The sequence below is a fragment of the Clostridium sp. genome (assembly GCF_021372645.1).
Classification (GTDB): Bacteria; Bacillota; Clostridia; order Clostridiales; family Clostridiaceae; genus Clostridium.
In genome coordinates, this window is sequence record NZ_JAJFUC010000035.1 from 1 (window position 1) to 57671 (window position 57671).

Genomic DNA, 57671 nt, shown 5'->3' on the forward strand with positions numbered 1-57671 from the left:
CTTGCTCTGTTACTAATTTTATTATTTCCATCTTGTATTCTACTGAAAATTTCTTTCTTTTAGTCATTTGATTAACACATCCTTATCTGTACTTATTATACATACTTTTCTATGTGTCTATCAAATAGGGTATACTCCAGAATGTTAGAATGTACTTGTGTAACGGGCAAATATTCTATGTTCATTAAGTTAGTTTATCATACAATTTTAGAGTTAGATGCTTTTGGTGGCAAATTGCAAAAGTTTGGGAATGCAGAAACTTAAATTGTATTTTCTACAGCTATGGAGCATAGTGGGATATATCTATTTTTAGAGTTTAATCATAAATAAATATATCCATAAAGAAAAAGAAGTTGAAAGAGTTGCCTTAAATGCAAAAATTTATTTGCATTTAAGGCAACTTTCTATTGTTAAATTATAAAATGCAGAATAATTTAAAAATTCATGTCATAAAATTATATAAGTATAAGTAAGGATTGATGCTTGATCTTAGTAATAAAGGATTTCTAAAGCAATTAAATTATTAAATAAAATATTGGAGGGAGGAAATATTGTGAATGAATATGAGGAAAAGTTAAACGAAAATAAGAACATAATATTGAGAAACATAGAACAGGGTAAAAAAGCTGGAATTAATAAGGTTTCTGCTGTTTTTGCCATAAGCAAGCGGGATGAGATCAGAAAAAATATGGTTACAGATTTGGCTACTTGGCTAATAACTGATGGATATAAAGTATCACTTAAGGAAGGTGAATTGGAAATATTAACAATTGAATGGGACTAAAACATAAGGTTAAATAAGCTGGAGTTTTGTATCTCTTACATAAAGTGATTCTTAGCTTCAGATGGAGTTCTCGTAATAGGAATACAATTCTCCACCTGAAGTTTAGAAGAACTTATCCAGGAGCGTGCAGCCGTTATCTCCCAATTAAGCAGAGAACCTAAAAGTGAGAGTCTGAATCTTGCATTCGGGTGCTCGAACTTTCATACTGTGCATCTATGATTTAGTGTGAATTGGTTAAGCAGACATCTCAAGTCTATGATTTGATGATGGTCGCTTACTCTGTGAGTACTTCTATGACTTTAGGACGAGGAGTTTCATATATAGAGTAGTGTTACGGAGGCTAGCTATCGGATAAACTGAAGAGATATTAAAATAAAGTGCAACTTTTCAGGTGGAGTCCTATACTTCACCTGAATTTAGTTGAGCAGACAGAACATCATACAAAATTGCGTGATTGAACAAAGTTCAATGTTAGATAATAGAAAAATATCATGCTATATTATGAATAAATAAAAATAATTATTTTATGTTAATAAAAGGAAGGGGTGAAAGCTATGAAAGTTGAGTTTTGTCTTGTAGATAATGGTGATATTGTTTTTACAAAAGAATCAAAAGATTTGAAAGATGTAATAGACGTTATTACGAAAGTTGGAACGGAAATAAATTTGTTTTTTAGCAAAGATGATTTCATACATGGTTATGTACAAAACATAATGTATCAAGTTAATGCAGAAAGTAATGATGAAAGTCTAAGAGTATATTTTTCAAATGATTATACAAAATCTAAAAATAAAGAAAGAATATCTAGTGAACATTTAAGTGCTACAAAACTAAATGCAAAGAAATAATATAAATTAAAAATATAGTTTTTTTGAAGATACACTAAAGCAGTAAGTATAATAAATTAAACTTGCTGCTTAATTAAATAGAATATGTGTAGATTATACATAGAGGCCTTGAATTTCAAAAATAAATAGTAGTAACACGAATAAAAAGAAAAAAATGTTATAAAATGTTCTGTAAAAATTGACAAAATATAATATAAATTATAGAATAAATATAGCAATCATGATATTATCCAATTCAATGCGAATTGGATTTAATATTTTAGTAAAGTATCTTAAAAAATAAACTTATGAATGGAGTAGATAAGCATGAAAGCAATATTAACAGTAATTGGGCAAGATAAAGTTGGTATTATAGCAGGGATTAGTCAAAAAATGTTAGAATATAGCATTAATATATTAGACGTTAATCAAACTATAATGCAAGGTTTTTTCACTATGATAATGGTATTAGACTGCAAAGAGATGAAGGGCAGTTTTGAAGATGTTCGTGCAGGGCTTACAGTTGAAGGTGAAAGACTTGGGGTGGAAATAAAGGTACAAAGAGAAGAAATATTTAAGTCAATGCATTCATTATAATTAGGAGGGGCTTATGAATACTAATAATATACTTGAAACCATAAAAATGATTGAAGAAGAAAGACTTGATGTAAGAACTATAACAATGGGTATTTCATTACTTGATTGCATAGATCCAGATGGAGATAAAGCTAGAATTAAAATATATGATAAGATTACAAAATCTGCTGAACATTTAGTAGAAGTGGGCAGACAAATAGAATCAGAATTTGGTATTCCAATAGTTAATAAGAGAGTTTCAATAACTCCAATGTCAATAATTGCAGGGGCTACAGATGAAACTGATTATGTTGAATTTGCAAGAACTTTAGACAGAGCAGCTCACACTTTAGGAATAGATTTCTTAGGTGGTTTTTCAGCATTAGTTCATAAAGGTTGCACTAAGGGAGACAAGATTTTAATTAAGTCAATTCCAGAAGCATTAGCAGTAACTCAAAAAGTTTGTGCATCTGTTAATGTAGGTTGTACAAAATCAGGAATAAATATGAATGCTGTAAGAGACATGGCAGATGTTATAAAACAAACTGCAGAACTTACTAAGGATGCAAAGGGATTTGGATGTGCAAAATTAGTTATATTTGCAAATGCAGTTGAAGATAATCCATTTATGGCAGGAGCTTTTCATGGAATCGGAGAAGCTGAAAAAATTATAAATGTTGGAGTAAGTGGACCAGGAGTTGTTAAGAGAGCTCTTGAAAAAGTAAGAGGGCAATCTTTTGACGTTGTTGCAGAAACAATTAAGCAAACTGCATTTAAAGTTACTAGAATGGGCGAATTAGTTGCAAAAGAAGCGTCAAGAAGATTAGATGTACCTTTTGGTATAGTTGACTTATCTCTTGCACCAACACCAGCTGTTGGAGATTCGGTTGCAGAAATTTTAGAAGAAATAGGTCTTGAACAAGTTGGAACTCATGGTACTATTGCAGCACTTGCAATGCTTAACGATGCAGTTAAAAAAGGTGGAGTTATGGCATGTAGTCATGTTGGAGGCTTAAGTGGAGCTTTCATACCAGTATCAGAAGATGCAGGAATGATAGCTGCAGTAAATAGTGGATCATTAAATTTAGAAAAATTAGAAGGTATGACATGCGTATGTTCAGTTGGTCTTGATATGATTGCAATTCCTGGAGATACACCAGCATCAACAATTGCAGGTATGATTGCGGATGAAGCAGCAATAGGAGTAATTAATAATAAGACTACAGCTGTTAGAATAATACCAGCACCAGGATGTGTAGTTGGAGATATGGTTGAATTTGGTGGTCTTTTAGGTACAGCACCTGTAATGAAAGTAAACGGAAAATCATCAGAGTTATTTTATAACAGAGGTGGAAGAATTCCAGCACCTATACATTCATTTAAGAACTAATTTAAAATATATTTAGTTGAAAAATAACAGTTTTAAACAAATGGATAAGATTGTTGAATAGATAATACATAAATAAAAAATATAAAACGCATGGAAAGTGTATAAATTAAACTTCCATGCGTTTTTATTTATATGAAAAATTTATTTTGTTATTCGACAATATATCTATTAGTGACAAAATTTCTTTCGTATAGATATAGACTTTATCATTAGTATTCGCATCATTAAGAATAATTTTGGAAATAAAAGTTATAGGACCTAAGGTTTAAAAGAAGAATAAGAAAGGCCACAAGTTTCCAAAATTAAATCCATTATTAAATCCATTATTAAATCCACAACAGTTATTAAATCCACAACAATTATTAAATCCACAACAGTTATTGCAACAACAATTTCTACGGTGACGTCTACAACAATTTCTCATAATTCATTTCTCCTTTGTACTATTAATCTTTTGTTATAGTAATAATATATTCAACATAATTAAAAAGTGTTACACAATAAAAGTTGGAAATATATGAAATAGTATTATATAGATACATAATTAAGTTTATTATGTTATAATAGCGAAAGAGAAAATTAAAAACATAGAAAATTAAGTAGGTGGAAATATGGTAAATGAAAAAAAGTTTTTACCAATAAGTAAAAAAGACATGAAAGAAAGAGGTTGGGACGAATGTGATTTTATAGTAGTCACAGCTGATGCATATATAGATCATCATAGTTTTGGAACTGCAATTATTTCAAGAGTACTTGAAGCACATGGATATAAGGTGGGAATAATTGCTCAACCTGATTGGAAGACTCTTTATGATTTTCAGAAACTTGGAAGACCTAAATATGGTTTTTTAGTTAATGCAGGAAATATGGATTCTATGGTTAACCATTATACTGTAAGCAAAAAGCTAAGAGAAAAAGATCTTTATTCGCCAGGTGGAGAGATGGGGCTTAGGCCAGATAGAGCTACTATTGTTTATTGTAATAAGATAAGAGAATCTTATAAAGATATTAACATTGTAATAGGAGGAATTGAGGCTAGCCTTAGAAGGTTTGCTCATTATGACTATTGGAGTGACAAAGTAAGAAAATCAATGCTTATTGATAGTACAGCAGATTTATTAATTTATGGTATGGGTGAAAAACAAATTGTAGCAGTAGCAGAAAGTTTGAAAAATGGAGTAGTTTCAAAGGACATAACTTATGTAAGAGGTACTTGTTATGCTACGGAAAGTTTAGAAGACATACAGGATTATATTGAAATTCCTTCTTATAAAGATGTTTGTGCAGATAAATATAAATATGCGGAAGCTAGTAAGATTGAATATGAGGAGCAAGATTCAGTAAGAGGTCATATTCTTGTACAAAAACATGGGAATAAGTATGTGGTTCAAAATATACCTGAAGCACCTTTAAATAGAGAAGAATTAGATGAAGTTTATGGGCTTCCATATATGAAAAGTTATCATCCTATATATGAAGGAAAAGGTGGAATAGCTGCAATTGAAGAAGTTAGGTTTAGTACAGTAAGTTCTAGAGGATGCTTTGGTGATTGTAAATTTTGTGCTATAACATTTCATCAAGGTAGAGTTGTTCAAAGTAGAAGTAAGGAATCAATATTACAAGAAGTGGAAGAAATTACACAACTTCCTGATTTTAAAGGATACATACATGATGTTGGTGGACCTACTGCGAACTTTAGAAAACCTGCATGTAGTAAACAATTAGCATTTGGGGCTTGCATTGCAAAAGAATGTTTATCACCAGCAGTTTGCAAGAATATGGATGTGGATCATACTGAATATTTAGATTTACTTAGATCTATAAGAAAAGTTCCAGGCGTTAAAAAGGCATTTGTACGTTCTGGGCTTAGATATGATTATATTATGGCTGATAAAGATGATACATTCTTTAAAGAATTAGTTGAACATCATGTAAGTGGGAAGCTAAAAGTAGCGCCTGAGCATGTTTCAAAGCAAGTTTTAAAATACATGGGTAAGCCGGCAGGTGAAACTTATGATAAGTTTGTAGATAAGTTCGAGAAAATAACAAAAAAGATTGGTAAGAAACAATATATAGTTCCATATTTAATGTCGTCTCATCCAGGAAGTACATTGGATTGTGCTATAGAACTAGCTGAATATTTAAGAGATATAAATTATCAACCAGAGCAAGTGCAAGATTTTTATCCAACACCAGGAACATCAGCTACTACTATGTATTATACAGGACTTGACCCAATGACGATGAAAGAAGTTTATGTTCCAAAGACTAAGCATGAAAAAGCTATGCAAAGAGCACTTCTTCAATTTAAAAATTCAAAGTATTATACATTAGTATATGAGGCATTGACTGAGGCCGGTAGAACAGATTTAATTGGAGATGGTCCTAAGTGCCTCATAAGAGATAAGAGTCATGGGAATAGTGGGGGTAATAACAGTAGATATAGAAAAAAACAAGTTCAAGGAGAAAATAATAAAAATAATTCTTATAAAGGAAATAGAAGTATAAAAGAAAAGCATGGAAGTAAAACTGGAAAATTAAACGATAAAAACTTATCTGTGCAAGGAAAATTTAAAGGAAAGAATGAAAGTAGATATGCTGATAAAACTCAAACTAGCAGAGGGAAAAGTACTGTTGTAGATAAAAGAAAATCTAGTCCAAGAAATAAATCTAAATAAGAATTCACTTTTTTAAGCTTTCTAATAGCAGTTTAGTTTTGCAATTAGAAAGCTTTTTATGTTAAGAGTATACTCCGTGAGAAGAATAAACTAGAACATGATTATATGATTAAATAAATTCTATACACGTGGGAGTTGGAATAGTTTCTGATTTGATAAATGTTAATATACCTGTTGTTTGGTTAATAGAAAATATAGAAATATTATCAGAACTTTCGTTGGCACAAAGCAAGAAGTTACCTGTTGGGTCTAATTGAAAATCTTTAGGTGAATCACCGTTGCAAGAAAAAGTATCTACATACTTTAATTTTCCATCATCTTGGTTTATAAAAAATAAGCTTAAAGAATTATTTCCTCTCTCTGAAGTGTATAAAAATTTATTATTTTTATGAATACGTATAGCAGCACCACATTTTTTATCGTTATAGTCTTTAGGTAAACTGCTTAAAGTTTGTATATTCTCAAAAGGAATTTCTGATTTTGAGTTATATTTAAAAACAAAAATCTCAGAAGTTAGCTCACTTAAGACATAATAAAAAGGATTTGCCTTTGAATAAGTTATATGTCTTGGACCTGTTCCTCTTGGAAATGAATAGCTAAGATCATCTTTTTGAACAAGCTTATTATCTTCTAAGCTGGAAATTATCATTTTATCAATGCCTAAATCAACGGACATGATATATTTTTCATCTGCTGTAAACATAGAACAATGAATGTGAGGTTTTTCTTGTCTTGAAATATTTATACTACAGGCATTATGACTACCGAGCATAGGAGAATTTAAAATTAAGCCATCTAAGGTATTATAAACAAGCATTTTATTTTCATGGTAGTTTGATGAAATTAATACTTGTTTGTTATTACTTATACTCAAGTGGCAAGGTGGTTTTTCTTCCGATAGATTAAAATTTATCAAATGCAGTTTATCTTCTTCTTGCCAATATTTAAATGATGATACCCCAGACTTTTCACCAATTTTGCAAGTGGAATAAATAATATGCCTTACTTTATCAATGGATAAATATGTAGGATTTTCTATTTCATAAGCCAAATTAAATTTTTCAATATTACCAGAAACCATATCAAAATTAATCCTATAAATTCCCTTGCTTTTATTTTTGGTATAAGTTCCAATAAACCCAACTATAACATTTTGTTTTAATATCATTATGTATGCCCCCTTTTTGTCATATATTTATAAGTATAGCATAAATATACGTGGGAGATTTTTGTACATGTAACATAGACAATACTCATTTTGCTTATTTGATAATAAAGTATAAAAATATATAAAAATTCATAATTATACATAATAATTAATATAAAAATACAATTTTGGAAGATTAAATTTTTGTAAATAATCAATTGTGTGATTTTAGGCATATGAAAGAAAATAACAAGTCCATGATGCGATGTATATTTTGTTTCAGGCGAAGAAATATGAAGCAAAATATACTAACATGCTGACTTGTTATTTTTTTGAATATGCCTTAATTTAAGAAAAGTCATGATATTGATTACATTTATTAGTTAATTTCATACGAATGCATTAAAGAAACTTAATTTGGATATATAATATATATTAAGTTTTTGATGTTGATAAGCTATAAAACTTTGATATAATAGTTATAAGCATATTTGGACAGTTATATCTTTTTAGATGCTTAAATAAAATAATTTTAAATTAATTTCAAGCAATAAGTATTCAAGTAGAAGGGGGAGTTTAGGAATGCCAATAAGAATTCCTATAGAATTGCCTGCATTTCAGGTTTTATCTAATGAAAATATATTCATAATGAATGATGAGAGGGCTAATACTCAAGATATAAGACCGCTAAGAATAGCAATTCTTAATTTAATGCCTAAAAAAATAGTAACAGAAAATCAATTACTTAGATATTTATCTAATACACCACTGCAAGTAGAAATAAAGCTACTTCAAACTAAGAGCTACATTTCTCAGAATACGCCTTCGGAACATTTAAATAAGTTTTATAGTTACTTTGATGACATAAAACATGAAAAATTTGATGGATTTTTAATAACTGGGGCTCCTGTTGAACAAATGAAATTTGAAGATGTTACATATTGGAAAGAACTCACTGAAATAATGGAGTGGAGCAAAACTAATGTATTTTCAACATTTTATATTTGTTGGGGTGCTCAAGCTGGATTAAATTATCACTATAATATACCTAAATATGCTTTAAAAGAAAAAATGTTTGGAATATTCTCACATGGGGTAAATAATGAAAAGGCGGATCTTACAAGAGGTTTAGATGATGTATTCTATGCACCACATTCTAGGCATGCTGAAGTTAGACGTGAAGATATAGATAAAATTCCAGACCTTGAAATTTTATCTGAATCTGAAGATGCTGGCGTATTTATTGTAGCAACAAAAGATAGAAGAAGTGTATTTATAACAGGTCATATGGAATATGATAGAAATACATTAAAAGAAGAATATATAAGAGATAAAGAGAAGGGAGATAATATACAAATACCTAAAAACTATTTCAAAAATGATGATGTAAATGAAACCCCTCAATATACATGGAGAGGTGCTGCAAGTATAGTTTTTGGAAATTGGCTAAATTATTGTGTATATCAAAATACACCTTATGATCTTAATACGCTTTAAAATAAAATATAATTAAACAAATTTGCATAAGAAGTATAAATGGAACTCCAATTGTAAACTTCTTATGCTTTATTTTATGCCTAAAACTAGACATTCCGAGTAGCATACCAATAGTTCCTCCAAAAGCAGAGATTCCTAAAAGAGTTTTTTCGGGTATTCTCCATTCTTTATGAATAGCTCTTTGCTTATCTATAAGCATAATGAAGAACCCAAGCAAATTAATAATCAATAAATATGTTAGAACAACTTTAAGCATAACATTCACTCCAATATAATAATGTAAATTTATTATTATGATAGCACAAATTATATTGGAGTACAAAAATATTAAATATAATCATTTAATTCAATCAAAAGATGTTAATAACCAATCAAATATTTTGCAACAGACGCTTAAAAGAACAATAAATCTTCTATTTCTATTTTTCATTTACGAGGAAAGTATAGAAATAGAAGATTTCCATTATATCATTAATATCTTGAGTCAACTTATTTAACCACCAAGAGTTATATCTTGTTCATTGTACCAAGAAAGTGCATTATAAAAATCGTTTTCTTTAAAATCTGGCCAATAATTATCTAAAATATAAAAATCTGAATAAACTGATTGAACTGGTAACAAACCACTCAATCGTCTTCGACCACCCCATCTAATTATAAGATCTATTCTAGAAATATCCTTTGAGTGTAAATATGGCTGAATGTGTTTTTTGGAAGAATCATTGTTTTTTAATAAGTTTAAATCCCATTCCCAACCATAGTTAATTAAAAAATTCGCTTTTATACCACCTATGCCAAATTTTTGCCTAGTAGTAAATGGTAATAATTCTTTTGGAAAACAACTAGATTCAATATTTCCTAAGACTAATATTTCACAGTTTTCTTTTGTTAAAAGCATAACTGAGTCAATGCAAGCTTTTGTAAATGCTTCTTTTTGATTGCTAGGACGTTTTGTATTATCTGTTGTAAAACCATAAAAGGTTATTTCCTGAACATTCTCTTTTTGACATAATTTAAAAACTTGCAGTCCTGGATTTATTCCATACTCATATCCCTTATCTTTACTTAATTCATTGGATAAAGCCCAGCGCCTATTGCCATCAGGAATAATTCCTATATGTTTTGGTATTCGCATAATTTTATTTCACCTCTTATAATTAATATCGCTTCTAAGAGTATAACCAAGTAATCTTAAAAAATACACACAAATGAAAAAAGCGCAAAGCGCAACTAAGAACTTTTCACAAATGAAAAAAGTGAAAGTGCAACCAAGAACCTTCCATAAATAAAAAACCTAAGCATAAGATAGGGGGATCTTAGTTGCTGCTGATGTAACATTCTTATCATTAAATTTTACATTTAAGTTTCTTAATTCTTTCTCAATATTCACATTACTTTGTGGTATAATTGTCATAGGGATCTCTCCTTTCGTTTTTAATTTTTTTCGCAAAAATATTTTACCACGAAATAGGAGTAAAATCCCTTTTTAATTTTTTAAAACATAAAAATTAGCAATATCAATGCTTTGCTGTTGCACCTACCGAATCTAAGTTTATATAAAATATTACGGGGAGGATATATAAGTGAAGAAATTAATTTCATGGAATGTTAATGGCTTAAGAGCTTGTGTTAAAAAGGGTTTTGTAGAATATTTTAAAGAAGTAGATGCAGACATATTTTGTATACAAGAAAGCAAACTTCAAGAAGGTCAAATAGATTTAGAATTAGAAGGATATTATAGTTATTGGAATTATGCAGAAAAAAAAGGATATTCAGGTACAGCAGTATTCACAAAGGAAGAGCCTTTGAATGTGAAGATAGGTATGGGAATTAAAGAATATGATAATGAAGGTAGAGTAATTACATTAGAATTTAATAAATTTTACTTAGTGAATGTATATACTCCAAATTCAAAACAAGGTTTGGAGAGAATTGACTATAGAATGGTATGGGAAGATGTTTTTAGAATATACTTAAAGTCTATTGAAGAAAATAAACCTGTAATAGTATGCGGAGATTTAAATGTTGCTCATAATGAAATAGACCTTAAAAATCCTAAGAGTAACAGAAAAAATGCTGGATTTAGTGATGAGGAAAGAGGAAAGATAGCTGAACTTTTAGATGCTGGCTTTATAGATACATATAGATATTTTTATCCTGATCAAGAAGATATATACTCATGGTGGTCATATAGATTTAATGCAAGGAAAAATAATGCTGGATGGAGAATTGATTATTTTTTAGTTTCAAAAAATTTAAAAGATAAATTAGAAGATGCCAAAATTCATATGGATGTAATAGGTTCAGATCATTGTCCTGTTGAATTAGTGATTAACTTATGAATATGATTTACTAAATGGTACTATTTATGCTGAAATTTGTGCATCAATTAGTCTGGTATTTTTGAAAGGACAATGCTTTAGATTCAACTATTGCTATTTTGATATATTACCTTGCATTGATAGATTTATAGACTCAGCTTTATGCATCATGCTTTTGTGAAGAAAATCAGTAAAATCCATATCAATTTTATTAGGATGCTCTAAAGCATATTTAATAATAACTGATGCAGATTTCCCTAATGTGTCAGAAACTACACTGGCTATCATTAAATTTGAGATAGTTAATGAATTTAGGGTTTGCTAAAGTAACTTTGCAAGTAGTTTAAAGACCATTATAGATAGGAATCCAATATTTGCTGGTAATTTCCAGGCAAACCTCACTACAATTGTTAAGAGATAGCCAATCTCTTAACTGTATCAAATCAGAAGTGAAAGTGTTGAATTATTTGGTTTTATAAGTTGTGATGTTATTAACGTCGGTAGTTGCAATAGTAGCAACAGCAAACTTTTATATGTACATCAATTCCACAACTTATTTGATGTACTACTTTTAACATTTTATCACCTTAAAATAAAAAAATTAAGCATACAGACTTTAACTGAATACCTAAGCTTTTAAACGGTCTTTGCTTAAACAAATATTAACTTAGCTGCTCGATGGCACACTTATTTGTGCTTAATAATGTATTCGGCACATGTTATTATGCGGATTACAGTAGGTATAATCACACTTACTCCGTCGTGCTCTGTAGTATGTCTGTATACTTGTCTTAATTATTGACATAATTGAGATGTTTATACCAATGTATTTCATTAAAATTTGTGCCTTGAGCACAGTGAAAGGAATGACAGTTATATTATGTTAAAAGATAAAAAATTATTTTTACTAGATATTGATGGAACAATACTATTAGATACTACGCTAATTGATGGAACATTAGATTTTATGAATTATGTTTTAAGCATAGGTGGTAAATATATTTTTATAACGAATAATTCCACTAAAAGCATTGAAGACTATATTATAAAATTTGAAAAATTTAAGATTAAAGTTGATGAAACAAGCTTTGTAACATCATCATATGCTACAGCATTATATCTGAGAGAAAAATATGAAGATAAAAAAATATTTGTCCTTGGAACAAAATCATTTATTCAAGAACTTAGAACATTTAATGTGAATGTTACAGAAGAGCAAGATGATGATATTGCTTGTGCAGTAGTAGGCTTTGATAATGAATTGAATTATAAAAAGATAGAAAATATATGCGAATTGTTACTTACAAGGGATATTGATTATATAGCAACTAATCCAGATTTTGTATGTCCAACTAGTTTTGGTTTTATTCCTGATTGCGGATCAATATGCGAAATGATAGGTCATGCAGTAAAAAGAGAGCCTTTATATATTGGTAAGCCTAATAAAACAATAGTAGATATGTGTTTAAAACAAACTGGATTTACTAAGGAAGAAACATTAGTTATAGGGGATAGATTATATACAGATATTGCTTGTGGAATAAATAGTGGTGTTGATACTGCTGTAGTATTTACTGGAGAAGCAACAAAGGAAGATTTAATAGATACAGAATTTAAACCAATGTATAGTTTTGATACAATTAAGGAATTATACCAAGAAATGAAGTAACAGCTACATGAAAAGTAGAGTTTGCACCTTTCATATAAGTAATACTATTGTCCAATAAGTTAGATAGACCTATAATTTTATTGAATAATTCAATAAAAATAAACGTTGCTACTGATATAAGATTTTTATCATTAAATTTTGCCTTTAAGTTTAAGAATATCTAAGTTATATTTCTAACTAATAATTTAATTACCTTCTTGGTTATAATAATTATTAATGAGATATAGCTTTTTTATGTTACTTAAAGTTAATATTTGGTATAATATTTATAGTATGATACTTTTTGTAAAGGAGGACGATTATAGCATATGGATATGGAAAATATAAAAAAGATAATAAAAAGCAGTAAATCTTATATTAATGGATGGGAAAGGATGAAAAGATCAGCTGTAATTATTCCATTAGTAAAAATAAACAATAAAATCTGTATACTATTTGAAGTTAGAGCAAAAAAATTAAATAGTCAACCAGGAGATATCTGCTTTCCTGGGGGGAAGATAGATGAAAATGAAACACCTAAAGAAGCTGCATTAAGGGAAATGTTTGAAGAGCTTGGGGTTAAAAGCATTAATATTGTAAATGAATTAGATACTGTAGTTAGATATGATGGGATTATAATTCACCCATATTTAGGAATAATTGAAAACTTTGATGATATTCATATAAATGAAAGTGAAGTAGATCATGTATTTTGTGTTCCATTAACTTACCTTTTAAATCATAAGCCTCTTCAAGTAAGCGGTAAAATAAATGTTGAAAGATCTAAAGAGTTTCCATATGATTTAATAGTTAATAAGGAGAACTACAAGTTTAGGGAAGCTAGTTATACGTCTTTATTTTATAAATATGAAGATTATAATATATGGGGAATTACCGCAGAAATGCTACAAAATTTTTTAAACAAACTATAATTAATCCTTAACAATAAAAAAACATCCCTAAACCAACCGTATTCCCTATAAACCTTGACTAAACATTGAGGCGAAGTCAGATTGAAGAGATAAGGAAAAATTAAGAATTAATGGAGAAAAAAACAGAATAATAAATAAACAATAAACTTAGTAAAATAAAGAGCTAAGGAGCTATTCCTTAGCTCTTTTCAACGTAAAAAATGAAGAAGTAAAAAGAAAAAAATACAGGAGATATCCATCCTATAAAAATACATCTAACTTTAGTGTTTATAAGAGTCGGAGCGATACCAAGCAGCTGAAGCAATAGGAAATGAAAAAGTAGCACCAAATGAAGATTTAAAAGAAATATACTCAAAAGTATATAAAACATATAATTAAGCTTATCCTAGAATTAAGGATATCTAAAAATAAATTAACAAACAATTATTTACTTTAAGTATCTAATTTCTATATTGATAATATTTAGTTTAAAAAATGTTAAATAATAATTATAATGTTTAGGTAATTTATAATAAACTATGAATACTTTAACAAAAATAATAATAGTGATATTATTTAAGAAAGCTATTATTCTTTATAAGATATATGAGAAGAGTATTATCAAATAAAAAAATGTAAATATAGAGCTAAAGATGTTTAGAAGCATATACTTCTGTGAATTCTTTAATAGATATTTACAAGGAAGTATCTCTAGCGGATATATCAGATATAGACGAATTTGAAGAACTGTATCTTTAAAATGATATATCAACAAAAAAGTTTTAGATAAGTACTTAAAAACATATTTTTAAAGTTATATAATTAAATTATTATAAGGTAAGTCTTAAATCTTGATTGGAACTTCAGATTTGGACGAACCTTTTAAATAATAATATATAGCTGATAATGGGCAATTTAAGAAAAAATATAGAATTTCTTTAAAACAGTCTTATTGCATAAATCCAGTTATATATTTTTATTCGGGATTGTCCATTGCCAACTATTCATTAAAAACAAGAGGAGATGTTAAAGAAATGAGATTTTTTTTAGACACAGCAAACATAGAACACATTAAAGAAGCAAATGAAATGGGAGTAATATGCGGTGTTACTACAAACCCATCATTAATAGCAAAAGAAGGAAGAGACTTTAATGAAGTTATAAAGGAAATAACAGAAATAGTAGATGGACCAATAAGTGGAGAAGTTATAAGCGAAGATGCACAAGGAATGATTAAAGAAGGAAGAGAAATCGCAGCAATCCATAAGAATATGATTGTAAAAATTCCAATGACAGCAGAAGGACTTAAGGCAACTAAAGTTTTATCTAAAGAGGGAATTAAAACAAATGTAACTTTAATATTCTCAGTAACACAAGCGTTACTTGCTGCTAATGCAGGATCAACATATGTAAGTCCATTCTTAGGAAGAATAGATGATATTTCAATGGATGGAATGAAACTTGTTAGAAATATAGCAGATATATTTGCAATTCATGGAATAGAAACAGAAATAATCGCAGCTAGCGTAAGAAATCCAATTCATGTTATTCAAGCAGCACAAGCTGGGGCTGATATTTCAACAATACCTTATAGCTTAGTAATGCAAATGATAAAACACCCATTAACAGATCAAGGACTTGAAAAATTCAAAGCAGATTGGGCAGCAGCTTTCGGAAAATAAAAATCTGGCAGTTTGATGTACGTTTCAAATGAAATGATATATTAACAATTTGAATTATATAAAAAGTTAAATATTAAACAATATAAATATGTAAATAGATTTATAAATAAAAATAAAACTATTTACATATTAGAATTAATGTAATAAGAGTACTTTCAGCAGAGACTACTGAAAAAGCTATTAATTTATTAGATAAGGTTGGTTTAAGAGATAAGAAGGATGTTTATCCTGATACTTTATCTGGCGGCCCAAGGTAAAGAGTTGCTATAGCTAGAAATCTTGAAATAAACCTTAAGATAATGTTATTTTATATAGTATAAAATATTATGACATATTGGATTGCTATTTTGGTTATTAAATTAATGGATATGAAAAGTTAAGGCATATTTATATCTACTACATAAAATTAGGAGGGACAAAATGTTATTACTTGACTCTAAAAATTCTGAACTTAAAAATATAGTTATTTTAGCTACTGGTGGAACTATTGCTGGCACTGGAGAAACTGGAAAAACAACTAATTATAAAGCTGGTGATTTAGATATACAAACATTAATTGATAGTGTGTCTAATCTTGATAAAATAGCTAACATATATGGTGAACAAATTGCTAATGTTGATAGTAATGATATAACTATTAACCATTGGTTAACTCTTGCAAATAGAATAAACGAACTTTCAAAGCAGAAGGATATCGACGGATTTGTAATAACTCATGGTACTGATACTTTAGAAGAAACAGCATATTTTTTAGATTTAACTGTTAAAACAAATAAGCCAGTAGTATTGACAGGCGCAATGAGACCTTCTACTGCAACTAGTGCAGATGGACCATTAAATTTATACCAAGCAGTAGCTTTAGCAGCTAGTGATTTATCTAAGGGACAAGGGTCTATGGTTGTTTTTGCAGATGGAATTTATAGTGGAAGAAATGTGCAAAAGGTTAATACATTTAAAACAAATGCTTTTAATTCCATAGATTTCGGTTGCCTTGGATATATGAGAGATAATACACCTTATTTTTTTAATAAATCTACAAAACTACATACAGTTGATTCACAATTTGATATTTCAGTGTTGACTAAGTTACCTGAAGTGTCTATTGCATATTTTAATATTGGAGCTGATCCTTTAATTATTGATTATTTAGCTCAAAAGTCTGAGGGGCTTGTAATTGCAGGAGCTGGGTGCGGTACTTTTAGTTCAGCTTGGTTAAAGAAAATTAAGGCACTTGAGGATAAAGGTATCCCAGTTGTAAGATCTTCAAGAATAGGTAGTGGAATCATATTAAAAGATTTTTCTATAGATAAATCTTCTAATTGTATTCCTAGCAATACATTAGCACCTCCAAAAGCTAGAATATTACTTTCTTTAGCTTTAACTAAAACCAAGGATTATTCTGAAATAGAAAAAATTTTTGTGGAGTATTAAGGGACATTCAAAATATAAGTGTGATTTAAATGTGTATGAATAGTAATGAATAGTTAAAGATGAAGTTAATCTACATAATAGATTATCGTCATCTTTTTTTGTTTGGAATTGACTAAAAGTATAAGTTATGAAATTAAATTTCATATGTCTAATGTAAATTATCAATTAAAGGATAATATTCATATAATAAATGAAATTAATATAAGTGTATAGGATTGATTTATGAGTGAATATTGTATAAAAAGTAAGAATTTTATTGAAAGAATATTGAAAACAGGAAAGCTAATTGAGTTTGATGAAGCTTCAAAGATAGTTTTAATAAGTGATGTTCATAGAGGGGATGGAGGATATGCAGATTCTTTAAGGCAAAACAGAAATATTTATAAAGCTGCTCTTGGATTTTATTATGAAAATGGCTATAATTTAATTGAATTAGGTGATGGGGATGAGCTATGGAAAAATATAAATTGTTTGGATATAGCTTATAATTATAAAGATATTTTTACCATATTAAATGAGTTTCATGAAGATGATAGATTATGTCTAGTTTTTGGAAATCATGATATAGTTAAATCAAATCCAGAATTTATAAAAAAACAAGAAAAAATCTTTGAAGCTGCAGGTAATGGATTTGGACATGAAATGATTAATCTTTATAAGAATATAAAATTTTATGAGGGGGTTATACTTAAATATACTCCTTTAAACAAAGATATAATTGCATTTCATGGACATCAAGTTGATTGGATTAACTGTGATATGTGGAAAAGTAGTAGATTCTTAGTTAGATATGTATGGAGATTTCTAGAAGGATTTGCTGGTTTTAAATCTCCTATTAGTCCAGCAAATAATTATGATAAAGGAAGTAAGATAGACAATATACTTAAAAAGTTAGCACGAAAAGAAAGAAAAATGATTATTTGTGGACATACACATAATGATATATTTCCCAATCCTGGGAAGGGACTTTATTTTAACGATGGTTGTTGTGTATTTCCATCAGCAATAACGTGTATTGAACTAACTAATGGAGAAATTTCTTTAGTTAAATGGGAAATAGAAGTTGGTAACAAAGATATTTTATATATTACTAAAAGTATAACAGGAGGACCTGAAAAAATACAAAAATATTTAGATTACGCCGAGAGATTTTAATAAATGAAATATTTTAAGACGCACGAGGAGAACAAATATGAAGTTTATAGATTTACATTGTGATACAGCAGCTAGAATACTTTACGAAAATTTAAATTTAAAAAATGAATTATGCAAAGTTAATATTAAAAATTTAAAAAAAGGCGTAAGTTTAGGACAGGTATTTGCATTTTTTGTAGATCAAGAATTGAATGATGATTCATATGATGAATTTTCAAAACTATATAGTAGATTTATGAAAGAAATTAAGGAAAACTTTAATGAAATAGAAATAGTAAGAAGCATAGAAGAATTAAAGAATGCTGAAAAATTAGGTAAAATAGGAGCCTTTCTTTCTATAGAAGAAGGAGAAGTTATTAAGGGGAGTGTAAAGAATTTAAAGAGAGTATATGAAATGGGAATTAGGATATTGACAATTACTTGGAATTATAAAAATCAATTGGGATATCCTAATGCAGAATATGTTCATAAAGATAAAGGTTTAACTAAAAAAGGAATAGAAGTTATTGAAGAATGTGAAAACTTAGGTATAATACCAGATGTATCACATTTATCAGATGCTGGTTTTTATGATTTGATTAAAATTTGTAAAAAACCCTTTATAGCTTCTCACTCTAATGCTCGAGCTATAACAAATCATCCTAGAAACTTAGACGATGATATGATAAAGTCATTAGCTAAAAAAGGTGGAGTAATGGGAATAAATTTTTGCTCTGATTTTTTAGGAAATAAAAGTATATCTTCAATAGAAGATATGATATTTCATATAAAGCATATAAAAAATGTTGGTGGAATTGATGTATTAGCTCTTGGTAGTGATTTTGATGGTATAGGAAATGAAGTTGAAATAAAAGATGCTTCAGAGTTTGATAAATTGTATTTTGCTCTTAAAAATAATAATTTTAAGGAATTAGAAATAGAAAAAATATTCTATAAAAATGTAATTAGAGTTTTTGAAGAAACATTAAAATGATATAAAATTAATGTTTATAAAACAAATTATATAAAATAAAGTTGAAAGGTGGTGGGCTTTAGTAGAGATTTAATATTAATATATATAATCTCACTAAAGAAAGGTAATTATGAATAAATTAAGTGGTAAAGTTGCACTGATTACAGGTGCATCAAGAGGTATTGGGAGAGCTATAGCTATAGAATTTGCAAAACAGGGAGCAAGTGTAATAATAAACTATTCAAGTGATGATGAAGGTGCAAAAGAAACCTTAGAAGAAGTAAAAAAAGTAAATGGATATGGAATTATAATAAAAGGGGATATATCCGCTTATGAAAAGTGTAATATAATAGTTGAAGAAGCGTTAAAGATAATGGGGAAAATAGATATTTTGGTTAATAATGCAGGTATAAGCTGCATTGGATTATTTATGGATGTTACAGAAGAAGAAATTCAAAAAATTGTAAGTACTAATCTTTTTGGAACAATATATCTAACAAAACATGTTCTTAAAGATATGATTTCAAGAAAAAATGGAAACATAATAAACATTTCTTCTATGTGGGGAGAAGTGGGGGCATCCTGTGAAGTATTGTATTCAACTACAAAAGGTGGATTAAATTTATTTACAAAAGCCCTTGCAAAAGAAATTGCTCCTTCAAATATAAGAGTAAATTGTATTGCACCAGGAGTAATAAATACAAAAATGAATTCATTTTTAGGAGAAGAGGAAAAAATCTCCCTAGAAGAAGAAATTCCTCTAGGGAGATTTGGAAATGCAAGTGAAATAGGAAAAATAGCAGTATTTTTATGTAGTGAAGATTCCTCATATATTACAGGACAAATCATACGCGCAGATGGTGGATTTATCTAGCGAGTAGATAAATCCACCATCGTATTTATGTCAACATTTTTCTAATGAAATATTATAGATCATCTTCAGGTGGCACTATTTTTTCTAAGTAGAAGTAAAATTCGACACCTCCATCTATATTTTTAAGGTTAAATTCACTATTATGAAGATGTAAAATATTTTTAACTATTGATAATCCAATACCAGTGCTATTTTTTTGAGTTCGTTCTCTAGATTTATCTAGTCTATAGAATTTATCAAAAAGTTTACTTATTTCTTCTTCAGGAATAGTTACACCAATGTTTTGGACTGATATTTTGAACTTATCTAAACCTTCTTCAATATTTACATTAATAGTATTACTTGGAGGAGTATACTTAATTGCATTGGTTATAAGATTAGTTAAAACCTGTTCCATTTGAAATGGATCTGCATAAACATAGCTATAAGGAGTTGAAGAATTAAAGTTTACATTAAATTTATTTTCTTCAAAGTCAGGATTATGTTTTTTAAGTACCTTTGTAATTAATCTATTTATATTAAAGGCTTCAGGATTTGGTTTAGTGGTTCCAGATTCAAGTTTTGAAAGTTCCAGCATATTAGTGACTAAAACACTCATTTTTTTAGATTCATCAATTATGGTTTCCAAATACATTTTAGCGTCTTCACCAGACACAATACCATCTTTAATACCTTCTGCATAACCTTCTATTATACCAATTGGAGTCTTAAGCTCGTGACTTACATTAGCTGTGAATTCCTTTCTCATATTATCCAATTGTCTTTCTTTTTCAATGTCATCTTCTAACTTTTTATTTTTCTTTTGCAGGTCTAACAGTGCAGAGTGAAGGTTTTTTGATAAAAAGTTTAAGGATTTAGCCAGGCTTCCTATTTCATCTTCTCTATTAGTCTCACAAACTGCAGAAAAATCCATGTTAGACATTTTATTTGCAGCATAAGTTAAAGTTACAAGAGGTTTAGATATTAAATTAGAATAAATTAAAGCAAGTATTATAGAAACAGTAATTAGACCAAAAAATAAATATATAAAGAACTCACTTATAACTTCAGAAGCTTCTTTTATAGGCTGAATAGAAGAAACACAAAAGATAAGGCTATCATTTTTACTACTTAGGGACATAGGACTAACTACTCCAATTTTTTTTAGTCCACTACTCTTATTATCAAAATTTGTATACTTAGTTTGAGAATATGTAATAACTTCATTTATTAAATCTTTATTATTAATTAGTTCTGTACCAAAAGCAGTTAAAGTATCAAAATTCTCCTTATCATCATTAACATTATTAGAAAGATATATAATATCTCCATTTAAAGAAGTAACAATAACTTTAGCATTATTATCATTTTCAAATTTTTGAAGAGCTTTGTATAAATCAGAATTATTATCAATATGAAGAGAGTATAAATCATGAAATTTATTAACTTCTTGTACTAACGATATTGTTTTTTTATAAGAATAAAATCTTTCAAAGAAAAAAGCTTGTGCAAAGTATGTTATAAGCATTAAACCAATAATTAGAGATAACGTTATAATAAATAGTCTTTTAGATAAACTGTACTTCATTATTTGGACTCAAATTTATATCCACTGCCACGAACAGTAATTATATAATTTGCCTTATCTAATAATTTTTCTCTAAGTCTTTTAACATTAGTGTCTACAGTACGAATATCTCCATAATAATCAATACCCCATACGTTGTCTAGAATATTATCTCTAGTTAATGCAATATTTTCATTAGTAATTAAATATATTAAAAGCTCATATTCTTTTGGTGATAAGATTATTTCTTTTCCATCAATTTTGACTTCATGAGAAAGTTTATTTATAGTAAGTCCATTAAAATCTTGAGAACTTGAATCTAAGTCTTCTCTAGTCCTTTTAAGAAGTGCTTTAACTTTAGCAATTAAAACCTTAGGACTAAAAGGTTTTGTCATGTAATCATCAGCACCGTAATCATAGCCTTGAAGTTTATCTTCTTCTTCTCCTTTTGCAGTAAGTAGAATTGCAGGAACCGTTGAAACTTCCCTTAATTTTTCAAGCATAGTTAATCCATCCATAATAGGCATCATTATATCTAAAAGCACCAGATCAATTTTTTGAGTGCTAAATATATATAAGCCCTCTTCACCATTTGAAGCTTCAAAAACATTAAAATCTTCTTTCATTAAATAATCTCTAAGTAAAAACCTAATTCTAAGTTCATCCTCTACAATCAAAATAGATTTTTTCATTGTTATGTCATCTCCTTTATTTAAACTAATTTGTATAAAATAAATTAAAGTTTCATATTCATAATATGTAAAAGTTTATTCATAATTTATAATACATTAAAAATAAGGCAATTAGATTACAATTTTATGATTAACTTTCTATATTAAGATATCAGAGTAAATTTTAGTTATAAGAGTAAGTATATAGTTGTTAGTTATATTAATTAAATTATAATATAATATTGTTAATATCAATATAATTTTCTTTAACTATATTTTATTAATTATGACTTTAAAACTATAAAGTATACTTTTGATAAGGTATAATATGACTAGGTTTTATTTTAGATTGAAGAAATAGTAGGAATATAGTTTTAGATTATGATATGATTATGGGAGGTAAATTTAATGATAGAGGTTATAATACAATTGAATTTTACCAAGATATATTAATAAGTATAAATTGAGCATATTAGTTATCAATAACAAAAAATCAGATATACAATTAGGAGAATAATAAATGATAAAATTAAACTTTGATGTAAAAAGGCATACTTTAGCAAACGGGTTAGAAGTAATAACCATAAATAAAGATACTCAGATTGCAGCTATAAATATTGGAATTAAAGTAGGGTCATTATATGAGAATATGCAAGAAAAAGGAATAAGTCATTTTATTGAACATACATTATTTAAAGGAACTACAACTAGAAGCGACGAAGAGTTAAATGAAGAATTAGAAGCTTTGGGTGGAGAATATAATGCTTATACAGATTATGATGCAACTGTATATACAATTAGTTGTTTGATGGAAGAATTAAAGAATGCGGTAGAACTTTTAGGGGATATGGTTATAAATCCAAAGTTTGATAAGGATGAAATAGAGAAAGAAAGAGGAGTAATTTTATCAGAAATAAGGATGAGTAAGGATGATATAGAAGATTTTAGTTTTAAGAATATAAATAGAATTGCATTTACAAATAGTGCTCTTAAATATGAAGTAACTGGATTTGAAGAGAATGTTTCAAAATTTACTAGAGAAGAAATATTAGCTTACTATACCAAGCACTATACTCCAAAAAATTCACTTATAACTATGGTATCATCTTTAAATCATGAAGACGCAATAAAATTGGTAGAAGGTCAATTTAAAGAGTGGAAAGGTGAAAAACCTGAGGCTATAGATATTATAAAGGAAAGAAATAAGGAAGTAATGGAAATAAGTTATAAAAAGGATATTGAACAAAGTACTATAGTATATTTATATACTTTTGATGAATTGGAAAAATCCGATGAACTTCCTCTCAGAATTTTAAATCATAGACTTGGAGAAAGTTCAAATTCATTACTATTTAGAGAAATTAGAGAAAATAGAGGATTAGCTTATGATATTTATACTCATCTTGAAATAACAAATAACATAAAAACTCTTTATATATACACTGCAGTTGGGGAAGAAAATATAGCTGAAGCCAAGGACGCAATTGACGAGACTTTGAAGAAATTAGTTGATGGAAAAATTAAAATTGTAGATAAGGATTTAAATATAATGAAGAAGGTTCATAAGACAGCAGTAATAGCAACTTTAGAGGATTCTTCAGAATTATGTAATTATATGCTTCATCAAGCTCTAGAAGATGAAGATATATTTGAATTTGTTAAGGATATGGAAAGATTGAATAACGTAGATACAATAAAAATCAATGAAGTAGGTAAAAAAGTCTTAAAAAGTCCAACAATTCATATACTAAAATCTAATTAAGGAATGTAAATTATAAGTAAAGGTGAAAATACGAAATTATGGCAAAAATAACTAAAATAGAAATTCAAAAGAGAAATAAAGAAAGAGTTAATTTATTTTTAGATGGTGAATATGCTTTTTCTCTTTCTGCAGAGTTGGTTTATAAAGAAGGACTTAAGACAAATGATGAAATAGATTCGGAAAAGCTTAAAATTTTAGTAGAACATGAAAATTTAATAAGATGCAAGAATTCTGCTTTAAGAATTATTGAAAAAAGCTATAAAACTGAAAAAGAGGTAAGAGATAAGCTAATACTAAAAGGGTATGAAGATAACTCTATAAACAAGAGTATTGAATTTCTTAAAGAATATAATTTTATAAATGATAGTAATTATACAAAAGCATTTATACATGACAAATTAAATTCCCAAGGAAGTCAGAAAATTAAGTATAAGCTAATTCAAAAGGGCATATCAAAAGAGATTATAGCTGAAGAATTGTCTAATTTAGATAAGGGAAATGAAAAAAATGTTGCATTTAATATAGCAAAGAAAAAGCTTGATATCATAAAAAAGAAGGAAAATGATAATTATAAAGTTTCAGGAAAGCTATATAGATACTTAATATCTAAAGGGTATGGATATGATGTTACAAATGAAATTGTTAAGGAAATTATGTCATTGGATGAATTTTAATAGCAACATGTGTAAATATTAACTTACAATAATGTTATAAGTTTTGATATAATTATGAGGTATAGTTCAAATATGGTCAGGCTATCATTTTTAATACTGATATTTTGCTATATTGGTCAGTAACATTAATATGATATTTTATAAAATTTTGAACTACACCAATTATAATATAAAGTGAAATTTTTAAGGCGGAATTTTATATTTCAACTGAATTTAGTTGAACTTATACCCTCAAGGGGCTTAGTCTAGGGCAGTGCGATTCTTAGCACTCATTTAAAGAGATGGAGAATTAGAACCGCTAGATATCAGACTAGGTACTACTTGAGGGTATAAATTAAAATAGAGTAAGGATATTATTTATGGAGGAAAAAATCATGAAGGAAAATAAATCTTTGCTGGTGATTTCTGGAATTGCTTCGGGGCTTATTCAAATAAGTATAATTATTGGAATGTTAGTATTACCAAGTACAATATTTAATTCTACATCTATTAATTCATTTTTAGAAAATGCACTTAAACAAGAATATTCGTCTAATAAAGATAGTTTAGATAGCAAAAATAGTATTAGTGTTTTTTTAAAGAATAAACAATTAAGTAAAAGTGCATCTTCTAAAGAAATTATTATTTATAATGGAATTACTATAGATAGGGGAATAAAATCAAATGAAAATATTAATAACAAAGCAGTTGAATTAACGGAAAAGGCTACAAGTGATAGAGAAAGAGCTAAAATTTTATATACTTGGATTGGAAGTAATATAAAGTATGACAATGATAAAGCCGAGAAGGTATTAAATGGAAGTGACATCAGCAAAATGCCAGACGGTGGTGCTATATGTGCTTTTGAAAATAAGTCAGGTATATGCTTTGATAAGGCATGTCTTTATGTAGCTATGTCAAGGGCTATAAATCTTAAAGTAAGATTAATAGGTGGGCAGGCATTTGATGGTGAACAGTATGTAGGTCATGCTTGGAATCAAGTTTATTTAAGTGACGAAAATATGTGGATAAATGTAGACTCAACTTTTTATGATGGAGGAAATTATTTTGATTCCAATCTTTTTAATAATCATAATGTAGAAGAAATTGCTGGAGAATGGTAGTAAACCAATGTTGTAATATAGTTTAGAATTTTTTTAAAAAGGATATTATTAGCTAAATATTAAATTATTTTTTTATGAAGCTTTGAAATAATAAGATTAATAGCTTTTTCGCAGTCTTGGTCATTAGGATCTATGGACCAAGCTAGATTAAAAAGACGCAAAGCTGTATTAAGGCATTCCTTCATAACATAACAATAACCAAGATTAAAAAAATATTTACTTTCACGTTTAATAGAAATTGCTTTATTTAGCATTTCTATTGCATTATCAAAATTTTTTAATTTAATAAAGCAAACACCACAATTATAATAGGAGCAGGCTTCATTTGAATTTTGAGATGCAGATTTTTTATAACAATCAATAGCTTTTTCATAATCTTGTATATTATAAAATTTATTTCCTTCGTTAAAATAATTCATTTGTGACCTCCAAAAATAAAATTGTAAATATTACTTTAAATACGTTATAATTATAGACAATACTTTAAATAACTATACATATGCACTTACTATTAATAAATTTAAATTGTGAACACAGCATAATGTGTATTAAAAAACATAGAAGGTGATTAATAAAGTATGATAAATTATAAAATTGGTTTAGATATAGGATCAACAACAGTAAAATTAGCAGTTCTTAATGATGAGAACATTTTAATATATAGTAAATATCAAAGGCATTTTTCAGATATAAGAAGCACAATTATAGATTTAATAAATGAATGTTATGATGTTTTAGGTGATATTAATTGCAAGATTAGTATAACTGGTTCAGGTGGAATGTCAGTATCTAAATGGCTTAATATTGATTTTGTGCAAGAGGTAATTGCATGTTCCAAAACAGTCGAAACACTTATTCCACAAACTGATGTTGTAATAGAACTTGGTGGGGAAGATGCTAAAATAACATATTTTAAGGGCGGAATAGAGCAAAGAATGAATGGGAGCTGTGCAGGGGGAACTGGAGCTTTTGTTGATCAAATGGCAGTATTATTAAATACAGATGCATTGGGATTAAATGAATATGCAAAAGAATATAAGGTATTATATCCTATAGCGTCAAGATGTGGAGTTTTTGCTAAGACAGATGTACAACCATTAATAAATGAAGGTGCTAAAAAGAGTGATATAGCTGCATCCATATTTCAAGCTGTAGTAAACCAAACAATAGGAGGTCTTGCGTGTGGTAAACCTATAAGAGGTAATGTAGCTTTTCTTGGTGGACCATTATTCTTTTTATCCGAACTTAGACAAAGGTTTATAGAAACATTGAATTTGGAGGAAGAACAAATAATTGCGCCAGAAAATTCACAACTTTTTGTTGCTATAGGGGCGGCACTTTTATCACAAAAACAAAAAGTAACATCTTTAAAAAAGGTAGTAGATAAAATTTCAGATATCTCTAATATAAAGGATGATACTGAGCCAAGACTTGAACCTTTATTTAATGATGAAGAAGATTATAAAAAATTTAAAGATAGACATAATAAAAATGTATTAAAAAGAGCTGAGTTTAAAAGTTATGAGGGACAAGCATACTTAGGTATAGATGCAGGCTCAACAACAACTAAGGTTGCACTAATAAGCGAAAATTCAGAACTTTTATATTCTTACTATGGAAGTAATGAAGGAAATCCATTAAATAAAGTTGTAGATATCATGAAGGATTTGTATGAAAAGCTTCCTGAAACTGTAGAAATAGTAAATTCGACAGTTACAGGTTATGGAGAAGCTTTAATTAAAGCAGCTTTACATATAGATATTGGAGAAATTGAAACAATCGCACATTATAAAGCCGCAAATCACTTTTTGCCAGGAGTAGACTTCATTTTAGATATAGGTGGACAAGATATGAAGTGTCTAAAAATTAAAAATGGAGCAATAGATAGTATACTCTTAAATGAAGCTTGTTCATCAGGCTGTGGATCATTTATTGAAAGCTTTGCTAAATCGCTAGATATGAAAATTGAAGATTTTGCAAAGGAAGCATTATTTTCAAAAGCGCCAGTAGACCTTGGATCTAGATGTACAGTGTTTATGAATTCTAGAGTCAAGCAATCTCAAAAAGAGGGTGCAGAAATTGCAGATATTTCAGCAGGACTTTCATATTCTGTTATAAAAAATGCTTTGTTTAAGGTAATAAAACTAAGAGATGAAAAAGACATAGGTGAAAAAGTAATAGTACAGGGTGGAACTTTTTATAATGAAGCTGTACTTAGAAGTTTTGAGCTTATTTCAGGGAGAGAAACTGTAAGGCCAGATATATCAGGACTTATGGGTGCATTTGGATGTGCACTTATTGCAAAGGAAAGACATGTTGAAGGAATTAAGTCAAGTTTACTACCTAGAAATAGAATAGATGAATTTAAAATGACATCATCTTTTGGAAGATGTGGGAAATGTGGAAACAACTGTTTGCTTACTATAAATAAATTTTCCACAGATGAAGAGTTTATATCAGGGAATAGATGCGAAAGAGGACTAGGTATAAACAAGTCTAAGGAAGATAAGTTGCCAAATTTATATGATTATAAATATAAGAGAACCTTTAATTATAAGCCTCTTAAAGAAGAAGAAGCAAAGCGTGGAGTAATTGGAATTCCAAGAGTTCTTAATATGTATGAAAATTATCCGTTTTGGTTTACTTTTTTAACTAGTTTAGGCTTTAGTGTTAAGCTATCAGCAGCCTCAAGCAAAAAGATATATGAACTTGGAATAGAAACAATTCCATCAGAATCAGCATGTTATCCAGCAAAATTAGCACACGGTCATGTTATGAACTTAATTAATAGGGGAATTAAGAATATATTTTATCCTTGTATTTCCTATGAAAAAAATGAATTTAAGGATGCTCAAAACCATTATAATTGTCCTATGGTAACTTCTTATCCAGAAGTTATTAAAAATAATATGGATGGGTTAAAACTTAATGATATTAACTTTATAGAACCATTTTTATCTTTAGACAATGAAAAAGAGCTTGCTAAAAGAATAGTACAAGAGTTTAAGATGTTTAATGTAACTTTAAAGGAAGCAAAAGCAGCAGTAGAAGCAGCAGGCTTAGAAAGAGAAGCTTATAAAAAAGATATACAAAACAAAGGTGAAGAAGTCATAGATTATTTAAGAAAAAATAATAAAAAAGGAATAGTATTAAGTGGAAGACCATATCATATAGATCCAGAAATAAATCATGGTATTCCTGATATTATAAATTCTTTTGATATGGCAGTATTAACAGAGGATAGTGTATCTCATTTAGGAATACTTAAAGACAAGTTAAGAGTTGTAGATCAATGGATGTATCATTCAAGATTGTATAGAGCAGCAGCCTTTGTAGCAGATGAGCCTTGTGTTGATATAATTCAATTAAATTCTTTTGGATGTGGACTAGATGCTGTTACTACAGATCAAGTTTCTGAAATTATTTCATCAAAAGGAAAGATATATACAGTACTTAAGATAGATGAAGGAAATAATTTAGGGGCAGCTAAAATAAGAATAAGATCATTAAAAGCTGCAATGGGTGAAAGAGAAAGAAAGAATTATAAACCTATTGAAGAAAAGATAATATATAAAAACCCAATATTTACACCTGAAATGAGAAAAAAACATACAATTTTATGTCCTCAAATGTCTCCAATACATTTTGATTTAATAGAAACAGCTGTAAGGGAAGCAGGATATAATTTAGAAGTCTTACCGGCAATGGATATGAAGGCAGTTGATGAAGGTTTAAAATATGTTAATAATGATGCTTGTTATCCTTCAATAATAGTAATTGGGCAAATCATTCAAGCACTTAAGTCAGGAAAATATGATGTGAACAACACTTCAGTTATAATATCTCAGACAGGTGGAGGATGCAGAGCTACCAATTACATTGGATTTTTAAAAATGGCATTAAAACACGCTGGATTTGAAAATGTACCGGTTATATCTGCAAATGTAGTAGGACTTGATCAGCAGCCAGGCTTTAAGATAACATTAAAACTACTTCATAGAGCAATTATGGCATTAGTTTATGGTGATTTATTTATGAAAGTTTTATATAGGACAAGACCTTATGAAAAAATTAAAGGGTCAGCAAATGAACTTCATAAAAAATGGAACGAAAGAGCTAAATCAAATTTAATTAATGGGAGTAAAAGAGAGTTTAATAAAAATATAAAAGAAATAATTAATGAGTTTGATAATTTGCCATTGTTAAATATTAGAAAACCTAAGGTTGGAGTTGTTGGAGAAATATTAGTTAAATTCCATCCAACAGCTAATAATGATATAGTAGTAATTTTAGAAAATGAAGGAGCGGAAGCAGTAGTTCCAGATCTTTTAGGTTTCTTCTTTTATTCAGCGCTTGATGCAGAATTTCAAGCTAAATTTCTTGCAGGAAGCAAAAGGGAAAATAATTTAAGCAATATGGCAATTTTATATATGGAAACTTATAGAAAAACCATGAAAAGGTATTTAGAAAAGAGTAATAGATTTTCTAAGCCTAGACATATAAGAGAATTAGCGAATATGGCATCACCTATACTTTCTCTTGGAAATCAAACTGGAGAAGGATGGTTTTTAACAGCTGAAATGATCGAACTTATAGAAAGTGGTGCAACCAATATAGCTTGTCTTCAACCTTTTGCATGTTTACCTAATCATGTAACTGGAAAAGGAATGATAAAGACTTTAAAGGAGAGATATCCAAGCTCAAATATAGTAGCTATAGATTATGATCCAGGTGCATCAAATGTAAATCAAATGAATAGAATAAAGCTTATGCTATCAGTAGCGTTTAGAAATTTAGAAGAAGAAACTACAATTCATAAGAAACGACAAGAAAGTATAGAAAAACAACAGTTTAATAATGAAATAAGTCTAACCTTACATTAAAAATTTATATGAGAATAATCAAATATAGTTATTGTTAATAGAAGTAGAAGGAACAATAGTTCCTTCTACTTCTATGTCTATTTTATATGACTTTAGAAAAGAGTTAATAACCTTATTGCCAAATGGTATCTGGAAGTGTAAATTATACTTAGAGAACATAGTCTAAGAGAATAGTTAACAACGCTAGATATGGTAAGAAATTTGAGATATGCAATTTGGAGGTAATAGATGGAAACTAAAAGTAGTCAGGGGACAACGGGAAAACCAAAAAATAAGAAATTTAAGCCGCTAGTATTTTTGATAGGGATAGTATATATAGTTGTTTTTTTAGGGATTACAACTCCTTTACTGTTACTTTTTGGACCGTATGGAAATACAAGAAAAGTATTTGTATCAACTGTACTTGGAACAAGACATGCATACTTAATAACTGATTTTATTTCTCAAGAAACTATAAATGAAATTTTAGGAGTAAAGAAGGAAGAAGAGCCAAAAGAACAAATTACTAAAAATATTGCTGCTGATCTTGATAAAATAAGGGTTAAATATACAAGTGGAAATGATATAAGTAGATATGATATTCATACAGATAGATATACTGGTTATGTGTTAGAAATAAAGAACCCATTGGGTGTTAAGGTTGCAATGACTAAATATATAGGTAAAATAGGGCAGAAAACAAGTGAAATGGCAGAAGAACATAATGCTATTGCAGCTATTAATGGGGGAGCATTTGTAGATGAGTCTTCCGATGGAACACTTTATGCAGGAACTGGAGCAGAGCCAGGCGGATTTGTAATTTCAGGAGGAAATGTCATATATCCGAAAAATAATAGCATGAAGAAAAATAATGTTGAAAATGTTATTGCTTTTACAAAAGGAGGACAACTTATAGTTGGAGATCATACTCTTGTAGAATTGAAAAAATTAAATGTGCAAGAAGCAATGTGTTTTAGAAGACCTAATATTATTATTAATGGAGAGGCACAGGTAAAGGATAAAATGGCAGATGGACTTAATCCTAGGACTGCAGTTGGACAGAAGGAAGATGGAACAGTAATATTTTTAGTTATTGATGGTAGAAAAATCACATCTCCTGGAGCAAGTTTATATGATGTACAACAAATAATGCTCGAAAGGGGAGCTATTAATGCAGGAGCTCTTGATGGAGGATATTCATCGACAATGTATTATAAAGGTGATGTAATAAATTCTCCTAATGCATGGGATGGAGAAAGATCTGTTGCCACAGCATTTTATGTTGAATAGGGCAGTAAATGAGAAGATAACTTCTTTCTAAAACTTATGCATCTGAAAGAAAAAACTGCCTAAGGATGTAACGTATATTTTGTGTAGGAGAGGATTAATTAATGAAAAACCTGGTGAGAATATTAGTATGGACTCTTATAGCATTAGTAATTCAGCAAAGCATATTTCTATATGTAGAAAATGTATATTTAGCCTCAGATGTAAAAATAGAAGCAGAAAAAGTTGAGGAAAAAGAAACTCTCCAAAAGAAAAATCTAAATGAAATTGATATAAAAGATGGAATAAGTGATGTTTCATTATCATCAGATGGAAGATTTGTTGCTTATTTAGAAAATAATAAGCTTAAAGTATTGGATAGTAATGATAATAGTGAAAAGGAATTTAAAAGTGATAATGATGGAGAATTGGTATTTTATAAGTGGTTAACAAATGAAAATAGTATGATTGCTATTCAAAAAGTACAGAAAAATGGGGAATTTTATTTTGAACCACTATCCTTTAATGCTAGAAAAGGAGAAACAAGACAACTTGCAGATTTTAATTTAAACGAAGTAAGAATAAATATAGAAAATAAAAACGATAAAATTGATAATGTTGTATTTTCAACTGCAACCCATAGTCTTTATATAAAGATTCAAAAGAAAGCTGGAAAAAGTGATCTATATTATGCAAATGTAATGAATCAATTAGCAGAAGTTAGGTCAAATAGAGATATAGGGAATATTGTAGTTCCAACTACAAGTACAAATGCAGTAATGGAAATGGGAGAAGGTGCAACCATATTAAACAGTTCAGAAAACATAGAAATACCTAATGTTCAAATTACAAAAGTATTAGGTACTGATATTAATGACAATGTATATTTTGGCGAAGAAATAAATGATAAAATTACTAAAATATATTATACAGTGTTAAGTGATAAAAATCTTCAATGGCATACACTAACACTAACAAAGCCAGTAGATAAAGAAGATATAATAGTAGATTATGGCGGCAAAGTTTATGTAAATGATAAACCTGCAGGGAGTGTTTTAGAGCTTACTACTAAAAAGACAATTAAATATGAAGGACAACTAGTACAATCATATTCTAAAGGGTTTATTTCTAGAAATGGTAATAAATTAATAAAGAATGAAATAGAAGAAAATAAAATATCTATCCGGTAATTATAAATGTATTTAAAATAGACTAACAAAAATTAAAACAAAAGGGGAGGGCTGGAGGTTCATCTAGAATAAGACTATAAAATAATACATAAATAAGATATAAGAAATTTCACAAAATTAAAATTTTGCCAAGGTATTAAATATAAGGAAACCTCAAAAGCTAGATCCTTATGAAGAAAAGTTAAAATTCAAACCTGAATGGGTTGACATAGGTTATGTATTAATTTCCATGATGCTATTAAAGAAAGTTACAAGTTCTAGTACTGTCACTTTTACAAATTATAATAAAATAGCTACAGAAAAAAATATTATGGTATAATAAGAATAATAAATATGATCTGGTGATAATTTGAGGATTTTAATAAAGTATTTTTGGCTTATTGTCTTGAAGGGAAGGTGAATAGCTAGTTTTTGATTAAAATAATTATTAAAAATTTAAAAGGTATATAATGAGAATTTAGATAAGGGAAGAAGGTGTTTACTGATGAAGAAATTTATTAAAAATTTATTATTAGGATTAATAATAATATCAGCGCTAGGAGTACAGCCTGTATTTGCAACAGATTATGATTTAAATACTTCTGTATATAATCATTTAGAAAATTGGGATACAGAATTTGAAATTAATTACTATAGCTCTGACGCATTAGATGTCGTAAAAGATATTGCGAAAAAAGATGATTATTTAACTAGATCGTTAAGGAGATTAGAATATAACAGAGTGGGACATAGAGCAACAGTAAAAGTTACTTATTTAACAACTAAGGAGCAAGAAGAATATATAAATAAAGAATTAACCCAAATAGTCAATTCTATAATTACAAATAGCATGAGCGATTTTGAGAAAATCAAAACAATAAATAAGTATATAGTTGATAGATATGAATATGATGATAGCCTTGTATCTAATAATGTATATTCTGCATTAACAACAGGGAAGACTATATGTCAAGGTTATGCAATGACTGCTTATAAAATGCTTAATTTAGCAGGTATAGAAAATAAAATTATTGTTGGGGATTTAGATGGAGTTCCCCATGGGTGGAATTTAGTTAAGCTTAATGGTAATTGGTATCAACTAGATGTTACTAATAATGATGTGGCAAATGATAGATATTTTCTTAAAAATGATGACTTATTAAGACATGATGGATTTACTTGGGAAGCTAATGATTATCCAATATGTGATGAAAATTATGATCCAACATCAAATCGCAGTACAACGATATTAAATAATAATACTCAAAATGTAACCCAAAATAAGCAAGAGTCAAATAATTATGGACAAACTTTAAGCGGTTATAAATCAAATGTTGATGGCAATTGGTATTGTAGTAATGGTTCATGGTATTTCTTAAAGAATATAGGTATTTACTCTACAGGATGGAATATAATTGATAATAAGTGGTATTGCTTAGAAAGTAATGGTAAAATGAAAACAGGATGGATATATTATAATCGAAAATGGTATTATTGTTACCCAGTAAGCGGAGATATGGCGACTAATACCATTATTGATGGGTATAGAGTTGATTTAACTGGAGCTTGGATAGCATAAAAATAGAAATATATGTTTTGATAATAAAAAACTATGGAATTAAGTATTATAAGCTTAATTTCATAGTTCTTTTACTATATATACTTTAGCACTATAACGGGTGCAAGGTTCCGTCAACGCCTACTCAAGATAATTCTTTTTCAAATTGAAGTTCTAAGATGTATTCAAAAAATTTACTTTTGTCGATAGTAGTTGTAAAACTATAAAGGAAACTCAACTTGCATTCACTCGCTGAGTAAGTGATTTATACCAAATATTTCTTATAAGGAAGTTAACTCGTATACGCGAGTTAACTAAGTTCGAGAAAGCAAATATAAAATTTGGGCTCTCACTTATACTTAAGAATTATCTTGACTTTTCATATAATTTTCATACCAATTATTAAATAATACTTTAAGAGAAGCGGCAATCGGAACGGCAAGAAGCATTCCTAATAATCCACCTACAGTACCACCAATTAATATTGCCATCATAGTAAATACAGGATGTAAACCAACACTATTTCCCACGATTTTAGGCGCTAGAAGGTTATTGTCAATCTGCTGGACAACTTGCATAGCAAGGATAGCATAAAGTATTTTAATCGGTTGTCCACTAAGCAGTCCCATAATTGCGGCAAGGACAGTAGCAACTAATGGACCTACATAAGGAATCATATTGCATAGACCTCCAATTATACCAATTACAATAGCATATTTTATTCCTACAATTGAAAGAGCAATTGCAGACAAGACACCAACAAAAAATGATTCTAAGAACTGTCCACGTATAAATTTACCAAAAACTTCATTGACAACGTGAACAGTATAATTTATTTTAAGGCCTACCTTACTTTTTCTAAATACTAAATAATAGAGTTTACTGCATAAACTTATAAAATACTCAGAATCACTTAGAAGATATATGCTAATTATTAAGGCAATAAAAAATGTTACAACACTACTACCAATAGACATTATGTAGGATGTCATATTTCCAATATTACTAAAAATATAATTCTGCAAGTAAGTTATACCATCTATAATATATGGTTTCAGTGTGCCTATAAAAGAATTATTTAAACTATCAAGAGCTGCGTTTATGGATACAATAGAGAATGAACTACTATTTAAATTTAATGAAATATACTGAATTATGTTAGTTAGAGTAGTATTGTTTGATAATTGACCGCCAATCATATAATATACTCCACATAGTAATCCTAAAAGGATACCAATAATTAAAAAATATGCATATATTATTGCTATAACACGTCTTGATGATGGATTTTTTACTTTATATAGCTTGTTTCTCTCTAAAAATTTTTCAATAAATCTAGTAACTGGATATAAGAGATAAGAAATTATAATTGCTATTAGTAGTGGTTTAACTAAATTAATTATATAGACTAAAATATTAAAAGCATTATTGAATAAGGTACCTATATTTGAAACAATTAGAAATGCAACATATATTATAACTGCTGTAATAGTTGTATATACTGAATATTTAAGTAATTTTTTATCAAATTCAATTTTCATATAATAGTATTTATCTCCTTAATCTTTACTTATTTATTTCTTTGAAATTTGTATAATTATTTAATAGCTTTATTCATTGATTCTTCCTATAATTTAGCATAAATATTAATATAATTATATCTAATTATTAACATTATAACACATTTTTCATTAGTTAAACTAAAACATAAATCACAATTATACTTTATATGGCGTAGTACAAAAAATATATTTAGGTTATTGATATTACAATATTCAGTCATTAGCTTTTATAAAATTTGAGCTACGCCAAATTATGGTTATATAATATTAATTATTCTAATATATTTAAAATAGTTAATATTATAAAGGACTGTGGTTAAATATGGGAGGAAGTTTTAGCTATCATAAAAATAAAGATAAAAATAAAAATTTAACTTATGATGATTTATATAATCAATCTAGCAGTTTAAAAGAAGAATATGTGTTTGGCATGCCAATTGATGAATTTGATCGATTTAATAAGGATGATGGAAAAATAATATATTCCAAGGAAGAAATAGATAATATATTGAAAGAATGTATAGAAAACATGGTTATAGAAATAGAAAATGCAATTGCCGAAAAGTTCGGAAAATATAATTTTATAGCTACGTATAATAGGTATATTTATGAATGGAATGAAGTATTGTGTAGCATTGAGGTTAATGGAAAGCTAGTAAATGTAAAGCTTACCAATGATTATACATGTGATGATGCTAATAATATAAGTTCAGTTTATATCACATTATTTAGTGATGGGGAAGAAGGCATTTTTACAGAATGTATAGAACGTATTAATCAAGTATATGAATTTATTGGTTCATCTTATGCTTATGTACCTGTAAGTGAAAATGAAATATGCTTTAAAGAGTTAAATAAGGAAAAATTCATAGAATGTATAGTTTCTGAAGTAAGTAGAATAATATGAAATAAATGGATACACTCAATACTTGTTTTAAAGACAAGCAATAACAGAGAAAGTTCTATAATACAAATATTAAATTTGGCTTATAGAATTTTCTAAACAAATCTTACTTTTGAGTTCTCTACTTATAATATTTCTTTATGAGTAAGTTCTGCAATAAGTGAATTTATTATAATGTAAAACTCATGCTTATAAGCATGTTTTACAGATATACTTACTCCTACATCGTGCAATTTGGCAGAAATTCTAAGTGATTTATGTTCTGATTTTAAATATTTTGAATCCAGATTTTTTAAGCATTCAAAAAGTACAGTAGATAAATCACAGATTTTTTCAGCTTGTATAACTTAAATTTATAATTAAAAACACTCAAGAATTAAAAAATTGAATCGATAATTGATAACAAGAATATAATTTTAGACAAAATAATAATTTACATTAAATATTCTAGGAGATGAGAAGGATGAAGAACAATAAATTAAGAATTTTAGCGTTAACAATATTAGTAGTTTTAGCCCAAGGTACTTGCACTTATGCAGCGAGCTCAGATAAGGATACCTATACTAAGGATGAATTAAATAATTTAACACCAGGTTTTGAGTCTACAGATATTGCTAAAAGCAACTACAATGTTAATTCATATACTAATAGTTTTTCAAGTGCACAAACTAAAGATATTAAAACTGATACTAAGATTACGTCAACAACTACTGCAAATAACACATCAGACTCCAGTGTAGGAAATGTTATCGTAAGTACTGCACCAAGCACAGGAATTAATGGTGATTTTTGGGGAAAAACTTCAGCTGGAAAATGGTTATTACTTGAACAAGGTGTCCCAGTGAGTGGATGGAAAATAATAAGAGGAAAATGGTATTACATGGATGCAGATGGAGTAATGCAAACAGGTTGGATAAACTATAATGAATCATGGTATTATTTAAACTCTGGAGGAGATATGGCATATGATACATATATTGATGGTTATTACCTAGACTGGAGCGGAGCTATGCAATAGTATAATGAACTATTAGAATGGAATTATAATGAAAAATTAAATAGTCATAAAGATTTAAAGAGAGTATAAGTACAAGTTACTGAGATATTAGCACAAGTAATACTTACTCTCTTTTTTGTATATTTTTTAGAAGATTAAAATAACAAACAAACTATTGACTTAGAGTGAACTGTAAAGAGTAGATAGTTAAGATAGTACAGCAGAAGGCCTTCTTAGAGCTTGCATTTGACTTATTATGGTTTAATTTACTTTAAGTTAAGGTTTGATATATAATCAAAGAATATTTTATATTTAGAAAAAAATTTCTAAATATAAAATCATATAAGGCATACAAATATTTATACATAAGGAGAAGATTTATGAGCTTATTGAATTATGGAGATAAAGTTGGGATTGTTGCTTGTTCTAATGGTTTAGATGAAAGTAACGTAATAAAGATGAAAGAACTAGAAATTACATTATATTCTATTGGTCTTAAAACTGTATTTAGCGATAAAATTTATAAAAAAATTTCTGCTTTTAATGGAACTGGTGAGGAAAGAGCAAAGGTTATAATGAAATTTTTTAAGGATTCTAGTATTAAAGCTATATTTGATGTATCTGGTGGAGATTTAGCTAATGAAGTTTTGGACTATTTGGATTTTGAAATTATAAAGAATAATCCTAAGCCTTTCTTTGGATATAGTGATTTGTCTGTAATTATAAATTCTTTATATTCAAAAACAGGAATGAAAACTTACCTTTATCAAATAAGAAATTTGATTGAAATTAATAAAAATAAACAAATTGAAGAATTTAAAAATTCGTTTATGAGCAATGGAAATGAAATTTTAACCTTTAATTATGAATGGATACAAGGAAATTCTATGGAAGGAATTGTTGTAGGAGGAAATCTCCGATGTTTCTTAAAACTTTCAGGCACAGAATATGTGCCTGATTTTCAAGATAAAATTATATTTTTAGAAAGTTTAGGTGGAGATGTACCTAAAATGACAACATATTTAACTCAATACAAGCAAATGGGTGTGTTTAAAAAAGTTAAAGGAATAATACTTGGAAGTTATACAGAAATGGAAAGAGAAAAATATTCTCCAAGCATAGTAGAAATAATAAAAAAAGTTGTAAATGATCCAAACATGCCAATTGCTAAAACAAATGAAATTGGTCACGGAAAAGATTCGAAATGTATAATCATTGGAGAAAGAATAAAAATATAACTAAAAAAAGTAATATAGGTTTATTAATTTCAATCAATTAACTACTTGTCCCTTTTAAATGTAAATGCTATATTAAAAAAGAACTAACTTTAACAGATTTGGTGTTATTTTTTATTTGGGGGGGATAATTATGGAACAAGAGGTGGGAGCTAAGGTTGTTAATGGTAAAATAATAGTTATAGATGGTTCACATAAAGAACGTATAACCATAAAAGCTCGTAAAAATATAAAATTATTTATTAATGATAAAGCGTGTGAAATTTATAAGGTGTATGAAGTAACTTCAAGAGATAAAATAACTTATACTTGTGAGAAAACCCAATCTAATAGAGAAGCAAATGTGATTATTTCTGAAGATAAAATGAAAGTATACATAACTGTAGAGTATACACCTAAAATTGAGTATAAATTAAAGGATAGAGAAGCATTTTTAAACTTAGCAATATCTACTGAAATAGTGTCTCAAAAGGAGCCAGAGCATTTCACTATTTTTGAACTAAAGAAAATACTAAAAGAAAAAGGTGTAGTCTACGGAATAAAAGAAGAAGAATTAAAATTAGTATCAAAAGGATCGGTGCAAGAAATTCTCATTGCAGAAGGTAAAGAACCAGTTAAAGATACACCAAGTGAAGTAAAATTATTTTTTACTCCGACTCAAATGATGTTTCCAGACATTGATTCTACCGAGAAAGTTGATTATAAAAATCTATTTAGAATTTCAAATGTTAATGCAGGTGATAAAATTGCAGAAATAATTCCGGAAATTATGGGCGAGGATGGAATTAATGTATTTGGAAACGCAATAAAGAGAGAATATATTAGAAAAATGCCAATTAATATTTCTGATGGATGTAAAGTTGAAGATAATAATATTATAGCTCTCATTGATGGAAAAGCCCATATAGCTAATAGGAATGTTAGTGTTAATCCTGTTTATACTGTAGAGTCTGTAAATATGGAGACGTGCAATATTAAATTTTATGGAGATATAGAGGTTTATAATAGCGTTAATGATAACATGTCTGTTAAAGCAGGTGGGTCTTTAGATGTTAGTCAAAATGTTAATACTTCAAAAGTAGTTACTGGTGGAGAAATAACTATACTCGGAAATGCAATAAATTCACATATTTTATCAGGGCAAATTGATATAAGAAAAAAAGAATATTCAGATGTATTAGTTGAATTTAAAGATATTGTATTAAAGATGATTGATTCTATAAATGAGTTAAACCTTAATAGCTTAAAATTTGAAACTAGTGATTTTATAAGAACCTTGACTGAAAAAAAGTTTAGTGATTTTCAAAAGGTAGCTTTAAATATAGTTTCACTAAATATAAAAAATAAAACAAAGCGTAATAATCTAGTGGATTTTATTAAGGATAAAGTTCTAGGGTATAACATTTTAAAAATGAGTTCTTTTAAAGATTTGTCTACCCTTATGAATATATTAGAAAATGAGATAGATTATTACGACAAAAATATAATAGTCCCATTAAATATAAGAATAGGATATTGCCAGGATTGTGATATAAAGTCTACAGGAAATATTGTAATAGGTGGTAGAGGTGAGTACATATCAAAACTTACTGCAATGAAAGATATACTTTTTACAAAGGCTGATTCTGTTGCAAGAGGAGGAATTTTATCAGCTGGAGAAAATATTAGCGCAGGAATTGTAGGAAGTAAAGCCCACATAACTACGACATTGATAGTACCTAAATATGGAAAGATAAGTGCTGCCTTAGCATTCAAAAATACAATATTTTGCTTTGGAAAAACGAAAATGGTTTTAGAAGAAACTTGTGAAAATATTAATGCATATTTTAATGAAGAAACTAGAAGGATTGAAATTGGTAATTCATCATTGTAAAGCATTATATATAGATCTCCATAGTGAAAATTACACTTATGCATATAGCCTACCGAAATAAGGTACATGCATTTGTTCAAGTTACTTACGATTTTACAAAATCATATCCTCTTATTTCTGGTTTTAGATAAATAAGTAAGATATAAAGGTAACAAATAAATGAATTACCAATTAATTGTTTGTATAAGAATTATACATGTGATATAATTTTGAATGGTTCATACAAAAGACTCGTATATTTCCGATGTTATGGTTGGAAAGTTTCTACCTGCTATCCGTAAATTAGTAGACTACGAGGTAGTGTTTTAATGTTAAGTATTATTTTTAATATATTTATCTACAAATACAACACCTCATTTAATTTTGAGGTGTTGTATTTTGTTTAGGAAAACTTTTCTTGGATAAGTATCTGCAATTTATGTTGTCTATGTATGAGTAAATTTTTGTTTAGGAGACTGATAAAGGATGGTATTAAACAACAAAAAAAACTTTGGTGGAAATTTCGATTCTACTATTAAAGATGAAGGAGAACTTCTTTACGGAATTGATGAAAGACCAAACTTATCAACACAAATTTTATTAGGATTTCAGCATATATTTGCTGCTTTTGGAGGAATTATAGTTGTTCCATTAGTAATTGCAAGTGCACTTGGATTTGATGCGGTTACATCAACAGCACTTATGAGTGCAACAATACTGTCAGCTGGAATAGCAACATTTATTCAATCAAGGGGAATTGGTCCAGTTGGAGCAAGAGTTGCATGTATAATGGGAACAGATTTTACATTTGTAGCACCTTCAATAGCTATTGGAAGTGTTTATGGATTGCCAGGAATTATAGGCGCTACAATACTTGGATCATTTGTAGGAATATTTTTAAGCTTTATAATAAGACCAATAATGAAATTATTTCCACCACTTGTTACAGGCACAGTAATAACCTTGATAGGATTAACTTTACTACCTGTATCAATGGATTGGGCAGCTGGTGGAAGTGGTTCACCTAATTATGGAAACTTAATTAATATTTTAATAGCAATGTTTGTAATGGTTGTTACTTTACTTTTAAACAGATATGGGAAAGGTTTAGTAAGTAGTGCTTCAATATTGATTGGAATGGCAATTGGATATGTTATTTGTATGCTTTTGGGAATGGTTGACTTTTCACCAGTTAATGAAGCAAAATTTTTATCATTCCCTAAGATATTTTCACATGGAGTGAATTTTGATCTAAAATTAGTCCTTCCATTTATTCCAGCTTACTTTGTTGCTACAATTAGCACGGTGGGTTGCCTAAAAGCTATTGGAGAAGTCTCAAAAGTTGAAATGGATGATAAAAGAATTGGAGCTGGAGTATTATCAGATGGTATTGGTAGTATGATTGCTGGTGTTCTTGGAACTTTTCCAAATACATCTTTTAGCCAAAACGTAGGATTAATTCCTTTAACAAAAGTAGCAAGTAAATATGTTGCTATGATGGCAGGTATAATATTAGTTATTTTAGGATTTCTTCCTAAATTTGCAGCCTTAATAAACATAATGCCGCAACCAGTATTAGGTGGTGTTGGAATAGTTATGTTTGGAACAGTTGCAGCATCAGGTATTAAAACTTTAAGTAAAGTTGAATTAAATAATCGTAATTTATTAATAATAGCAACATCCATAGGGCTTGGAGTTGGAATTACATTTCGTCCTGAGTTTATAAGTCAATTTCCAGAGGGATTAAAAATGATTTTCTCATCAGGTATTTCAACTGGAACTATTGTAGCATTAATATTAAACTTAATCTTAAAAGAAGAAAAGAGTGGAGTGGAGTAGTTATGGAAAGTTTACATAAGCGTATATTAGAAGAAGGTAAGGCTTTATCAGAAAATGTATTAAAAGTTGATTCGTTTTTAAATCATCAAGTTGATCCAGAATTAATGTATGAAATTGGTACATATTTTAAAAATTATTTTGAAAATCATAAGGTTACAAAGATATTTACAATTGAAAGTTCAGGCATTGCACCAACTGTAATGACAGCAATGCAAATGAAATTACCTATGGTTACATTAAAAAAGCAAGGCTCAAAAATTTTAAATGACGATGTTTATCAAACAACAGTACACTCATATACAAAAGATCTAAATTATGAATTAACATTATCTAAAAAATACATAAATAAAGATGATAATATATTAATTATAGATGACTTTTTAGCAAATGGAGAAGCAGCATTTGGGGCAGCACGTTTAGTAGAAGAAGCTGGAGCAACTGTTGCGGGAATAGGCATTGTAATAGAAAAATCATTTCAAAAAGGTCCACAAATGCTAAAGGATAAAGGCTATGATGTTTATTCATTAGCAAGAATAGCTAAATTATCAAAGGATAACATAGAATTTGTAAAGCTATGAGAAATAGATAAATTTAAAGTAGGAAATGAAATTAAAATTTCTTAGAAGTACAACACTTTATTTTATCCAGTGCTTTTAGCTAAAGTTTTTTTATTCATATCAATTGTTAAATTGCTAAGAAGTACTGGGTAGAACATAGAGTGCAGCGAGATTTTTTTAAAAATTGAATAATGATGTATTAGAATATCATATTATTCAGAAATGAATTTGTGGTATTTTTTTTGTGCAATTCTAAAAAAATTACTAATGTAGAAGTGACGTAGTAATTGATAAAAATTAATCTTTAGCTAGATGTTATATAGATAGTAAGGATAAGATGATTATTGATTATAATAGAGAAATTGATTTTAGATTGTATGTAAATAAATATTTAAGAAATAATGAATGGTTAGATTCTTTATAAAAGAGGATAAAAAGTTATTAAGGAGGGAAAAATAAAAATGTCACTATATTATAAGTATAAAAAGGAAAGACTAGAAAAGAAGTTTTATGTATCTAAAGATACACTTTCTCTTCTTAGAGGTGCTATGAAGGAGTTTAACAATATAAATTCTATTTTCTTAAAAAGGTCAATTTTAGGATACTTTCAAGAGTTAACAGAGCATATAATTGATATGTGTAAAATTTATTTGGTAATGGCAGATAATTATGTAGATGGATGTTCAGCTATTGAATTAATTTTTTCATGTGCATAAATTTAAATATAATAATAAAAATAAAAATAACTTTTATTAAATGAGATTTCATTTATAAAGATTATATGTAATTAGAAGGAGAGAAAAATAATGAAAGCTTATGAACGTTTATTAAAATATGTTAAGGTACACACTACATCAGATGAAAATTCTGATACACACCCAACAACTATAAGACAATTTGATTTAGCCAATATACTTGTAGAAGAAATGAAGCAGCTTGGAATTCAAGATGTTAGAATGGATGATAATTGCTATGTTTATGGTTATATTCCTGCAACTAAGGGATATGAAGATAAGCCAAGTATAGGACTAATAGCTCATATGGATACTGCACCAGCAGCTAATGGAGATAATGTAAAACCACAGATAATTGAAAATTATGATGGAGGAGATGTTGTTTTAAAAGGAAACAATAGCATTTTATCTGCAGAGAGATTTCCTCACTTAAAAACCTTAAAGGGTAGAACTCTTATTACAACTGATGGAACTTCACTACTTGGTGCTGATGATAAGGCTGGTATTGCTGAAATACTTACAGCATGTGAATTCATAATAAATGAAAAGATTCCTCATGGGAAAATATGTGTGGGATTTACTCCAGATGAAGAAGTAGGACTTGGAGCACATTTTTTTGATGTGAAAAGTTTGGGCGCAGATTTTGCCTATACAATTGATGGTGGCATTGAAGGTGAAATTTCTTATGAAAACTTCAATGCAGCAGCAGCAAAAATAGAAATTAGTGGTGTATCAGTTCACCCAGGCTCTGCAAAGAACATAATGATAAATGCTTTAAATGTAGCCATTGAATTTAATTCAATGTTACCAGCAGCTGAAAAACCAGAATATACAGAAGATTATGAAGGATTTTATTATTTAGAAAAGCTTAGTGGAAATACAGATAATGCAACTATGGAATATATTTTACGTGATCATAATAGTGGAAAACTTGAAGTAAAAAAATCAATGATACAACTTGCAGAAAAGCTTATAAATGAAAAATATGGAGCAGGTACAGTAAAAGCTACAATAAGAGATCAATATAAAAATATGGTAGAACATATAAAACCTTGCTTCCATCTTATAGATAATGCAACAGAAGTTATGAAAGCTTTAAATGTTACACCTGTTATTGAACCAATTCGTGGAGGTACAGATGGCGCAACTTTAAGCTATATGGGATTACCTTGTCCTAACCTTGGAACAGGTGGATTTGCATATCATGGAGAATTTGAACATATCACAGTAGAAGGCATGGAGATTTGCACAAATATTATTGTTGAGATATTGAAAAGGTATGCGCAATAGAAAAAAAGTAATATACGCAGTAGATTATCTAAGAACTTTTCACAATAATTTAATTCTCAATGAAATTAAGGAAAATAAATAAAGGTCAGTTGTAAGAGGGTATGGCTTATTTGAGGGCATAGAACAAGAATCCAGGTGAGGAGTCCCTAAAAGTTACGAGAGTAACGAACTCCCCTGATGATTGTGACTATAGGTTAGTTTAATCTTAAAAACAGACAAAAGTAGATAAAGCGCAGATGGATTGACATCTGAGCTTTACACCTTTATATGCATTTATTTACATCTATTTTTATTGGTTTCCATTCATTATTTTTGTCTTTAACAAACTGCTGAATTTCTGTGTCAGTGCCGTTTGTAAGTTGAAAGAATTCAAATCTATAGTCCTGTGCATCATTACCAGCTACATAAATATTTTTAATATACCAACGTTGCACAGTTGGATATCTCTTTTTTATAAGTTTGCACCAATTTCCATAAACGCCATCCACATAAAGCTCCGCATTATGATTCCATCCGTGATAAGCTGCACATAAAAAATCTTCATTTCTTAAGTCTATATCAGAAATTTTATAATTTCCATTTTCATTTTGTATATATGCATATCCGTAATAATATGAAAAACTTGTATTACCATTAACAGATGGTTCTATTGTTTCTAATTCAATAAAGTACCTATAAGTTCCGTTTGAAATATTTTCATAAGTTACATTGTTAAGTTTTATTAGGTTTATGTGTCCTATATCTTTGAATAAATTAAAATAGGAACTGTAATCTATCTTATTTTTATATTCTGAAGTAAAAAAATTGTATGAGATGGGGTAGGGCATTTTAGCATTTCCAATGCTACCACAGCCTCCTTTTGATATATTCTCAGCCTCTCTTAATATACTAAAATAATTTATTAGTGTATCTTCAGGAGAATTAAACAGTAAGTCAGGTAAAATAATTTTATTGTAGTTTTCATTTGAATACTTATCAAAAAACTCAAAATCAAAATTTCTATTATTTAATGAGGGCATAGGTGAAGGTCTGAAATATTGTTCATTATTCAATTTAAGTATACTCCGTATTAATATTGCTTAAGGGTATTATATTCTATTTTAAAAAGTTCTCCACAACTTTGAGATGTTAGTAAATTATAAGAGTACTTATGCGAAGAATGAAACTATAGTAAAATGACTATATCAACAATTAAGTCCACCAAAATATATTTAATCTTTTTTTAAACTAAATATTTTTAAGAAGAAAAATACTTTTAAATTTATATATTTTACAATATAAATATATAAATATGTAAAAAGAAAACTATATAAATATATAACTATATAACTATTTATAGGAAACATCAGGGTTACAGAGAATTTATAATTAATATTCACTATACTAGAAAAAATTTTATTCGATAACTAACTGCTACTGATACACCATCTCTTTAGGTTTGGATAAGTGACAGTTAGCTAATGGATATTAATACCTTGAGATTTATAGGTTCAACCAAAATTCAGATGTGGACCCAACCCCCAACTGAATTAAGTTTCATTTGATTTTAAAAATTAAGAATCATATTATGATTAAACTAAAATAGTCTGAGAGGTTCCTAAATTGCGTGTTTAAGAACCTCTCAGATTATTTTTCCCTACTTGATAAATAATTTTTGTGTATAGCATCAAAGAAAAAATTGGTAATTTCTTCATTGACTTTATCATTGTATGTAGAGGTAATATTACTTTCGTTAGTATTAAAAGGAGGAAGTGATTTATTTACTTCTACTTTTTTTGCAGGTTCAAAAGGTATTATATTTGAATCATTTATTAAGATGTTTTCACCTTCCTTTATGATAGAATGTCTTATTCCATGTATATATTTTAAGTACATAACTTCCATAAATAACACCACCTTTATATCATTGACACTAATTTTTCGATAAATGCAAAATTTATTGATTATTTAATATATGAATTTAATTTATTATATATTACATAATGATGTAGAGAATTTTTGTTTAGTAAAATAAGAGTATGGTATAATTTTCATGTAATTTATATAAAATAAGTATTGATGGAATAATGATTAAAAGATTAAATATGTAAGGAAATATGAAGATCATAAGTAAAAAATAGACGTTTAGTATATGGAGTGGAATAAATGAAAAATAATGCAGCACAAAGAGATTTTAAAAAATACAAAAGTCAAATAAATCAAATAGAAGAAATAGTTGAACATTCAAAGCCAGGGGCACTTATAGAACATGAAAGCTCAATAAGAAAGAAACTTAAAAAGCTTAAAGACTTGGAAGATCAAAGTCTAAAAGATTTTAATGAGGTATGCGAGAGATATGAAGAGATATTAGAAAATGTCTCAAAGAGAATGCTTGATGATTATAATAAGAAAAATGATACTGAATTTGATTTTTATGAAGTCGTACGTGGAAATTACAATAATTATTTAAATCAAGGAATAATGACAATACTTACAAAACAACATATACCTAAATTAATTGCAAAAGAATTTGAAGAGAACTTTCCAAGTAATCCAAAGGATGAATATCTTAAAGCTAGACATATGAAGAGAAAGTTCTATATACATTTAGGTGATACCAATACTGGTAAAACTTATAACGCAATCGAAAGGCTTAAAACTGCAAAGAAGGGCGTGTATTTATCACCACTTAGAATTCTTGCTTTAGAAAATTTTGAAAAGCTTAATAAAGAGGGCGTAATCTGTGATCTTTCAACTGGGGAAGAAGAAATAATAAATGTGGGAGCTACTCATACTTCATGCACTATAGAAAAAGTTAACTTAAAAGAGCATTATGATATAGCTGTAATTGACGAAATTCAAATGATTAGAGATCCATTTCGTGGAATGGCCTGGAGCAAAGCAGTACTCGGTCTTCAATGTGATGAAATACATATATGTGGAGCAGCTAATGCAAAATTTATATTAGAGACAATAATAAGTGACTGTAAAGATGAATATGAAATAAAAGAATATAAAAGAGATATCCCATTAGAAGTTGAATATAAAAACTTTAGTTATAATGATACTAAAGAAGGAGATGCTATTGTAGTATTTTCTAAAAAGAGAGTACTAGAGATAGCGCAAGATTATTCTAGTAAAGGTATTAAAGCAAGTATAATATATGGAGATTTACCACCAGAAGTTAGGAAAATGCAATATGAGCAATTTGTAAATAAAGAGACAAAGATACTAGTAACTACTGATGCAATCGGAATGGGAGTTAATTTACCAATTAGAAGAATTATTTTTATGAGTATAAGAAAATTTGATGGAGAAGAAGTACGAGAATTAACTTCACAAGAAATTAAACAGGTTGGAGGACGTGCAGGAAGAATTGGTATTTATAACACTGGATATATTGCAAGTGTAGGCGGAAATGCAGATATAATTAAATCTAAACTAGAAGCTAAAGATCAAATTATAAGAGAAGCTGTTATTGGACCGTCAGAGGCAATACTTAAAATTAGAAGCTTACCTTTAAATGAAAAGCTTGCCCTTTGGAGCACTCGTGAAGAAAAATTAGATTACTATACAAAAATGGATATTAGTGAATATATTGTGATTTTAGATAAAATAAGAAAATATAAACTTAATGAAGAAATACAGTGGGATTTATTAAAAGTTCCTTTTGATGTGACAAGAGATGAATTAATGAATACATTTTTAGATTATGTAGATGAGTTATTTGTTAATAAACAAAATGAATTATTTATTCCACAGTGCTATAATGGCAATTTAGATGATTTAGAAATTTATTATCAAAAGATAAATATGTATTACTCATTTTCTAAAATATTCAATTTAAAAATGGATGTAAAATGGGTTTATCAGGAAAGAATGAAGGTAAGTGAAGAGATAAATGAGATACTTTTGAGAATGTAGGTATATGATTTTTATATTGATCAAATAAGGAGGGTGAGTTAATTACACAATGTGTAGCTACCAATGCTTTATTATGGATTAGATAGAAAAACGAGAATAAATAAAGCTAGAGAGCTTTCACAATTAGTAGAAATGGAAGATAGATTGACTCATCTACCCAATGAATTATCAGGTGGAGAATTGTATTCATATTAAGAAAATTCTCACTAAAACTAAAAATCACTTTATAAAGTAAAGTTGCAAAAAAATGAAAAGATATACCTCAATAGAATTATAATATTATTATGAAATTTTTTTTAAATTTGAAATAATATATTTATATATTTATAATTTTAATGTATAATTTAATTGTTTGAGTTTTTTTGTAAAACTTTTTAGGCGGAGTTTTATCCGATAGCTATCATCCGTAACACTCCTATATATAGAAACTCCTCTTCCTAAAATTTGAGGAGTAAGCGATTCACACTAAATCATAGATTTAGGTTCTCTGCTTAAGTTGGAGATAACGGCTGCACGCTCCTGGATAAGTTCTTCTAAGCTTCAGGTGGAAAATTGTATTATTATTAAGAGAACTCTATCTGAAATTAAGAATCACTTTATACTCCGGCTGAGCTTAGTTTAACTTGTACCCTCAAGGGGGAGCTTATCTAGAGTCGTTCAGTTCTAACATCACCATCTAAAGTGGAAGTGTTATAACCAATAGACATGTGATAAAATAATTGAAAAAGGGGAAAACAAATGAGTGAATTAAATCATGAACTTGGAATAATAGCATTAGAAAGCTGTGCAGAATTAGGTAATTCTATAGACAAGTATATTCAAAACAACAGAAATTGTACTGCATCATTCTTAATACCAATTGATGAAATAAGATTTTCAAATGGAGAAGGAAAGGTTAAGATTTCTGAAACTGTTAGAGGAAAAGATATTTACATTTTATGTGATGTTGGAAATTATAGCTGTACATACAAAATGTTTGGAATTGAAAATCACAAAGGTCCTGATGAACATTTTCAAGATATAAAGAGAACTGTTGCAGCAATAAGAGGTAAGGCAGCAAGAATAACTGTAATAATGCCTCTTTTATATGAATCAAGGCAACATAGACGTAAGGGTAGAGAATCTTTAGACTGTGCACTAGCACTTCAAGAACTTGAAAGATTAGGCGTTGATGAAATTATTACTTTTGATGTTCACGACCCTAATATTCAAAATGCGATTCCTTTGTTATCTTTTGAAAATATCTATCCAACTTATGATATTGTAAAAGCAATTGTATCGAATGAAAAATCCTTAGAATTAGATAAGGAAAAGTTACTTGTAATAAGTCCTGATACTGGAGCTATGGATAGAGCAATTTATTATTCAAGCACTTTAGGCGTTGATGTTGGTTTATTCTACAAGAGAAGAGACCATTCTACAATTATTGATGGAAAAAATCCTATTGTTCAACATGAATATATGGGAAGAGAGGTTTACGGAAAAGATGTTTTAATTGTTGATGATATGATAGCATCTGGAGAGTCTGTTCTTGATATTGCAAAAGAATTAAAGAAAATAGGTGTTAAGAATGTATATGTTGCTGCAACCTTTGCTTTCTTTACAGAAGGATTTGAAAAATTTAATAAAGCTTATGAAGAAGGTTTAATAGCAAGAATATATTCTACTAACTTAACATATATCCCAGAAGTCCTACAAGATACAGAATGGTTTAAGAGTGCTGACTTGTCAGAACTTTTAGCTAGAATCATAAATAGATTAAATCATGGTAGGTCTATTGCTAAATATCTAGATGCAACTAGAATAATACATAGTTTACTAAGCAAATAGTATAAATCACAAAAAAAGCAGGAGTTATGCAAGTAGCTCCTGTTTTTTTGTTTACTAAAAATAATTTTTTTACACATACTATATTTTAGAAATTAGATTTAATACATACACAAGAAAATAATTAATTTGGAGGAATATATGGGTAAAAAAGACAATTTTTTAAGTGATATAAAAAGTGGAAAGAATATAAAAATATCATTAATGGTAATGAAAATAATATTTAAAGATACCGAAAAAATGGTATGTATATTAGCAGATAAAAGTGGAGAAATAAAGGCTAATATACCAAGTAAAGATGGTGATATTAAAGAAGGCAGAGTAATGGAGATTGAAGGAATTAAAGATGGTAAGCTGGATGTTAAAAAATATGAATTTATTTCAGATTATGAGATCTCAGATTATCTTCCAACCTTAAATAGGCCAATTGAAGAGATTATGGAGGAAATTGAAGTTTATACAAATAAATATATAATTTCAAGAGAGGGCAAAGCTTTAAATGATTATTTCTTCAATGATGAGGAGTTTTTAGATAAATTTAAAAGGGGCATAGGTGGTGTATCTATGCATCATAATTATATAGGAGGACTTGCAGAACATACTTTAAATGTTATGTATTTAACTATAATGCTTTGTGAAAGGTATGATTGCAGAAAAATAGAAAGTGCCGTGCTTGGTGCAAAGCTTCATGATATTGGGAAGATTTATGAATTATATTACGATGGTCCTTTTAAATATACACTTAGAGGAGAAATGGAAGGGCATATTGTTATTGGAACAGAGCTAATAGATAAAGCTATTAATGAAGAACCTTCATTTTACAGTGAGGATTTTGTTATGAGAATAAAAGGATGCATAGTTCAACATCATGGAAAGCTTGAATATGGTTCTCCAAGAGAAATGAAAATGGAGGAATCATTTATAGTTAATTATGCTGATTCCATAGACGCTACTATGAACAAGATTTCTCAAATAAAGGATAAAACAGAACCTGGTAACTGGTCAGAATATGATAGAAGAATTGAAACTAAGTTATATTTATAGCTAAGGGGTATTAAAAAAATAAAAAATCATCAGTAATATAAAGTCTATTTTGTTTTATAATACGTTAGTTTATTCATCAATAGAGAATGTGAGGTATATATGAATATTTTACTTATGGAAGTTACCCTAAGAGCATCATGGGTACATTCTTTAAAGGAAAAAAGAATGGTTGTAAAAAGTATAGTTCAAAAATTAAAAAATAAGTTTAACATATCAGTAGCAGAAATAGAGAATCAAGATATTCATAACACAATAGTTATAGGAATAGCAGCAATATGTGCTAATTCAGCACAATCAGATTCTACAATGGAGCATATTATAACTTTTATAGAATGTAATACTGATGCAGAAATAATTGATATTCAAAAAGAAGATATCAGAAATTAAAAAATGCACTTATGGGTGTAACCAATCGAAATAATTATGCTAATTAAAAATACCAAGTCAATATGTTATATACATACTGACGTGGTATTTTAGTATTTATAAAAGCCGGTTGGTGTTTCTTCCTTTACATTTAACTATTAATTGTTAACTGAATTAAACTTGTTCAGCCATGTAATAAAGTAACTTTTCAGTAGCTTCCCAGCCTAAGCAAGGGTCAGTAATTGATTTACCATAAATATGGTCATCAATTTTTTGTGTTCCTTCTTCTATATAGCTTTCAATCATAATACCCTTAACTAACTTTTTAATATCATTATTATACTCTCTGCTATGAAGTACTTCTTTTACTATACGAGGTTGCTCTGAAAATTTCTTCATAGAATTAGCATGATTTGCATCAACAATTACTGCTGGATATGGGAAATCAGTTTCGCCATAAGCTTCAGCAACTCTTACTAAATCCTCATAATGATAATTAGGGATATTGTTGCCATGTTTATTTACTGATCCACGCATAATAGCATGCGCATATGGATTACCAGTTGTATTCACTTCATTATGTCTATATAAGAAGTTATGTTTTGCATGTGCTGCTTGAATTGAATTGAACATTACTGATATATCACCACTTGTTGGATTTTTCATACCAACAGGAACATCAATTCCACTAGCTGTAAGTCTATGTTGTTGATTTTCAACACTTCTTGCCCCAACAGCTACATAAGATAATAAATCATCGCAGTACATGTAATTTGAAGGATAAAGCATTTCATCACCTGGAGTAAGATGAGATTCTTCTATTGAACGAATAAACATCTTTCTAATAGCTATTAATCCCTCAAGGATATTAGGTGATTTTTCTGGATCTGGTTGATGAAACATTCCCTTATATCCTTCACCAGTAGTTCTAGGCTTATTTGTATAAATTCTAGGAACAATAAAAAGTTTATCCTTAACCTGTTCATTTACCTTTGCTAGTCTACTAACATAATCACAAACTGAATTCTCATCATCTGCTGAGCAAGGCCCGATAATAACAATGAATTTGTCACTATTTCCAGCAAATATTTCTTTGATTTCTGAATCTCTTTCAGCTTTAATCTTTTGGAGATTATCTGCTAGAGGAGTAATATTTTTAATTTCCTCTGGAGATGGTATTTTTCGTACATTAATAAAACTCATTATAAAAGCCCCCTAAATTTATGTAATATAAATCTAAAATGAAAATTACACCTATCCATACACCCCATAAAAATAAAGGTATAAGCGTAATTAAGAATTTAGATATCTATATAACTATATAATTATTGTAAAAACTAGTCAAGTTTCAATAAAATTAAAATAAAAAAACTTAGCTTAATAAAAATATATAGAGCTTGCACTGAGCAAGCCCTAAGTAACTAATTATTTCTAATATAGCTTCAACATCATCTTTAATTATATAAGTTGTTGCTGCCAATTGCATATGAAAGTCATTTTGTTAAAGTTTAATTATAACATTATATTTAGAAAATAAAAATATAATGTTATAATTAAATAAATAGCGATAAATAATAATTTAACGTTGCATAATTAAATTACTAATAAAACAAAAATAATTAATAAATGAAAAGGGGAATAACGATGTCATTAAATTTAAGAGGAAGAAGTTTTTTAAAATTATTAGATTTTACACCAGAAGAAATTAGATATTTATTAGATTTATCTAAGGAATTAAAAACATTAAAAAGAACTGGGGTACCTCATGATAGATTAAGAGGTAAGAATATAGTTTTATTATTTGAAAAGACATCAACAAGAACAAGGTGTTCCTTTGAAGTAGCTGGAAGTGATTTAGGTCTTGGAGTTACATATTTAGATGCAGCAGGCTCTCAAATGGGTAAAAAGGAAAGCGTTGCTGACACTGCAAGAGTTCTTGGAAGAATGTATGATGGTATTGAATATAGAGGCTTTAGCCAAGAAATAGTTGAAGAATTAGCTAAATATGCAGGAGTTCCTGTTTGGAATGGATTAACAGATGAATTCCATCCAACTCAAATGATTGCAGATCTTTTAACCATAGAAGAAAAGTTTGGAAGATTAAAAGGCATTAACTTTGTTTATATGGGTGATGCAAGAAATAATATGGGGAATTCATTAATGGTAGCTTGTGCAAAAATGGGACTTAATTTTACAGCTTGTGCGCCAAAAGAATTATTCCCAGCTGAAGAATTAGTATCAAAATGTAGAGAAATTGCAAAAATTAGTGGCGCTAGTATTAAATTAACAGAAGATGTTAAAGAAGGCACTAAGAATGCAGATGTAATTTACACAGATGTTTGGGTATCAATGGGTGAACCAGATGAAGTTTGGGAAAGTAGATTAAAACTACTACATCCATATCAAGTAAATAAGTCAGTTATGGAAAATGCAAATATCGACGCAATCTTTATGCATTGTTTACCAGCTTATCACGATTTAAAAACTAAAGTTGGTAAAGATGTTGGAGAAAAATTTGGATTAACTGAAATAGAAGTTACTGATGAGGTATTCGAAGGAAAGCAATCAGTAGTATTCGATGAAGCAGAAAATCGTATGCACTCTATTAAGGCAATAATAATGGCGACAATTGGAGCATAGAAGTTATTAAAGATTGCTTGTAAGTAAACACTTGGATCAAATTATCGTTGAATATATGAATAAAGATATAAACTATTCAGCGGACAATTAAAATATTGAAATAGACTTGTTACAAAGTTAAATGACAGGTCTATTTTTTTATAGCTCAAAGCACAAAGAGTGTTAAAAATATTAATGCAAAAAGCAAATTTGTATTAACAGGAACACTTATTGAAAATAATTTAATTGAATTATGGAGTATTTTTGATTTTATCATGCTAAATCACCTATATAATACAACAACATTTAAGAAAAAATTTATTATTATAGAAAGATTTGAAACAATTATCTAAATTTTAAATATGAGATATCAATAGATAAGTTAAAGAAAATCCACCCATGACACTTAAAATGTCATAGGTGGAGTTATAGAATATTATAATAAACATAAATTAAATATTTTAGATAGAAGGTATAGAAATGAGAATTTTAGCTTATAGTAATAGAAAAGACGAAACAGAATTTTTTGAGGAATTTAGCAAAAAATATAGTGTAGAAATTGTATTAACTGAAAAAGAACCCAATATGGAAAGTGCGGAATTAGCTAAAGGATTTGATTGCATAAGTATAATTACAACAATTATAAATGCTGAATTAATAGAAAAATTTCATGAACTAGGAGTCAAATTTATATCAACAAGAACTATTGGATATGATCATATAGATTTACAAGTGGCTAAAAATCTTGGAGTTCATGTTGGAAATGCAACGTATTCTCCAAATAGTGTAGCTGATTATGCAATTATGATGATGCTTATGGCAACTAGAAAAATGAAGCTTATTATGGAACGTAGTAATACTCAAGATTATTCTTTAATTGGAGTTCAAGGAAAAGAATTACCTAATTTAACTGTTGGAGTTATTGGGACAGGCAGAATAGGAAAGACTGTTATTAAACATCTTTCAGGCTTTGGATGTGAAATATTAGCTCAGGATATATATGAACAAGAAGAAGTTAAAAGTTATGGTAAATATGTTGATTTAGAATATCTATTCAAAAATAGTGATATCATAACCTTGCATATGCCAGCTACAGAGGACAATTATCATATGATAAATAAAGAGTCTTTGAATAAAATGAAGGATGGAGTTTTTGTTATAAATACAGCAAGAGGATCTCTCATTAATATAGATGACTTTATTGAAGCAATTGAAAATGGGAAAATCGCTGGAGCAGCTTTAGATGTAATAGAGCATGAAGCAGGTCTTTATTACAATGATTTAAAAGGTGAAATATTAAGTAATAAAGATTTGGCAATATTAAAATCTTTTCCCAATGTAATTATAACTCCACACACAGCATTTTATACAAACCAAGCAGTTAGTGATATGGTTGAAAATTCAATAAAAAGTTGCATCTTATTCGAGAAAAATAAGGACAATCCTTGGATGATAATATAGAAGAATGAAAAAAGGATTGTACAATAGAGAACATTTAAAATAATTTATGTAAATATGTAAAAACTCTAATTTGAGAAGGGAGAAGAATTATGAGATATGTAGTAGTCTGTGTGGTGAATGGGGAAGCTGGAGATTTTAATAATAATTTAAGAAAAGAGCTTTTAGAAAAGTTAAGTGCAAAATCATCAAAGTTACCGGCTCATTTTACTATTAATTCACCTTTTGAATATAAGGGAGAAATTACTGAGCTAAATAATGTTCTTGAAGCTTTTAGTAAGAATGTAAAAGCTGAGTCTTATATGATAGATGGTTATGATCATTTTGATGATAGGGTAGTTTATATGAAGGTAAATATGTCTCCAGAAGCTAAAGATGTTCATGATAGGTTAATTGATATGATGAGCACAGTACCTTACATTGAATTTGAAGAGAAAGATGGAAAAGATAAAATATTTCATGTAACTTTAGCGTCAAAAAGGTTAAGGCCTTTATATCATAAGGTATGGGAATATGTTCACCAATATCCTTGTGAATTTAAATGTTATTTTGATAATGTTACGATTTTTAAATGGAAAGAAGAAACTTGGAAAGTGTATAGGGAGTTTAAGTTTAAAGGCTAATAACAAAATATAATTGTTAACTCAGGATTCCTTGGAGCAGGAAAAACTACATTAATTAAGAAGTTAATACAAGAAGCTTTTGAAGGTGAAAAGCTTATGTTAATTGAAAATGAATTTGGTGAAATAGGAATCGATGGAGGTTTTTTAAACAATTCAGGAGTTGAAATTACTGAAATGAATTCAGGATGTATTTGTTGTTCTTTAGTTGGTGATTTTGGAACTGCTCTTAAAGATGCATTAACTAAGTATTCACCAGAACGTATCATAATAGAACCATCAGGAGTAGGAAAATTATCTGATGTAATTAAAGCTGTAGAAAACATACAGCACGAGGTTTATATTACACTTAACAGCTCAGCTACAGTAGTTGATGCTAC

At 28.4% G+C, this 57671-nt stretch carries 51 protein-coding genes, 2 pseudogenes and 1 riboswitch (1 of these 54 running past the window's edge); of the genes and pseudogenes, 41 read left to right on the plus strand and 12 right to left on the minus strand.

What is annotated here, in order from left to right; translation table 11 throughout:
* Nucleotides 1–141: 141 nt before the first annotated feature.
* From LLF98_RS05120 to LLF98_RS05140, 5 genes and pseudogenes are all read left to right on the plus strand, one after another.
* Nucleotides 142–264 (plus strand): annotated as a pseudogene (locus LLF98_RS05120) (Lrp/AsnC family transcriptional regulator); the annotation flags it as partial.
* A 289-nt stretch (nucleotides 265–553) separates the two neighbouring features.
* Entirely contained in the window at nucleotides 554–784 is a 231-nt protein-coding gene (locus tag LLF98_RS05125) for a hypothetical protein (protein WP_079441911.1), read from the plus strand.
* Between the two features lie 554 nt (nucleotides 785–1338).
* Nucleotides 1339–1632 (plus strand): hypothetical protein, encoded by a 294-nt coding sequence (locus LLF98_RS05130; protein ID WP_291701524.1) that lies wholly within the window; start codon nucleotides 1339–1341, stop codon nucleotides 1630–1632.
* Between the two features lie 306 nt (nucleotides 1633–1938).
* Nucleotides 1939–2208, plus strand: coding sequence for an ACT domain-containing protein (locus tag LLF98_RS05135; protein WP_291701526.1), 270 nt, complete (start codon nucleotides 1939–1941; stop codon nucleotides 2206–2208).
* Nucleotides 2209–2221: 13 nt separating this feature from the next.
* Nucleotides 2222–3577: a PFL family protein gene (locus LLF98_RS05140; RefSeq protein WP_291701528.1), complete on the plus strand. Its 1356-nt coding sequence runs from the start codon at nucleotides 2222–2224 to the stop codon at nucleotides 3575–3577.
* Between the two features lie 265 nt (nucleotides 3578–3842).
* Here LLF98_RS05140 and LLF98_RS05145 read toward each other — a convergent pair whose 3' ends face one another.
* Nucleotides 3843–4001, minus strand: a complete 159-nt coding sequence (locus LLF98_RS05145) for a hypothetical protein (protein WP_291701529.1) — start codon at nucleotides 3999–4001, stop codon at nucleotides 3843–3845.
* A gap of 187 nt (nucleotides 4002–4188) precedes the next feature.
* On the opposite strand from LLF98_RS05145, the gene LLF98_RS05150 reads away from it, so the two are divergent.
* On the plus strand, nucleotides 4189–6255 hold the full coding sequence (locus tag LLF98_RS05150; RefSeq protein WP_291701532.1) for a YgiQ family radical SAM protein: 2067 nt from the start codon (nucleotides 4189–4191) through the stop codon (nucleotides 6253–6255).
* 109 nt (nucleotides 6256–6364) lie between these two features.
* Here LLF98_RS05150 and LLF98_RS05155 read toward each other — a convergent pair whose 3' ends face one another.
* On the minus strand, nucleotides 6365–7423 hold the full coding sequence (locus tag LLF98_RS05155; protein WP_291701534.1) for a lactonase family protein: 1059 nt from the start codon (nucleotides 7421–7423) through the stop codon (nucleotides 6365–6367).
* Between the two features lie 561 nt (nucleotides 7424–7984).
* Between LLF98_RS05155 and metA the strand changes: the two genes are divergently transcribed.
* Nucleotides 7985–8899 (plus strand): homoserine O-succinyltransferase, encoded by a 915-nt coding sequence (gene metA, locus LLF98_RS05160; RefSeq protein WP_291701536.1) that lies wholly within the window; start codon nucleotides 7985–7987, stop codon nucleotides 8897–8899.
* Here metA and LLF98_RS05165 read toward each other — a convergent pair.
* Together LLF98_RS05165 and LLF98_RS05170 are read right to left on the minus strand one after the other, a co-directional pair.
* Nucleotides 8886–9155 (minus strand): DUF1294 domain-containing protein, encoded by a 270-nt coding sequence (locus LLF98_RS05165; RefSeq protein WP_291701537.1) that lies wholly within the window; start codon nucleotides 9153–9155, stop codon nucleotides 8886–8888. The genes metA and LLF98_RS05165 overlap by 14 nt on opposite strands.
* 237 nt (nucleotides 9156–9392) lie before the next feature.
* On the minus strand, nucleotides 9393–10034 hold the full coding sequence (locus LLF98_RS05170) for an undecaprenyl diphosphate synthase family protein (protein ID WP_291701539.1): 642 nt from the start codon (nucleotides 10032–10034) through the stop codon (nucleotides 9393–9395).
* A gap of 448 nt (nucleotides 10035–10482) precedes the next feature.
* On the opposite strand from LLF98_RS05170, the gene LLF98_RS05175 reads away from it, so the two are divergent.
* The 9 genes and pseudogenes from LLF98_RS05175 to LLF98_RS05215 all read left to right on the plus strand — a co-directional run bounded on the left by LLF98_RS05175 (nucleotide 10483) and on the right by LLF98_RS05215 (nucleotide 19873).
* Nucleotides 10483–11241, plus strand: a complete 759-nt coding sequence (locus tag LLF98_RS05175) for an exodeoxyribonuclease III (protein ID WP_291701542.1) — start codon at nucleotides 10483–10485, stop codon at nucleotides 11239–11241.
* 859 nt (nucleotides 11242–12100) lie between these two features.
* Nucleotides 12101–12889: an HAD-IIA family hydrolase gene (locus tag LLF98_RS05180; protein ID WP_291701544.1), complete on the plus strand. Its 789-nt coding sequence runs from the start codon at nucleotides 12101–12103 to the stop codon at nucleotides 12887–12889.
* 308 nt (nucleotides 12890–13197) lie between these two features.
* Nucleotides 13198–13800, plus strand: coding sequence for a CoA pyrophosphatase (locus LLF98_RS05185; protein ID WP_291701546.1), 603 nt, complete (start codon nucleotides 13198–13200; stop codon nucleotides 13798–13800).
* 1013 nt (nucleotides 13801–14813) lie between these two features.
* Complete coding sequence (fsa, locus tag LLF98_RS05190) at nucleotides 14814–15461, plus strand: fructose-6-phosphate aldolase (protein ID WP_291701548.1); 648 nt, start codon at nucleotides 14814–14816, stop codon at nucleotides 15459–15461.
* 158 nt (nucleotides 15462–15619) lie between these two features.
* Nucleotides 15620–15715 (plus strand): annotated as a pseudogene (locus LLF98_RS05195) (peptide ABC transporter ATP-binding protein); the annotation flags it as partial.
* A gap of 166 nt (nucleotides 15716–15881) precedes the next feature.
* On the plus strand, nucleotides 15882–16892 hold the full coding sequence (locus LLF98_RS05200) for an asparaginase (RefSeq protein WP_291701550.1): 1011 nt from the start codon (nucleotides 15882–15884) through the stop codon (nucleotides 16890–16892).
* A gap of 222 nt (nucleotides 16893–17114) precedes the next feature.
* Nucleotides 17115–18047 (plus strand): metallophosphoesterase, encoded by a 933-nt coding sequence (locus LLF98_RS05205; RefSeq protein WP_291701552.1) that lies wholly within the window; start codon nucleotides 17115–17117, stop codon nucleotides 18045–18047.
* 37 nt (nucleotides 18048–18084) lie between these two features.
* The gene (locus LLF98_RS05210; protein ID WP_291701554.1) at nucleotides 18085–19020 is read left to right on the plus strand and encodes a dipeptidase; all 936 of its coding nucleotides are present in this window, start codon (nucleotides 18085–18087) and stop codon (nucleotides 19018–19020) included.
* A 109-nt stretch (nucleotides 19021–19129) separates the two neighbouring features.
* The gene (locus LLF98_RS05215; protein ID WP_291701556.1) at nucleotides 19130–19873 is read left to right on the plus strand and encodes an SDR family oxidoreductase; all 744 of its coding nucleotides are present in this window, start codon (nucleotides 19130–19132) and stop codon (nucleotides 19871–19873) included.
* A 52-nt stretch (nucleotides 19874–19925) separates the two neighbouring features.
* Here LLF98_RS05215 and LLF98_RS05220 read toward each other — a convergent pair whose 3' ends face one another.
* Entirely contained in the window at nucleotides 19926–21440 is a 1515-nt protein-coding gene (locus tag LLF98_RS05220) for a HAMP domain-containing sensor histidine kinase (protein WP_291701558.1), read from the minus strand.
* A complete protein-coding gene (locus tag LLF98_RS05225; RefSeq protein ID WP_291701560.1) occupies nucleotides 21440–22111 on the minus strand; it encodes a response regulator transcription factor in 672 nt (223 codons plus the stop codon). The genes LLF98_RS05220 and LLF98_RS05225 overlap by 1 nt, the downstream gene beginning before the upstream one ends.
* A 499-nt stretch (nucleotides 22112–22610) precedes the next feature.
* On the opposite strand from LLF98_RS05225, the gene LLF98_RS05230 reads away from it, so the two are divergent.
* The 3 genes from LLF98_RS05230 (at nucleotide 22611) to LLF98_RS05240 (ending at nucleotide 25629) form a co-directional block, all read left to right on the plus strand.
* Nucleotides 22611–23852 (plus strand): pitrilysin family protein, encoded by a 1242-nt coding sequence (locus tag LLF98_RS05230; protein ID WP_291701562.1) that lies wholly within the window; start codon nucleotides 22611–22613, stop codon nucleotides 23850–23852.
* A 38-nt stretch (nucleotides 23853–23890) separates the two neighbouring features.
* Complete coding sequence (gene recX, locus LLF98_RS05235) at nucleotides 23891–24526, plus strand: recombination regulator RecX (protein WP_291701564.1); 636 nt, start codon at nucleotides 23891–23893, stop codon at nucleotides 24524–24526.
* Nucleotides 24527–24900: 374 nt separating this feature from the next.
* The gene (locus tag LLF98_RS05240; RefSeq protein WP_291701567.1) at nucleotides 24901–25629 is read left to right on the plus strand and encodes a transglutaminase-like domain-containing protein; all 729 of its coding nucleotides are present in this window, start codon (nucleotides 24901–24903) and stop codon (nucleotides 25627–25629) included.
* A 59-nt stretch (nucleotides 25630–25688) separates the two neighbouring features.
* Here LLF98_RS05240 and LLF98_RS05245 read toward each other — a convergent pair whose 3' ends face one another.
* Entirely contained in the window at nucleotides 25689–26048 is a 360-nt protein-coding gene (locus LLF98_RS05245; protein ID WP_291701568.1) for a hypothetical protein, read from the minus strand.
* Between the two features lie 159 nt (nucleotides 26049–26207).
* On the opposite strand from LLF98_RS05245, the gene LLF98_RS05250 reads away from it, so the two are divergent.
* The 4 genes from LLF98_RS05250 (at nucleotide 26208) to LLF98_RS05265 (ending at nucleotide 34505) form a co-directional block, all read left to right on the plus strand.
* Nucleotides 26208–30512 carry a 2-hydroxyacyl-CoA dehydratase gene (locus LLF98_RS05250; protein ID WP_291701570.1) on the plus strand — a complete coding sequence of 1435 codons (4305 nt, stop codon included), beginning with the start codon at nucleotides 26208–26210 and terminating at the stop codon, nucleotides 30510–30512.
* Nucleotides 30513–30740: 228 nt separating this feature from the next.
* Entirely contained in the window at nucleotides 30741–31781 is a 1041-nt protein-coding gene (locus LLF98_RS05255) for a phosphodiester glycosidase family protein (RefSeq protein ID WP_291701572.1), read from the plus strand.
* Between the two features lie 101 nt (nucleotides 31782–31882).
* Nucleotides 31883–32947 (plus strand): hypothetical protein, encoded by a 1065-nt coding sequence (locus LLF98_RS05260; protein ID WP_291701574.1) that lies wholly within the window; start codon nucleotides 31883–31885, stop codon nucleotides 32945–32947.
* Between the two features lie 484 nt (nucleotides 32948–33431).
* Nucleotides 33432–34505 (plus strand): transglutaminase domain-containing protein, encoded by a 1074-nt coding sequence (locus tag LLF98_RS05265; protein ID WP_291701576.1) that lies wholly within the window; start codon nucleotides 33432–33434, stop codon nucleotides 34503–34505.
* Between the two features lie 338 nt (nucleotides 34506–34843).
* Here the strand turns inward: LLF98_RS05265 and LLF98_RS05270 are convergent, their stop codons facing one another.
* Nucleotides 34844–36025 (minus strand): AI-2E family transporter, encoded by a 1182-nt coding sequence (locus tag LLF98_RS05270; protein WP_291701577.1) that lies wholly within the window; start codon nucleotides 36023–36025, stop codon nucleotides 34844–34846.
* A gap of 343 nt (nucleotides 36026–36368) precedes the next feature.
* Between LLF98_RS05270 and LLF98_RS05275 the strand changes: the two genes are divergently transcribed.
* Nucleotides 36369–36953 carry a hypothetical protein gene (locus LLF98_RS05275; protein WP_291701580.1) on the plus strand — a complete coding sequence of 195 codons (585 nt, stop codon included), beginning with the start codon at nucleotides 36369–36371 and terminating at the stop codon, nucleotides 36951–36953.
* 122 nt (nucleotides 36954–37075) lie between these two features.
* On the opposite strand, the gene LLF98_RS15400 is transcribed toward LLF98_RS05275, so the two are convergent.
* Nucleotides 37076–37294, minus strand: a complete 219-nt coding sequence (locus LLF98_RS15400; RefSeq protein ID WP_366512071.1) for a hypothetical protein — start codon at nucleotides 37292–37294, stop codon at nucleotides 37076–37078.
* A 119-nt stretch (nucleotides 37295–37413) separates the two neighbouring features.
* Here LLF98_RS15400 and LLF98_RS05280 point away from each other — a divergent pair, with 119 nt between their 5' ends.
* From LLF98_RS05280 to pepT, 7 genes are all read left to right on the plus strand, one after another.
* Entirely contained in the window at nucleotides 37414–37968 is a 555-nt protein-coding gene (locus LLF98_RS05280) for a cell wall-binding protein (RefSeq protein WP_291701582.1), read from the plus strand.
* A gap of 359 nt (nucleotides 37969–38327) precedes the next feature.
* Nucleotides 38328–39185 (plus strand): S66 peptidase family protein, encoded by an 858-nt coding sequence (locus tag LLF98_RS05285; RefSeq protein WP_291701584.1) that lies wholly within the window; start codon nucleotides 38328–38330, stop codon nucleotides 39183–39185.
* A gap of 130 nt (nucleotides 39186–39315) precedes the next feature.
* Complete coding sequence (locus tag LLF98_RS05290) at nucleotides 39316–41055, plus strand: FapA family protein (RefSeq protein ID WP_291701586.1); 1740 nt, start codon at nucleotides 39316–39318, stop codon at nucleotides 41053–41055.
* A gap of 211 nt (nucleotides 41056–41266) precedes the next feature.
* Nucleotides 41267–41368, plus strand: a riboswitch (purine riboswitch).
* A 152-nt stretch (nucleotides 41369–41520) separates the two neighbouring features.
* On the plus strand, nucleotides 41521–42873 hold the full coding sequence (locus LLF98_RS05295; protein ID WP_291701587.1) for a nucleobase:cation symporter-2 family protein: 1353 nt from the start codon (nucleotides 41521–41523) through the stop codon (nucleotides 42871–42873).
* Between the two features lie 2 nt (nucleotides 42874–42875).
* Nucleotides 42876–43451: a xanthine phosphoribosyltransferase gene (locus tag LLF98_RS05300; RefSeq protein ID WP_291701589.1), complete on the plus strand. Its 576-nt coding sequence runs from the start codon at nucleotides 42876–42878 to the stop codon at nucleotides 43449–43451.
* A gap of 440 nt (nucleotides 43452–43891) precedes the next feature.
* On the plus strand, nucleotides 43892–44146 hold the full coding sequence (locus LLF98_RS05305; protein ID WP_291701591.1) for a hypothetical protein: 255 nt from the start codon (nucleotides 43892–43894) through the stop codon (nucleotides 44144–44146).
* A 90-nt stretch (nucleotides 44147–44236) separates the two neighbouring features.
* Nucleotides 44237–45454 carry a peptidase T gene (pepT, locus tag LLF98_RS05310; RefSeq protein ID WP_291701593.1) on the plus strand — a complete coding sequence of 406 codons (1218 nt, stop codon included), beginning with the start codon at nucleotides 44237–44239 and terminating at the stop codon, nucleotides 45452–45454.
* A 263-nt stretch (nucleotides 45455–45717) separates the two neighbouring features.
* Here pepT and LLF98_RS05315 read toward each other — a convergent pair whose 3' ends face one another.
* Complete coding sequence (locus LLF98_RS05315) at nucleotides 45718–46506, minus strand: hypothetical protein (protein ID WP_291701595.1); 789 nt, start codon at nucleotides 46504–46506, stop codon at nucleotides 45718–45720.
* Between the two features lie 574 nt (nucleotides 46507–47080).
* A complete protein-coding gene (locus LLF98_RS05320) occupies nucleotides 47081–47338 on the minus strand; it encodes a hypothetical protein (RefSeq protein WP_291701597.1) in 258 nt (85 codons plus the stop codon).
* A 261-nt stretch (nucleotides 47339–47599) separates the two neighbouring features.
* On the opposite strand from LLF98_RS05320, the gene LLF98_RS05325 reads away from it, so the two are divergent.
* The 5 genes from LLF98_RS05325 (at nucleotide 47600) to LLF98_RS05345 (ending at nucleotide 52615) form a co-directional block, all read left to right on the plus strand.
* The gene (locus LLF98_RS05325; RefSeq protein ID WP_291701599.1) at nucleotides 47600–49357 is read left to right on the plus strand and encodes a helicase-related protein; all 1758 of its coding nucleotides are present in this window, start codon (nucleotides 47600–47602) and stop codon (nucleotides 49355–49357) included.
* Between the two features lie 63 nt (nucleotides 49358–49420).
* Nucleotides 49421–49552: a hypothetical protein gene (locus LLF98_RS05330; RefSeq protein ID WP_291701601.1), complete on the plus strand. Its 132-nt coding sequence runs from the start codon at nucleotides 49421–49423 to the stop codon at nucleotides 49550–49552.
* A 543-nt stretch (nucleotides 49553–50095) separates the two neighbouring features.
* Entirely contained in the window at nucleotides 50096–51187 is a 1092-nt protein-coding gene (locus LLF98_RS05335) for a ribose-phosphate pyrophosphokinase (protein ID WP_291701603.1), read from the plus strand.
* A gap of 138 nt (nucleotides 51188–51325) precedes the next feature.
* Nucleotides 51326–52228, plus strand: a complete 903-nt coding sequence (locus LLF98_RS05340) for a 3'-5' exoribonuclease YhaM family protein (RefSeq protein ID WP_291701605.1) — start codon at nucleotides 51326–51328, stop codon at nucleotides 52226–52228.
* Nucleotides 52229–52327: 99 nt separating this feature from the next.
* Nucleotides 52328–52615 carry a DUF503 domain-containing protein gene (locus LLF98_RS05345; RefSeq protein WP_291701606.1) on the plus strand — a complete coding sequence of 96 codons (288 nt, stop codon included), beginning with the start codon at nucleotides 52328–52330 and terminating at the stop codon, nucleotides 52613–52615.
* A gap of 153 nt (nucleotides 52616–52768) precedes the next feature.
* Here the strand turns inward: LLF98_RS05345 and LLF98_RS05350 are convergent, their stop codons facing one another.
* On the minus strand, nucleotides 52769–53797 hold the full coding sequence (locus tag LLF98_RS05350; RefSeq protein WP_291701608.1) for a 3-deoxy-7-phosphoheptulonate synthase: 1029 nt from the start codon (nucleotides 53795–53797) through the stop codon (nucleotides 52769–52771).
* 441 nt (nucleotides 53798–54238) lie between these two features.
* On the opposite strand from LLF98_RS05350, the gene argF reads away from it, so the two are divergent.
* From argF to LLF98_RS05375, 5 genes are all read left to right on the plus strand, one after another.
* Nucleotides 54239–55234, plus strand: a complete 996-nt coding sequence (argF, locus tag LLF98_RS05355) for an ornithine carbamoyltransferase (RefSeq protein ID WP_291701610.1) — start codon at nucleotides 54239–54241, stop codon at nucleotides 55232–55234.
* Nucleotides 55235–55374: 140 nt separating this feature from the next.
* Nucleotides 55375–55566 (plus strand): SNF2-related protein, encoded by a 192-nt coding sequence (locus LLF98_RS05360; protein WP_291701627.1) that lies wholly within the window; start codon nucleotides 55375–55377, stop codon nucleotides 55564–55566.
* A 127-nt stretch (nucleotides 55567–55693) separates the two neighbouring features.
* The gene (locus LLF98_RS05365; RefSeq protein ID WP_291701612.1) at nucleotides 55694–56674 is read left to right on the plus strand and encodes a D-isomer specific 2-hydroxyacid dehydrogenase family protein; all 981 of its coding nucleotides are present in this window, start codon (nucleotides 55694–55696) and stop codon (nucleotides 56672–56674) included.
* A gap of 89 nt (nucleotides 56675–56763) precedes the next feature.
* Nucleotides 56764–57294, plus strand: coding sequence for a 2'-5' RNA ligase family protein (locus LLF98_RS05370; RefSeq protein ID WP_291701614.1), 531 nt, complete (start codon nucleotides 56764–56766; stop codon nucleotides 57292–57294).
* A 9-nt stretch (nucleotides 57295–57303) separates the two neighbouring features.
* A protein-coding gene (locus tag LLF98_RS05375) for a GTP-binding protein (protein ID WP_291701628.1) crosses the window boundary here: on the plus strand, nucleotides 57304–57671 show its start. 673 nt of this gene lie beyond the right edge of the window; the window shows 368 of its 1041 coding nt (coding positions 1–368); it begins with the start codon at nucleotides 57304–57306; its stop codon lies beyond the right edge, outside the window.

Bases quoted from the DNA above. Each gene is read 5' to 3' on its own strand.
- LLF98_RS05180 (WP_291701544.1), top strand. From the start codon at position 12,101: ATGTTAAAAGATAAAAAATTATTTTTACTAGATATTGATGGAACAATA.
- LLF98_RS05255 (WP_291701572.1), top strand. From the start codon at position 30,741: ATGGAAACTAAAAGTAGTCAGGGGACAACGGGAAAACCAAAAAATAAG.
- LLF98_RS05200 (WP_291701550.1), top strand. From the start codon at position 15,882: ATGTTATTACTTGACTCTAAAAATTCTGAACTTAAAAATATAGTTATT.
- LLF98_RS05185 (WP_291701546.1), top strand. From the start codon at position 13,198: ATGGATATGGAAAATATAAAAAAGATAATAAAAAGCAGTAAATCTTAT.
- metA (WP_291701536.1), top strand. From the start codon at position 7,985: ATGCCAATAAGAATTCCTATAGAATTGCCTGCATTTCAGGTTTTATCT.
- LLF98_RS05275 (WP_291701580.1), top strand. From the start codon at position 36,369: ATGGGAGGAAGTTTTAGCTATCATAAAAATAAAGATAAAAATAAAAAT.
- LLF98_RS05285 (WP_291701584.1), top strand. From the start codon at position 38,328: ATGAGCTTATTGAATTATGGAGATAAAGTTGGGATTGTTGCTTGTTCT.
- LLF98_RS05290 (WP_291701586.1), top strand. From the start codon at position 39,316: ATGGAACAAGAGGTGGGAGCTAAGGTTGTTAATGGTAAAATAATAGTT.
- LLF98_RS05325 (WP_291701599.1), top strand. From the start codon at position 47,600: ATGAAAAATAATGCAGCACAAAGAGATTTTAAAAAATACAAAAGTCAA.
- LLF98_RS05245 (WP_291701568.1), bottom strand. From the start codon at position 26,048: ATGAATTATTTTAACGAAGGAAATAAATTTTATAATATACAAGATTAT.
- LLF98_RS05305 (WP_291701591.1), top strand. From the start codon at position 43,892: ATGTCACTATATTATAAGTATAAAAAGGAAAGACTAGAAAAGAAGTTT.
- LLF98_RS05215 (WP_291701556.1), top strand. From the start codon at position 19,130: ATGAATAAATTAAGTGGTAAAGTTGCACTGATTACAGGTGCATCAAGA.
- LLF98_RS05130 (WP_291701524.1), top strand. From the start codon at position 1,339: ATGAAAGTTGAGTTTTGTCTTGTAGATAATGGTGATATTGTTTTTACA.
- LLF98_RS05250 (WP_291701570.1), top strand. From the start codon at position 26,208: ATGATAAATTATAAAATTGGTTTAGATATAGGATCAACAACAGTAAAA.
- LLF98_RS05265 (WP_291701576.1), top strand. From the start codon at position 33,432: ATGAAGAAATTTATTAAAAATTTATTATTAGGATTAATAATAATATCA.
- LLF98_RS05140 (WP_291701528.1), top strand. From the start codon at position 2,222: ATGAATACTAATAATATACTTGAAACCATAAAAATGATTGAAGAAGAA.
- LLF98_RS05300 (WP_291701589.1), top strand. From the start codon at position 42,876: ATGGAAAGTTTACATAAGCGTATATTAGAAGAAGGTAAGGCTTTATCA.
- LLF98_RS05150 (WP_291701532.1), top strand. From the start codon at position 4,189: ATGGTAAATGAAAAAAAGTTTTTACCAATAAGTAAAAAAGACATGAAA.
- LLF98_RS05340 (WP_291701605.1), top strand. From the start codon at position 51,326: ATGGGTAAAAAAGACAATTTTTTAAGTGATATAAAAAGTGGAAAGAAT.
- pepT (WP_291701593.1), top strand. From the start codon at position 44,237: ATGAAAGCTTATGAACGTTTATTAAAATATGTTAAGGTACACACTACA.
- LLF98_RS05345 (WP_291701606.1), top strand. From the start codon at position 52,328: ATGAATATTTTACTTATGGAAGTTACCCTAAGAGCATCATGGGTACAT.
- LLF98_RS05210 (WP_291701554.1), top strand. From the start codon at position 18,085: ATGAAGTTTATAGATTTACATTGTGATACAGCAGCTAGAATACTTTAC.
- LLF98_RS05230 (WP_291701562.1), top strand. From the start codon at position 22,611: ATGATAAAATTAAACTTTGATGTAAAAAGGCATACTTTAGCAAACGGG.
- LLF98_RS05145 (WP_291701529.1), bottom strand. From the start codon at position 4,001: ATGAGAAATTGTTGTAGACGTCACCGTAGAAATTGTTGTTGCAATAAC.
- argF (WP_291701610.1), top strand. From the start codon at position 54,239: ATGTCATTAAATTTAAGAGGAAGAAGTTTTTTAAAATTATTAGATTTT.
- LLF98_RS05295 (WP_291701587.1), top strand. From the start codon at position 41,521: ATGGTATTAAACAACAAAAAAAACTTTGGTGGAAATTTCGATTCTACT.
- LLF98_RS05240 (WP_291701567.1), top strand. From the start codon at position 24,901: ATGAAGGAAAATAAATCTTTGCTGGTGATTTCTGGAATTGCTTCGGGG.
- LLF98_RS05155 (WP_291701534.1), bottom strand. From the start codon at position 7,423: ATGATATTAAAACAAAATGTTATAGTTGGGTTTATTGGAACTTATACC.
- LLF98_RS05370 (WP_291701614.1), top strand. From the start codon at position 56,764: ATGAGATATGTAGTAGTCTGTGTGGTGAATGGGGAAGCTGGAGATTTT.
- LLF98_RS05280 (WP_291701582.1), top strand. From the start codon at position 37,414: ATGAAGAACAATAAATTAAGAATTTTAGCGTTAACAATATTAGTAGTT.
- recX (WP_291701564.1), top strand. From the start codon at position 23,891: ATGGCAAAAATAACTAAAATAGAAATTCAAAAGAGAAATAAAGAAAGA.
- LLF98_RS05205 (WP_291701552.1), top strand. From the start codon at position 17,115: ATGAGTGAATATTGTATAAAAAGTAAGAATTTTATTGAAAGAATATTG.
- LLF98_RS05335 (WP_291701603.1), top strand. From the start codon at position 50,096: ATGAGTGAATTAAATCATGAACTTGGAATAATAGCATTAGAAAGCTGT.
- LLF98_RS05165 (WP_291701537.1), bottom strand. From the start codon at position 9,155: ATGCTTAAAGTTGTTCTAACATATTTATTGATTATTAATTTGCTTGGG.
- LLF98_RS05225 (WP_291701560.1), bottom strand. From the start codon at position 22,111: ATGAAAAAATCTATTTTGATTGTAGAGGATGAACTTAGAATTAGGTTT.
- LLF98_RS05170 (WP_291701539.1), bottom strand. From the start codon at position 10,034: ATGCGAATACCAAAACATATAGGAATTATTCCTGATGGCAATAGGCGC.
- LLF98_RS05270 (WP_291701577.1), bottom strand. From the start codon at position 36,025: ATGAAAATTGAATTTGATAAAAAATTACTTAAATATTCAGTATATACA.
- LLF98_RS05330 (WP_291701601.1), top strand. From the start codon at position 49,421: ATGCTTTATTATGGATTAGATAGAAAAACGAGAATAAATAAAGCTAGA.
- LLF98_RS05260 (WP_291701574.1), top strand. From the start codon at position 31,883: ATGAAAAACCTGGTGAGAATATTAGTATGGACTCTTATAGCATTAGTA.
- LLF98_RS05320 (WP_291701597.1), bottom strand. From the start codon at position 47,338: ATGGAAGTTATGTACTTAAAATATATACATGGAATAAGACATTCTATC.
- LLF98_RS05350 (WP_291701608.1), bottom strand. From the start codon at position 53,797: ATGAGTTTTATTAATGTACGAAAAATACCATCTCCAGAGGAAATTAAA.
- LLF98_RS05220 (WP_291701558.1), bottom strand. From the start codon at position 21,440: ATGAAGTACAGTTTATCTAAAAGACTATTTATTATAACGTTATCTCTA.
- LLF98_RS05135 (WP_291701526.1), top strand. From the start codon at position 1,939: ATGAAAGCAATATTAACAGTAATTGGGCAAGATAAAGTTGGTATTATA.
- LLF98_RS05365 (WP_291701612.1), top strand. From the start codon at position 55,694: ATGAGAATTTTAGCTTATAGTAATAGAAAAGACGAAACAGAATTTTTT.
- fsa (WP_291701548.1), top strand. From the start codon at position 14,814: ATGAGATTTTTTTTAGACACAGCAAACATAGAACACATTAAAGAAGCA.